The organism is Ferrimonas sp. YIN67, from assembly GCF_057219095.1.
Map to the genome: position 1 here is coordinate 115,344 of NZ_JBXVVJ010000001.1, position 57,671 is coordinate 173,014.

The window sequence follows — 57,671 nt, forward strand, 5'->3', positions numbered from 1 at the left end:
CAGATCGTGACCAACGCAGAGCGAGCCACTGTCGGCGATCGGGTACTGCGTCTGCGCCGCGGCCCCGGGGCCACCGGCATGCAGACCGTCAGCCGTGACATCGATGTCTCCAAGGATCCCCTGGGTACCCGCTACCTGTTCCGCTTCGACGCCAGCACCGTGGGCGACGACTTCAAGTTTGAGGCCGTGGTGGCGACCTTCGACAAGGACGGTAAGCGCCAGGTTGAACGCCGTGACGTGGGCGACATCCTGCCGGGTCACGAGGGCGAGCGTACCTTCACCCTGCGTAAGCGTCCGGGGAACGAGAAGTTCACCGTGACCCTCCGCATGAAGCGCAACAGCAAGGACAGCAAAGGTCGCGCGGACGTCTTCATCGACAACTTCCGCCTCGACAAGGAGCGCGTGTTCTTCGAATCCGACTGTGTCAAGAACAGCCCTACCGGCTGTCTGCCGACCCGTCTGCAACTGATGGGGAAATAATCCTCCCCTGATGAAACGGCCCGCCACCTCTCGGTCGCGGGCCGTTTTTTTATCTCTGTTACCGGCCTGCCTGGGGTCAATCCACCAGGTAATACTCCACCGTTGAGACAACCCGCACCTTCTTGATGTGCGGATTGTTGTTATCTCGACTGACAATGCTGAACTGACCTTGAGCGGCCCGGCGGATCTTTCCTAAACGACTGCCGGAATCTTCGGCAAATTTCTGTGCCACCTCCCTCGCCTTGCGCGTCGCTTCCTCCACCATCTCAGGTTTCAGCTCATTGAGTCCGGTAAACAGGTATTCCGTTCCCGTCCGATAGTCTCCCCCCAACACGATCCCCTGCCGCCCCAATTCAGATAGGCGCGCCATCAGATCCCGCGCCGTCTCAATCTGGGTGGAGTAGAGGGTCACCACCTGGCTGGCGGTGTAGCGAAACGGCGCAGGCTCACTGCCGTACTGCTGTGCCGACCGGTCGGTGATCACCGGCGCGGCCACACTGATATCGATGCTGCGGATCCCCCCTCGTGTCAAAAAGGCGGTGATCCGTGACTTGCCCTCGTCCAAAGCGTCGTACAGCTCGGTCAGATCATTGCTGGCAGCGGTGTAGAGGATCGGCCAGATCACCCTGTCTGCCGCCACCTCACGCTCGGACAGCCCCTTGACCGTCACGCTGCGCTCCAGGGTTTTGACATCCCGGGCCGCCGAAGCCAGCAACCAGCCCAGCAGCCCCAGTCCCAGCACCAGGGCCAGAGCCAGAGGCCAACCTGCGCCGCCATTTTTTCGGATCATCACGCTTCTCCTCGTTAGTCAGGCCCTTCCGCTAAGCCTAGCTGGCCCGATTAAAAGGCTATGTCCTAATTAGCCGTTGCGGCTAAAAGTTTCTGAAAAGAGAGCCAAAACTTGATGCCCCACCCCGTTTTTTCGCCGACTGCGAGGACGATGCCTACACGTAATCACTACGCAGTGCGAAGACGCGAGAGGCGAAAAAAGACGGAAATCCGTATCGAGCATCGCCCCCAATTCAGGTTTGGCGAGGCAAACGGGGAGTCAGAGCGGGGCGCGTAGCCGGGACGAGTCCCCTTGCTCTTATTCGCAGAGATGGCTGTCGCCGATCCGACAAGGATGCTGGTGGCTAAATCTATGAACCGCATAAGGTCTCAGTGCATAAGTTATCTGGTACACAGCCTATTAAAAGGGTGTCCCTTTGCCCCGCCCCTGGCTCGGCTAGACTTAACGATAAACCCGACGAAGAGACCTACGAATGCCGATCCAAGCCGCCCGCCCCGAGCATGCAAGGGCACTGGCCTACCTGATCAACCTTGCCGGCGAGGGGATCCCCTACTTCCTCTGGGCCGGTATGGCACAGGCGGACGAATCCCCTCTGGAGGTCGGCACCCATCGTGCCGCCCGGGAAAGTGGCAGCTTCAGCTATCGCAATGCCCGGGTATCCATCAAAGACGGCGAAGTTGAAGCAATGATCCTGGCCTATCCCCAGCCTGATCCCTATCCCCTGGACGATCTCGACGATTGCCCTGAGCTGGTTCGCCCCCTGATCGAGCTGGAGGCTATGGCACCGGGCAGCTGGTATATCAATGCCATTGCCACCCTTGAGTCCAGCCGAGGACAGGGCTTGGGCCGCAGCCTGATGGAAGACACCGAGCAACAGGCCAAGGCCGCGCATTGCCGGCAGCTCAGCCTGATCGTTGCCTCCCTCAATACCCGGGCCAAACGCCTCTACGAGTCCCTGGGATATCAGGCCCAGGCCACTCGCCCCGTCGTCCCCTGCCCCGGAGGCTTAGCGGGCGGCGACTGGGTGCTAATGATCAAAACCCTAGACTGAGTAAGCCGATTCACCGCCTTTGCCACAACAACACACTCCTTTACCGAGAGACAGGGCTGCGCCCCTTGGGTCTGCCCCTTGAACCGGGTAACTTGTAGCAAGAACAATAAATAACAGGAAGTTACCTCCACCATGCCATCGTTTCTCCGCCTCTTGGGTACCCTGAGCTGTGCCCTATTTGCCCTCTGTGCTTGCCAGCCTCAACAAACGCAATTCTACTTTTCGCCTGATGGCACTGGCGATCGCTATACGGCCCAGAACCCAGGATCGCTAAGCTCGATTAACCAGCTGAAACTGAACCATGGTGCCGGCATTGAGCTGATCCTCACCCAGGGGCACTACTTCCTCGATCAGCCCATTCACCTGGATGCACGTTTCTCCGGCAGTGCCGATGCGCCACTGATCCTGCGGGCCGACGAAGGCGCCGAGGTGGTGCTCAGCGGCGGACAGCCCATTGAAAACTGGACACTCGAGGATCCCCAACTCAACCTCTGGCGTGCCTCGACTGAAGATCTGGGCCGTAACTTCCGCCAGCTCTACGCCAATGGCCAGGACATGATCCGGGCTCGTCACCCCAACCGACTCAACCGCTATGCCCAGCAACCCAACTTTGTCACCCAGGATCTGGACTACCACGCCGCCATGCTCCATGTGAATGCCGACGACGTTCGTGAGATCCTGCCCAAGGATACCCGCCTGTCCGGGGTGGAGATGATCATCCATGGGGTCTGGTACCACACCCGTCTGGCCATTGACCAGTACGATATTCAAGGAGACCAGGCACGACTGCGCTCCAACCAGTTCGACTACCTCAACCACGATCCCCGCGTAAAGCGCGGCGATCGCAAATACTTCGTCAACCGGGAGTACTTCCTCGAGGGACACAGAAACTTCCTCGATGACGAAGGCGAATGGTGGCACGATCAAGAGGCCCGACAGGTCTACTTTATCCCCGAAGCGGGGCAGGATCCCAACACCCTGGCCATCACGGTTCCCCAAACCGATACCCTGCTGAGCCTCGGCTTCGACCTGCTTCCCTTAGAACACCTGATTGTTGAAGGGATCACCTTTGAATACAGCAATTGGTTGGTGCCGGACCAGATCGGCCTGGATCTGACCCAGGGACTGCGCCGGGGCCCGGAGATGTCAGGCATGGTAGAGGCCAGGCAGGTGGCCAACCTGCATTTTCGTGACAACATCATTCGAGGTGCCGGGCTCAATGGCCTGCTGATCAAAGACTCGGTTAAAGAGACCCGCATCACCGGCAACCTGTTTGAAACCATCATGGGCAACGGCCTGCAGTTGGGGGAAAACAACTATACCGACGAGCGCCGTACCCAAGACGTACTGATCGACAATAACCTGTTCTGGCAGGTGGGCCGTAACTATGTTTCCGCCCAGGCGATCGCTGGTGGCTCCTTCCACAGCGACGTGATTGTCGAGTACAACGACGTGTCTGATACCCCCTACTCGGGGATCCAGACCGGGCGCAACACCTGGAAGACCCGGGATACGGGCATGCGCCGCAATATCGTCCGCTACAACCATTTCTACCGCAACATGCAGGCGGTGGACGATGGGGGCTGCATCTATACCTTCGGCCTGCAGGGCGAAAGCACAGAGGATGAAGATCCGGACAACAACCCGGACTACCGCAACAGTTATGTCTACGAAAACTGGTGCCACGGCATCGATCGCACCTGGACCGGTCTGCTCTACACCGACGGTGGCCCCAAGTCAGAGACCCAGAGCCGCCACATCATCTTTCGGGACAACACCCTGACCGGCCCCATTACCAATATTCAAAACAAGGGGCGGGAATACTGCCCCATGATCAACACGCCGATCCCGTCCGAGGATCCCAAGCACCAACAGGTGATCGACAATGCCGGACTGCAACCGGAATATCGTCACCTGCGCACCCAACTGCAGGCGATGCCTGCCACCACTACCGGCCTGGATGCCAGCGGCATGCACCTGTCCCTCTACCGGGTCGTGCCCCATCCCCTGGATGAAACCAAACAGGTGGTGGCCAAAGCCGGACGGGTCATCGACAAACACTCAGGCAATGATCAATACGCCGAAGCCGAGCTGATCTTCACCGGTGACAGCGGCGTCTACACGGTGATCATCGACACCCTCAACGACGTCCTGTCTGCCGATGACAGTGCCACCTTCCGCTTCGAAGTAGAGGCCCATGGCGACCGTACCGACGCCAGTGAAGGCTGGATTTGGCAGTTCGAGACACAGGTGGATGAGATCACGCCCCATCAGCAGGTGCTCAAAGAGGTCAGGCTACGCCAGTATGATCGGATCCTGATCCGCAGTCAGGCGCAGGGGGGAAGTCGCGCCCTGTTAACCGGGATCCGTTTCCAGCCCTAAGACAGGTCCAAGCAGTGCGCCAGCCCTCCAAACTGTGCGCAGGGTATCTTGCACCCGGGAGGCAAACCCGTACACTGGGCCCTCGCAAAAAAGTGAAGGAGTTTCATTTCGTGAGCCAGGCCCTGTTGCACCACAAGATTTACCGCCACCCCGATCCGCGTGACTGGGTGGTGCTGGTGCACGGCGCCGGAGGCAGTTCCAGTATCTGGTTTCGTCAATTGCGAGCCTACCGGGAGAAATACAACCTGCTATTACTGGACCTGCGTGGCCACGGCAACAGCCAGCATATGGTGCAGGATCTGATCCAGGGTAAGTACAGCTTCAAGTCGGTGACCCAGGACGTGGTTGCCCTGCTGGATCACCTAAAGATCCAGAAGGCGCATTTTGTCGGGATCTCCCTGGGGACCATCATCATCCGAACCCTGGCAGAGCTGCAGCCCCAGAGGGTTAAGAGCATGATCCTCGGTGGTGCCGTTACCCGGCTCAACCGCCTGTCCCAGACTTTGATCAAGGCGGGCCACATGCTCAAAGACGTGGTGCCCTACATGTGGCTCTACAAGCTGTTTGCCCGCGTCATCATGCCGCGCAAGGAGCAGGCACCGTCTCGGAACCTGTTTATCCGGGAGGCGAAGAAACTGTGTCAGAAGGAGTTTAAGCGCTGGTTCCGCCTCGCCGGAGAGGTCAATCCCCTGATGCGCTACTTCAGTGAGAAGGAGCTGAAGATCCCCACCCTCTACATCATGGGGGAGAACGATCATATGTTCATCAAACCGGTCAAAGCCATTGTCGCCCGGCACCGAGCCGTTAAACTCAAGATCATCAAAAACTGTGGCCACGTCTGCAACGTAGAAAAGGCCGAGGACTTTAACCAGCACTCCCTGGCCTTCCTTCAACAGCATGCCCGATGAGCCTATAGCTGGCCGCCGTTTTATCGCCATAAAACAAAACACCGGCCCTGGGGCCGGTGTTCTTTTCTGTCATCGCTACGGTCAGCGCTTCTTCTTTGCCTGGGGAAGGCGAAACTCCAGGGTTTGCTCCCAATACACAGGCACCGGCTCGCCGGCTTTCTTCGCTGGTCGATAGCGCAGCTTTTCCATATTTTCCAGCGCCAAATCGTTCAGTCTCTGGTAACTGGCCCGCTCCTTGAACCCGATCTTAGTGGGCTCACCCTTTTCGTTGAGGATAAAGGTCATGACAACATCGGTTTCATACTCAGGCTTGTGAAACTTCTTGGGAAGGTTAAGTGTACGTACTCTCTTCACTTTGGGCTTAACGTCGATCTCATCTGCCTGGTATACGTTGGCTCCCCCCATGGACGCACAACCGGACAGACCCACCGCCACCAACAACACCATCAAACGCTTGAACATAGAAATTCTCCCTGTAAATAGAACATTCCGAGTCTTGATATAGAACCTTAAATACCGCGAAATTCTGCCTTAGCCCTTTATCCCTCCCAATGCTCATCGATGATCCGCTGAATATGGGGATAGTTTTCTTTATCGTTCTCCCCGACTTCATCTCGGACCGATTCCAGTTTGGCTTTGAGCTCCCGAACCAGGCTTTGGAACTCATGGTTATCCGCCAGTGCTGGGTGACCATAGAGGTTGGTGGTTTCCTCAGGATCGTTCACCGTGTCATACAGTTCCCAGGCGGGTGGGGTCTTGAAGCTGCGCCGAGTGTGCTGATTGTCCTCTCGCACCCCGTAATAGAAGATCAGCTTCCAGCGATCGGTTCTCAAACCAAAGTGCGCAGGATTACGATGACCGGCCATATGCATCCAGTAGCGGTAATAGGTGGCCTCACGCCACGACTCGGGGGACTCACCACGCAGTTCGGCGATAAAGCTTTGCCCCTGCATCTGCGCCGGCACCACACCACCGGCAAGCTCGATCAGTGTCGGGGCAAAATCGGTATTGTTGACCAACAGTTGGGTGCGCTGGCCCGGGGCGATCAGCGGCGGGTAACGCAGGATCAATGGCATCCGCATCGACTCTTCGTACATCCAGCGCTTATCAATAAAGTCGTGCTCTCCCAGCATGTACCCCTGATCGCCGGTATACACAATGACGGTGTTATCCAACTGGCCACTGCGTTCCAGGTAGGCCAGCAAACGGGCCACATTATCATCCACCCCCTTAACGCAACGTAAGTAACGCTTGAGAAAGCGCTGGTACGACTGCTGGGTGTAGAGCGGCTCCGGCGTGCTGGGATCGATCCCCATGGCCCGTCCCATATTGCGTGGGTTCCGGCTGGACACCGATGAGCCAACCACCCGGATCAGCTCGCCCCGCTCCCCGTGCAACGCCTTGGAGCCAAAGCCCTTGGTCGGCATGGGTGCCAGGGTGCGTGGCTCAGGGATCGTGACATCAGCCAGGTAGTCGTCGTATCTGGGGGCATTCTCAAAGTTATCGTGGGGCGCCTTGTAGTGGTGCATCAGGAAGAAGGGCCGACTGGGGTCCCGCTGCTTCAGCCAATCGATGGAGATATCGGTGATCAGATCCGTCGAGTGACCAGACATGCGCTCAACCGTTGGCTTGTCACTGGTATAGCGGCCGTTTCGCTTACGCGGATGATGGGGTCCCTTTTGCCCCTCAAAGGGCAATGGAGACTCGCTCGAGGCAAACCAGGGATCAAAATAGTCACCCTGATCCCTGAGCACCTTGTAATAGTCAAAGTCTGGCTCGGCATGCAGGTGCCACTTGCCCACCATGGCGGTTTCATAGCCCAGCGCCCGCAACTCGTGGGCCAGGTATTGTTGCGATTTAGGCAGGGAGCCGTACAGGTCCAACACGCCATTGGTATGGGCATACTGACCCGTCATGATCGCCGCACGGCTTGGGGTACAGATGGCATTGGTGACGTAGGCGCGCTCAAACAGGATCCCCTCCTGCGCCAGGGCATCGATAGTCGGAGTCGGGTTCAGCCCCGCCAACCTCGATCCGTATGCACCTATGGCCTGGGTCGTGTGGTCGTCACTCATGATAAACAGAATATTGGGTCGCTCGGTCGAGTGCTCTGGCGAGCTCTGCTCGGCCAACACCTTTGGGCTTAACAACACCAACGGCACAACTAGGTATGCCGACACTTGCTTACACGAACGTTCCTGTTCCATACACGAAAAGTCTATCTTGTTTACACAGGGCCACACTACCATTCAAACAACGCAGACTTAACCGGCAACAGAGCACCTTTACAGTTTATAACATTCGCTTATCTCCGCAGGTGAGCAGAGATGCCCAGCTCTCATTTCTTACCCCTGAATGCAGTTTCTTATTGCATTATTTTGCCCTCCCTATAGAATCCGCGCCCATATTTATTGAGCTGTATATCTCCGGTGTTCTGGTCCGGAAGTCTCTACCACAAGGCCTAATCTTGTGACTACAGTCCAATCGCACCCCAGCCATATCCATCGGCCGGGGTGACCCGGTGATAGCCGTTCGGTAAATATCCCATTTACTCATAGAACAAGTAGGCTTCACTGTGGCGCTAGCAACCCTAATCAAACGCTCCGGGAACGCTTCCACCCTGGATGCAACCTTTAAGATCTCCGAGCGCGGTTCCTCCATCTCCACCGAGGTGTACGCAGGTTTCATCACCTTCCTGGCGATGAGCTACATCCTGGCAGTCAACCCGGCCATCTTGGGTGATCTTCCCGGCATGGATCGCGGCGCCGTATTTACCGCCACCGCCATTGCAGCCGCATTCGCGACCCTGATCATGGGCCTGTTCGGCAACTACCCCGTGATGCTGGCGCCCGGCATGAGCATGAATGGCTTCTTCAAAGGCATGCTGTTGTCCGGCTCTGTCGCCCTGCTGTGGCACGAAGCCCTGTTCGGGATCTTCCTCTCCGGTATCGTCTATCTGATCTTCTCCCTAACCAAGATCCGAAAGACCATGATCGAATCGATCCCGGAAGACTTGAAGCTCGCGATCACCGTCTCCCTGGGCCTGTTTATCGCCTTTCTCGGCCTGAAAAACGCCGGGATCATCGTCGCCAACCCCATCGTCCTGGTGAGCATGGGCGACATCAGTCAGCCCCAGGTCGCCATCGCCTACATCAGCCTCTTTGTGGCGCTGGGCTGTATGGTGCGTGACATCAAACTGGCGACCTTTATCGCCTTCATGGCCTCCATCCTGCTGACCCTGGGTGCCGATGCCGTCCTGGGCACCAGCTACGCACCGCTGCCGGATCAGGTCATGGCCATGCCGCCAAGCCTGGCCCCAAGCTTTGGTGCTATCTTCAACTTCTCCTTCTTTACCCCGGAGAAGCTGTTCGACCTGCTGTTTATCGTCATCATCTTCTTTATCGTCGATTTCTTCGATGGCCTCTCCACCATCGTTGGGGTTGGCCGTGACGCCGGCATCATCGACAAAGATGGCAAGGTACCCAATGCCCGCTCCGCCCTGATCGCCGACGCCGGTGGCACCGTGGCAGGCACCGTACTGGGCACCACCTCCATCACCGCCTTCTCCGAGTCCGGTATCGCCTCGTCCCAGGGTGCCAAGACCGGCCTGGCTGCTATCGTCGTCGCTGGCCTGTTCCTGCTTTCCCTGTTCTTCTTCCCGGTATTCTCCATCTTCTCCACGTCTATCGTCGCTCCGGCCATGATCGTGGTTGGGATCTACATGATCGGCCGCCTGGGCCAGATCAAGTGGGACAAGAAGGAGTCGCGGATCGCCGCCTTCTTCACCATCATGTTCACCATCCTCAGCTTCTCCCCAGCGAACGGGATGGCCATGGGCTTTATCACCTACGCCTTCTCCATGGTGGTTGCAGGCAAAGGAAAAGAAGTGCATCCCATTATTTACGGCCTGTCTGCCATCTTCATCGCCTACCTGGTGATGATGTAAAGGACGAAAGAGAGCAAAAAAAAATAATATCTCTGTACCTACGAAGCCAAAGCCCAGCTCATACGAGCTGGGCTTTTTTTTGCTTGTTCGCGAAAGAGCGGGGGCGCAAACACTGTTGTAATGACCCCATCTTTAGAGCCCCTTCCGATTGTTGCCAGATCAAGTGTTCCGTCCCCACACCTAATCCTCGACTTTAAAGTGCCCGAACGAAAGGCATTCGCGGTATTAATGCATCCTGCATGGCAACCCGATAAGACTAATAGCTCCAAGAACTGCGAACTCTCGCTGTCAGTAAAAAGCCTAACCCTTATTAAGAGTACTGCCTCTTTGTGCTCCGACCAGCGATTTAAATACACCCATGGAGGCCCAATTCGGTATTCTTATGCCAAAGGACACAAGGAGTGTGCCCAATTTCTTCGGCCCATCAGGGCTGCCCTCGAAGTGCATTTCACAAGGAGATGAGCATGTTCTTCAACCGACGACGCCTTGCCCTTCTGGCCTTCGCCAGTGCGTTTAGCGCGTGCCCCACCCTCGCTACACTGCAAATTGAATCCGATGCGGTTGCCCCCCGCGGCCAGGTCGGAGTCAAATACAAGTGGCCTATTCCCGTAGAGTACGATGGCAGCGGCACCCTAAGCTGGTCCGCAGCCAACCTTCCGGACTGGATCCATGTCAACACCAACGGTAATTTCTGGGCAAAGCCCAAGGTGGATCGCATGCCACCGGACGGGGCTGCAGGTTACTACCCTAATATCATTTTTACCGTCACCGACGGGGTCGAATCCAGCACTCTGGGGCCCTTCACCTGGATCGTCGAGCCGGCGAATAACCGCACCGACCAATTGATCTATCCAAGGATCGATCCCCAGACACCCGCCCCAGATCTGAGCGCACCACCGCTGGACCGCTCCGACGCCGCCCGCCTGCTGTTTCAAGCCAGCTTCGGCCCCAAACCCGGCGAGGTCGATACACTGACCAGCCTGGGCTTCGACGCCTGGTTCGAGGCCCAGTTGACCGCGCCGATGGGCCTGCACCGAACCCGCTACGACGAATACGTCAACCTGGGCAAGGGAGAGAGTGCCACCACCCGTTACCGGGTCTGGTGGGATCGGGCAATCACCGGTGACGATCAGCTGCGCCAACGTGTCGCCTTTGCCCTGAGTCAGTTGCTGGTTGTCTCGGAGAAAGACGCGGTGCTAAGCCAGCAACCACGACTGCTCGCAGACTACTACGACATGCTGCTCAGCCATGCCCTGGGCAACTATCGGGCACTGCTGGGCGATATGGCACGCCATCCGGCCATGGGCTATTACCTGACAGCCATCGCCAGTCAGCAGGCCAACCCGGAGACCGGGGTTCGCCCCAACGAGAACTTCCCCCGGGAATTGATGCAACTCTTTACCATCGGCCTCGATGAGTTGCAGCCTGATGGCAGCCCCTTTGTCGACGCCCAGGGGCAACCCATCGCCACCTACAGCGAAACGGACGTCCAGGAGCTGTCCCGCGCTCTCACCAGTTGGCACTTAACCGGCAACCAGATCTGGGAAGAGCAGATGCAGGGCGAGCTTTTTGCCCCGCTCTCCGCCTATCCTGAGCGTCACGATGCGGGCAGTAAAACCTTGATGGGCGTGCCCTTTGCCGCCGGACAAGGCCCACAGCAGGATCTGGAGCAGGCGCTTGACCTGCTTTTCTATCACCCCAATACACCCCTCTTTGTCGCCCGTCACCTGATCCAGCGGCTGGTCAAATCCAACCCCAGTCCCGATTACCTCAAGCGGGTCGCCGCGACGTTTCGCAATAACGGCTCCGGCCAGCGCGGTGATCTGGCCACCACGGTACGGGCGATCCTGGTCGATCCCGAAGCCCGTGATGGCACCGCTTACAAGGCCAAGGAGCCTTTACTCCTCACCGCCAACCTTGCCCGTGCCATGCAGATGCGTGGGGAACTCGACGGCAGTTTCAAAGATCTGAAGACCGCAACCGCCTATGGTCAGATCCCCCTCGGCTCCCCCTCGGTATTCAACTTCTATCGCCCGGAGGACAGCGTCAGCGGCCCGCTGCAACAGGCCGGACTCGCGGCACCGGAATTTACCGTGCTCAACGAAGCCATGTTTACCCCCCTGCTCAACACGTTCTCATCGGTGATCCAGAACAACGGCAACTACGACAGCCCCAGCAATGGTGAAAACAATAAGATCGACATCAGTCAGTGCTACTCCCTGGGCAGCTCGGGCAAATACGACCAGATGATCCAGTACCTCGAGGACACCTTCTGGTACCGGCCGACGCCCCCCGAGATCCTTGAGGCCTACCAGGCGTTTAGCGACACTCAAGGCCCCTTCAACGCGCGCAACCGCTGCAAGGGCCTGCTTTGGCTCACCGTTAGCGCACCGGAATACCTGATCCAGGAGTAATCACAATGAAACGCAGAGATTTCCTGAAACACTCCATGGCGGGCTTGGGTGCCCTGTCCCTCTACGGTGGCCTCGGAGTACGCAACCTGGCCATGGCGGCCGACGGCGACTACAAAGCCCTGGTCTGTGTCTTCCTGGCCGGCGGCAACGATGCCCATAACCTGCTGGTTCCTCTGAACGACCCACTATTCAGCCAATATCGGCAGGCGAAGGCCTCCCTGGCCCTGTCTGACAGCGAGCTGACGCCACTGCCGCTCAGCGGCGATCTCACCCTGGGACTGCACCCGGCGGCCTCTCCCCTGTATGACCTGTTTGCCCAGGGCCAGCTCACCACAGTGCTCAACTCAGGCAACCTGATCGCCGCCGGGGATCGCGGCGACTTTGAAGCGGGTCGGGTACCCAGCATCGGACGCCTGGGCTCCCATGCCGACATGCAGAAGGCCAAGCGCCTGGGTTACGTCGGCGGTGAGCTCGATACCGGCTGGGGCGGACGCTTGCTCGATACCCTGGCAACGCCGACTTATGGCTTCAGTCCGGCCTACAGCGCCGGGGAGCAAAGCGAGTTCCTGCTCTCCCACAGCTACGAGCAAAACCTGCTCGATCAGGGCGGCAGCCTCGACTACTTCAAGGCCTTTCCCGGCCTGGAAGGTGTGATGCACCAGGACATGGCCGTGGCGCGCAATAATCCGTTCCGTGAGCAGGTCAACCGCATCCGCCAGGCGATGCTGGGGGCCGGCAGCGTGCTGGAGCCGATCTTGGCCACCCCGCTGGAAACCGGTTTTCCCAAGACCAGCCTGGCGGAGCAGTTGGGTCTCATCGCCCAGGTGATCAAGGGGCAGAGCGAACTGGGGCAACAGCGCCAGGTCTTCTACGTGATCCAGGGAGGGTACGACACCCACAACAATCAGTTGGCCAGTCACAGTAAACTCTACAAGGAGCTGGCCGAGGCGCTGGTGGCGTTCCAGGGAGAGATGGATCTCAGCGGCATGGGCAACGCCGTCACCACCTTCACCCTGTCGGACTTTGGCCGCAGCCAGTTGACCAACGGCACCGGCACCGCCCACGGCTGGGCCGGACACGATCTGGTGATGGGCAGCGCCATTCGGGGCGGTCGCTACTACGGCAACATTCCCGATCTGGATCATCAGGGTGCCTGGTCCATCAACAACAACGGCCGGATGATCCCCACCACCTCGTCGGATCAAGTCGCCGCGACCCTGGCCCACTGGTTCGGTGCCGGGCTGGATCAGCTCGACACCCTGTTCCCCAACCTGGTGAACTTCGAGACCAAGACCCTAGACTTCATGGTCTAGTGGCCTCGCCGTCACAACAAAGCCCGGCTTACCGAGCTGGGCTTTTATTCGATACCGCTTAGGGCTGACAATCCGTGTAGCTGCTTAACAAAAACGCCTGTTGCGTCCAACTTCACCACACAGCCTGCCAAAGCACGATCATCAGAGAAAGATGAATGAGCTTTATCCCCTCCGGCCAGGATCTGGCGTTCTCCATCGCTTGTAATCGGCCCGTAAAGAGACCGGCGGCATGGTCTCGCCAAGGCGATCGCCCCAAAAGGATGCAGCGCACAAACGCGATAGGAATACAAGTGAAGAGAGGGCGCTAATCAACGCTGCATGGAACATGCTTGTCTAGCAAAAAACTCTGTGTAAGCAACAACTGTCAACCAAGCCCCTTGTCTACTCGATGGAGTGGCCTACATAGCGCCAGCTCATTTATTGAACAGTGCAATATTGTAGACTTTGTCCCAACCCTGTCAGTAGTGTGCTTTTATAAGAAAATTGATTGCAAACTGGTTACTGTCGACCATTTCACTATTATTTATACCGAACTGGTTATGCCAGAAATCCAACTCACTTCCCAAAAAGAATCGACCTGGCTTATTCCAGCGCCTTCCAATATCCCACTTGATTTGCGGAACGATGTGCACAGAGGAAGCCTGAGGTCCCCAGCCAACAACGTAGTCAATAAAGCCATCTATCAGGTAGTGCTGATCCCCAAGGGTAAACGGGTAAGCCCAAGTTAACGTCAGTTGCATATCATCGAAATTTGCACCTCGACTGGTGTCTTTTCGGGCATAGGTGTTGAGCTTGAAGTAATTAAAGCCTGGTACATTAAAGTCTGTTCCCACGCCAATCAGTAAACTTTCCACTCCATCCTTGCCCCGTTCATAGGTGCTGGCTAGCAATAGGTCCCTGAGCAGTCCGGCAGACGTCGGGGCCGATTGAAACAGCTTTGTCAGGCTGAGCCGAGGCGAGATCTCACCGTACCAGCTACCAGACTGTACAGGGTGGCTGTGATACTTCTGGATATCAACAAAGGCAAACAGATCGCCCTTGCTCCAAAGGCTGCTGTGTTCCAGAGTCAGAGTGGAAACCTGGTTACCGGGCAGTGCGAAGCCGTAACCGAACAAACCAGTAAGGCTATGATCCATCCACAAGATTGTTTTTTCGACTGTTTGGCCAGCCGCATTGCTAGAGATCGCCGCAATGCCGCCCAACAGGCCCATTATCGCAAGGTAAGAGAGCTTCATCCCATCTTCCTCAGTGAGTATTGAACGGCTTTTCGCCTCTTACTGCCAATTGAGCGCAGGGATCACTTAGTCCCTAAGCCGCAGGTTTTCTCCTGGTAAGCCAGGAACCAAAGGGATGCCACCTTAAGAGCGCCTGATCTCCCGTATCAGGGCATGCAACAATTCATCCAGATGAGCCAGAGTATCCTCCTGCACGATCTGATCTTGTTTAACCTGAAGGTGTGCACGGGCGATCAGGACTTCGGGGAGAGTCACCACACTGGACAAGGTGGCTGCGAGCATCCCTTTCAAGTGTTGCTGTGCCCGTGCACCACCGGTGATGGCCATGGAGGCACTTAGGATCGCGACGGGCTTGCCTTTGAGCACCGAATCGTAGGCAGGACGGGATCCCCAGTCGAGCGCGTTCTTTAACACGCCAGGGATGCTGTAGTTGTACTCTGGTGTCGAGATGAGTAATCCATCAGAGCTAGCAATGGCACAGCGAAGATCCGATACCGCCCTGGGCGGGGTTTTGGTATCAAGATCCTCGTTGTAGAGTGGAATATCCGTTAATGGGAACAGCTCAATCTGGATCCCGGCCGGTGCGCGGACTTTGAGAGTACTCAGAGCCGCCGTGTTCAAAGAGTCAGTTCTCAGGCTTCCTGATATCGCAAGGATCTTCATGACGCTCCCCTTTTGTGGAATCGATACTGGCACCGCTTAGGCCAAAGGGCCTGACGGCGCCACTGAGTCACTTTTTAAGATCCTGGTACGCTGCCGGAACATTGAGTTGGGGGTGTACCCAAGGGTACAACGCATAGCCTTGAAACTCGGGCAGCGTAACACGGGCAACTGTCTGCTCCAGACTCAGGCCTTCATCGAGCGCCTTTTGTACCTCGCTCTTCACGGCTTTGAGGTAATCAAGGTGCCATTTTAGATCAGCCTTGTTCATCACCGAGCCGTGTCCGGGGACAATGCGTGCTTCATCCGGCAAAAAGTCGTAGACCTTTTGCAGACTGGCCAGGGTCTCCAGCAGATGACCATCCAGCAACCAGGGCAGAGAGGGCTTAACCGCAATGATCGGGTTACCGGTCCACATCACCTTTGACTGAGGCTCCCAAATAAATAGGTCCCCCCCGGTCTGGGCGAAGCCAAAGTCGATAAGTTCCACCAGAATCCCGCCGAGGTCCAACGTCATTTTGCCGCCATCCGGGATCAAGATGTCGCCAGTGACAGGCTGGATCTCTTCGATACCACGGCCCGTGCCGAAATTCTGGATCATAAACTCAGTGTCGGCTTTGAAGTGCTTATCGATGTAAGCCTTGGTTGCCTGGTGCTGAATGATCCGGGTCTCTTCCGGCATATACATGTTGCCGTAGGAGTGATCACCATGAAAACTGGTGTTCACCGCATAGAGGATCGGTTTGTCGGTAGCGTCGCGCACCAAGGCTTGAAGCTGGGCATTGAGACGCTGGTTGAGCATGGTATCGATCACCAAAACTCCCTCGGTGCCAATGATAAAGCCACCACTGGTCGCAACAGGGATCCCCTGCTGCTCTTTCTCTTTGGCCTCGCTCGGGTAATAGGCGTAAACTCCCTTATTCAGTTGCTCTGACTTGAGGACAACAGTATTGCCATCCCAGATCGGTTCGTCTGCGGCGATACCGCAACCGGCAACGAGCATCAAGCTGACCAATATCGCTGTTAACTTGTTCATAATCTGTCTCCTATGGTTTCCTAGACTCGGGGTGATTAAGCGGGATATCAGGATTGGCTTTGCTGCGGTGACCACTGACGCTCGCTGCCACCCTTCTCGAAGCCCAAGCCGGCGTTGTAGCTCACCAGCTCCAGCTGCATTCCCCAAGGGGAGATAAAGTAGACCCAGCTTAGTCCGGCGGTCGGCCCCTCTTCGATGCTTTTGACCTCACCAAGGATCCTGACACCCTGTTCCTTCAGGTACTGGATGGCCGCGGCCATCTCTGTGACGTAGAACGCGAGGTGGTGGCCCCCCCAGTCACTGTTCTTAGGTTGCTGTTGCACTTGATCTGGTGCTTCGTATTCGAAGATCTCGAACGACGGGCCATTTTGGCACTTGAACATGCGATATTTGCGGATCACGGTTCGAGGATGGACATTCAGGTTGTCGGCCATCCAGTCATCATCGGCCATAAAAGGCCCGACTTCATACAGCTGAGTACAGCCGATCACATCGACAAAGAATCGGGTGGCTTGCTCCAAGTTTGGTACCGTGAAGCCAAAGTGGTCACCACCGGCCAGTCCGGGTAATCCTTGTTTCATTTCTCTTACCTCTACGATTTCAGTTGAGTTGATAGGTGCCACGTATCGGATAGTGGTTGGCCGGATCCATGATGAAGGCCAAGCCGTTGGCCAGGACCTGCAGCTCAGGACGAGCAAACGGGCCATTTGAGATATCCATCACCTGTACTTGGCCCTGCTCATTGATCACAAACAGTCCGGGCTCCGCAAAGGGATGATCCGTCTCCTTCTCTGAGCGGGGCGCTGAGATATAGAGGCCCAGGGCATCCATCTGCTCTGGGGTCAGGCTGTGAAACAGTGGAAAGCTAACTTGCATCCGTGCCTGATGCTCGGCGGCCTGGTCAGCGCTATCAGCCGACACAGCGGCAATATCGACCCCAAGTTGATTAAAGGTCTGGCTCATATTCTCCAGCCGCTGAAGGTAGCGGGTACAAAGGGGGCAGTGACGCCCTCGATAGACGACCACCAGCTTCCAGCGATAGCCGTCCCCAGGGGCGGCCAGATCTGCCGTGGTGCCCCCCAGTACGGGAATGGAAAAATGGGGAAAGAGAGCTCCGGGGTGCAGTTGGTCGGGCATGCTTGACTCCTTGATGCTGTGTAGATCGTAAGAGTGGCTTATATTGAGAATTAATAAAGACGGCTTCTCGGAATAGAAATTATTCCAAAAAGGAATGGCATGGATAAGCTCAGTGCAATGCGGGCGTTTGTGACGGTGATCGATGCAGGCAGCTTTTCAGCCGCCGCTCATAAGCTGGGCGTGACCCAGGCTTCAATCAGCAAAAAGGTGGGGGCACTGGAGCAGGCTCTTGGTATTAAGTTGATTAACCGCAACAGTCGTCAACACCTTCTGACGGAGATAGGACGTCATTATTACGAGAAGTGTCAGCTGATCCTGGCTGAAATTGAAGAGGCGGAGGATGAAGCCAGAGAACAGCTCCAATCCCCCATAGGGGAGCTCAAGGTCACCGCACCGGGTCCATTTGCCCAACGTGTACTTATGCCTCTGCTGGCGAATTTCTTGCGCAGCTATCCCAAGATCAAGGTGGAGTTGATCTTGTCTGACAGTCATGAAGATGTGATCGCATCAGGGGTGGATGTTGCGATCCGTGCCAGTCGCCATTTCGAGGATTCGTCGCTCGTGGCGCAGCACCTGTGCGACAACTATATGTGCTTGGTTGCCTCGCCAGATTACCTGACGCGCTGGGGCACGCCCACAGGGGTACAGGATCTGGTTCATCACAACTTTGTACTCTACACCCTGTTTAAAGAGGGGAAGCACCTCGCTTTGGAGGATTCCGTTGGCCAGTCAACTGTATTGACCGGCAGCAGTTTTGCCAGCAATAACGGCGACGTTAATTTGCAAGCAGCTATCACTGGGATCGGGATCGCCGAGCTTCCTCCCTGGATGGTGTCTGAACCTATCCGGCGAGGCCTATTACAGCGTGTGCTACCGGAATATCGAGGCGCGAATGTGCCTTTTAAACTGCTCTATCCATCACGTCGATATCTCCCTGCACACACTCGCTGTTTTATTGATTACGTTAAGCAGAGGGTCGCCTCTTCAATAGCGCAACTGGGCCTGCCCGAGTAAAGCCACTGTCATGATCCAATAAAGGTAGGCGCCAAGCCAAGCGCCTAACTTCATTCCGTCACTTTCCTGTCAACCAGAAGGCTTTGAGAGACAGGATCAGATCCCGCGACACCAATACCACGACGGCTAGCAATGTTCAGGGCCGCTTTAGTCGTCAAAGTTTTCATCGGTCACGGCTTAGACCCGTTCGCTTAGCATCTCAACCCGGTAGCTGGTAATAGCTCGCCCGGTACGGATCTTTTCAACGTAATCCGGATTAGCAATAAGTGGGCGACCGATGGCAATCAGATCTGCATCCACTTTGTCCAGCGTCTCTCGTCCTTTGTCAGCGTCATAGCCGCCACACGCGATCACCGTGCCCTTATAGAGACGGCGAACGTACTGAGTCCCAGTGCCAGCCAGCTGCGCCTGCTCTCGATCCTCAAACATCCCTGTGTGAACATAGGTCAGTGGGTATTAATTAAGGCGCTGCAGCACATAATCGAAAACGGCTTTATCTCGAACATCATGCTCGAGGTGAAGGTAGCCTAGCGGTGATACCCGCAGACCGACATGAGCGATTTCCTGTTGCACCGCCTCCAGTACTCCAAACAGAATACGGGCCCTCTTCTCCTCACTGCCCCCCCAGCCATCCGTTCGGCGGTTGGTATCCCAGCGCAGGAACTGATCCAACAGATAACCATTGGCGGCGTGGACCTCTACACCATCAAAACCGGCCTCTCGGGCATTGGCCGCAGCCTGTGCGAAGTCTCTAATTATGAGCGAGATATCCATCTCCGTCATTTCACGGGGAACACCGTATTGTAGATCGTCGGTTCGCGCTAAGCGCCCCTTCAAGGCAACGGCGGAAGGCGCGATAGGTTTATCACCATTAAGGTAGATTGGGTGAGAAACCCGCCCTGTATGCCAAGTCTGGGCGAAAATTTTCCCGCCATTTTCATGGACTCTTCTCACAACCTTCTTCCACCCAGCTACCTACGCAGGAGTATATATGGCCGGGGTATTGGGGTACCCCTGGGCACTCGGCGATATCATCAGTGACTCAGTGATAATTAGGCCGGTGCCAGCACGTCGAGCATAATAATCGGCCATCGCATCGGTCGGTACCAGATCATCATCGGCCATGCTGCGATTCATAGGTGCCATAACGATACGGTTGCTCAGGGTAATAGCACCACTAAGCTCAAATTTGTTAAACAGAATATCTCGATTCATAAAGTGCGGCTCATGATTTCAGTCGTTTCGCTGGCGGAGATCCCGGATAAACCCGGTTTATCCGGGGATGTGTCTGAGTTGGGTTAATGTGCCCAGCGGGTCTGGTTCATACCGCCGTCAGCTTGTACTTCAGAACCATACATAAAGGCGGAATCATTCGAGGCCAGGAACAGCGCCACCGATGCCATCTCCTCCACGCGGCCCATACGTCCGGCAGCAAGCTTTTCAGCAAAGGTTGAACGAAACTCCTCGATCTCCTCATCGGATGCGCCCGCTTTCTTCTCGATATCGGTGATGATAGAGCCTGGACTCAGCACATTGATGCGAGCACCATATATTTTCAATTCCGGCGCAAAAGACCGCGCCTAGGAGCGAACCGCGGCCTTGGTTGCGCTGTACACCGAAAGTCCGGCCATGCCCATTTCATCCAAACAGGAAGAGGTCAGTACCAGTGAGGCCCCTTCATTCAGGTGCGGCAAGGCATACTTAACGGAAAAAAATGCGCCCTTGAAGTTCACATTCGAATGCAGATCAAACAAGGCTTCATCCGTCTCCTCAAGCGATACCGGTTTACTCAGTCCCGCATTGGCACAAAGTATGTCGAGCTTACCCAGGTTTCTCTCAACATCGGAGAAAATGTTTTCAGGCTCTGCAGATCAAGGAGATCACCGACAAAACCGATAGTACCTGAGCCGATTTCAGCAAGCGCTGCATCCAGCTTCTCCTGTGATCGGGCCAAGATAGCCACCTTAGCCCCCTGTGCTGCAAACAGTTTGGCGCTCTCTAGGCCAATACCGGCATTACCGCCGGTGATTGCGGCCACTTTACCTTCAAGTTTCTTAGTCATGACGGTTTCCTCTTAATCACAAATTTGTCGTTGTCTTCACTGGCAAATAGCCAGCACTTGACCAGTGACTTGGCATTGGTCTCGTTTCAACCGAATGATTGACAATAACTGGAGGTTAACCGACATATCTTTGGAATGTAATGTAACAAAAATGAACATCATCCATTCTCAAATGGAATTTATAAGCACAGCGTTTGTCTGCCACTGAACCCCAAAAGAGAGACAGTGAGGCGAAATATCATTTGCAGGTGGCACAGGCCTATAAAATAAAGTGTCGCGATCCGAAGCTCGTTTTGTCTGTCTGATGAGGGTAAACGCAGATGGGACGGCTAGAAGTTTCATTGGAGAGGTCGGCACCACGCCAAAGGCCCAACAGGAAAACCCGTAACCGATACCTGTCGAATTCAGCGCTACGAATATAATGCTGTTACGACAGCTATCTCTGGAAGGGCTGGGAGCGTCTCATGTGCACCAAACAAAAGCTGTATACCGTTTATCCAATTCATTCAAAAAGTCGAGACTCACCCTAGAAAGAGGGCTCGGATGATTATTCAAATAGCTAATTATCAGCAATTTTATGTTTTATAAAATTGATAAACGATCGAACTTTAAGGGGAACGTAGCGGCTTTGCGGATAAATAGCGTTAACAGGAAGTGGCTTTGTCACATAACCTGACAAAATCTGTTTCAGTTTACCCGATTCAATATGCTCATTTACCATCCAGACTGGTAATTGGGCCAGTCCTGTCCCATCAAGAACCAGCTTCAGGATCACATCACCATTGTTGCCCTGGAAATTACCATTGACGGCAGTAGCGATATTTTGTCCCTGATGGGTAAAATGCCAGATATTGATGCTCTTCAGCATCGAGTAGATCAGGCAGTTGTGGCTTTGCAGTTCCGCCGGCTCTTTGGGCTCACCGTGTTGCTTCAGATAATCGGGGGCAGCGACCAATAACATCGGGTTATCAAACAGGTGCCTGGCGACCAAGGAGGAGTCCTCCAGCTCCTTTGCTCGAATGGCGAGGTCAACCCCCTCACTGATAAGATCGATATGCTTGTCACTCAGGACCAGATCCAGCTTGATCTTCGGAAACAGTAACAGGAACTCAGCCAGGAATGGTGCTATGACCAGGCGACCAAACACCACTGGTGCGGCGATCCTGAGAACTCCTTGGGGCGAGGCGAGCTGAGAAGCCGCCAATGCATCCGCCTCATCCAGTTCGGCTAGGATTGCCACACACTTTTCATAGTATTCTACGCCGACCTGGGTCAGTGCTAGCTCTCGGCTACTGCGGCTCAGCAGCTTACTACTCAGTTTATTCTCCAAAGCGGCCACTTTCTTACTGATAGTGGCCTGAGTCGTGTTTTGTTCTCTAGCTGCCGCTGTAAAACTGCCAGCCTGCGCTACTTTAACAAATGCTCGCATGGCGCTTAATTGGTCCATTACCACTCCTCGTGCGCCATCATCAATTCCATATTGGAATTGATGCTATTCAGAATGGCCCAGTTATATTCACATAACAACGTATATATCATTCTCTTCAGTGTCAACGACAGCAGTAACCAAGTGTGGTGCTCGATAGCCAACCTTGAGTCGATATCGCCCTGTTCCCAGAGGGGGTTCGAATCCTGTGGGTACCCCGCGCTCGACACCAGCATGTTTGAAACAAGAAACTTAGAGAGAGCGTTAGTCATGGCAAAAGACCTTGTTTTTTATGTTGAATTTAATGTTAAACCCGAGTGTATCGACAAATTTGTCAAAGGTGCGACCGGCGTTCTGGAAGCAATGTCCAAAGAGGATGCCTTCGTCTCCACCTATTTCCATCGAGATGCTAACAACCCCAACAAGTTCACCCTGTATGAGCGCTGGGATGAGCCATCTATGGATGACTTTATGAAGAATCAGGTGCAAGGCAAGCCCTACCGCGATGAGTATGAGGCTTACCTGCCGGATCTCCTGGCCACTCCGCGAAAGTTCACCGTTCTAGATCCGATCGCTGAGTGGGAAAGCAAGTAATACGTGCTTTTTGAAATGACGAAAGAATACCCATATCCCCGATTGGGGCTGATAAATGAGGAAATAATTATGGATATGCAACAAAAACTGCAACAACTGCTCGATAAGCAAGAGTTAACCGAGTTGATGTACAAATTCGCCCGTGCCCTCGATCGTGTCGATGGCGAATTGATGAAATCCACCTATTGGGAAGATGCCATTGAAGAGCATCAAGACCCCATCTTCCCGGACCTGTTTTTTTATAACGGCAATGCCCACGAATTTGTCGATCCAGCAATGGAGGGATTCAAAGCACTGAAAGCGACCCAGCACCGTATCAGTAATCCCCTGATTGAGCTCGATGGTGATACAGCTACCGCCGAATCTTACGTGTGGGCCTACCACGTCCATGAAGAAGATGGGGTTGAAAAAGAGGGTATTTTAGGTGGTCGTCACCACTTCAAGTTTGAGCGTCACAATGGCATTTGGAAGATCAAGCACCGCTCAACGGTATTTGATTGGAACCAAAACCAAAATGCCACCGCCATCTGGGCAGATGGCTACAGCGATAAACTTCGTGGCAAACGTGATAAAGCGGATGACAGCTATAACTACCTAAGCTTCTAGCGGTAACCTCTCAGCATATTCATGTAACATCGGCTGGTTAGTTATTTTCCATTAAAACTCCCGTGGGGTCTGATGTGGTTGTACCACGACAGGCAACGTGGGAGTTTTGTTGTATATCTCAAGACCATCTCCTTCTGCCGGCGGCTCATTGTAGAAATGGGTTGGCCGGAAAACGGCTAATGCAATCTATTCTTTTGATTATAAGATAGTCAGCTGTGGCAAATAGCCCATGAGGTTCAAGGAAGAACCCAGGGTTATTGTCTGCGGACAAAGCCTTATTAACCGACCCACGAAAGCCCCCCTGCCCCTTCCAAGGCGCCGAGTAGCACTCCATCCCAAATTCATGCCTCTCAAGCCCACTAAAGACCAACAAGCCTGGGTGTCCACAGGCAAGTGCTAACTTGCACCAATCGCTGTGCCCCCCTCCGTTATCCTGCTGATCCCGTCTCGGGTCTTGAACGTAATACAAAGGCTGATACCAACCTAGAGAACCAGCCAATGAATATCTTTGTGCTCGATACCAACATCACACGGTGCGCTCAGTTTCACTGTGATCAACACGTGACTAAGATGGTTCTGGAGAGCGTGCAGCTGCTGTGCACCGCCTTGCACAAAAAGGGGTTCACTCCGCCCTACAAGCCGACCCATGAAAAGCATCCCTGCGTCCTGTGGGTGGAAGAATCTTATGACAACTTCGAGTGGCTCGTGCAGCTGACGCGAGCACTCAATGCCGAATACCGCTACCGCTACAACAAAGCCTCTGATCACAAATCTATCGCCATACTGTCCACTATTGACCACTGTCGTTATGACCGTCTGGGCTTAACGCCTTTCGCCCAGGCGATGCCTGGGGCCTACCGCCTGCCTGCCGATCCGGTGCAGGCCTATCGCAACTTCTACCAGGGTGAGAAAAGCCGATTTGCCCGCTGGACTCGACGTGCGCCACCTCCCTGGTTTCTGCCTGCGCAGCACAGTGTGAAGGCACAAAAAACGCGGCCAGATGGCCGCGTTGGGGAATGATCAGAGGTTGGGATCAACCAAAGTCATCCAGCAGGATATTTTCATCTTCGACGCCCAGATCCTTGAGCATGTTGATCACCGCCGAGTTCATCATCGGTGGACCACACATGTAGAACTCACAATCTTCCGGTGCCTTGTGGTTCTTCAGGTACTCCTCCAGCAGGACGGTATGGATAAAGCCGGTGTAGCCTTCCCAGTTGTCCTCGGGCTGAGGGTCCGACAGGGCCACGTGCCATTTGAAGTTCTCGTTCTCCGCCGCCAGGCCGTCAAAATCGTCCTGGTAGAAGATCTCACGCTTAGAGCGGGCGCCGTACCAGAAGCTCATGGTGCGCTTGGAGTTCAGGCGCTTGAGCTGATCGAAGATATGGCTGCGCATGGGCGCCATGCCCGCGCCCCCGCCGACGAACACCATCTCGTTGTCGGTTTCCCGGGCGAAGAACTCACCGAAGGGACCCGAGATGGTGACCTTGTCACCAGGCTTGAGGTTAAAGATGTAGGAGGACATCTGTCCCGCAGGGACCTTACTGCCCGGTGGGGGCGGTGCGATCCGTACGTTGAGCATGATGATCCCCTTCTCTTCCGGGTAACTCGCCATGGAGTAGGCCCGGGTGATATCCGAGGTCACATTCGACTCAATATCAAACAGTTTGAGCTTCTCCCAGTCATCCCGGTACTCGTCGCCGATATCAAAGTCACTGTATTTGACCTTGTGCGCCGGCGCTTCGATCTGGATGTAACCCCCGGCCTTGAACGGGACCTCTTCCCCTTCTGGGATCTTGAGGATCAGCTCTTTGATGAAGGTGGCCTGGTTGTCGTTGGAGATCACTTCGCACTCCCACTTCTTAACCCCGAACACCTCCTCTTCCAGTTCGATCTTCATGTCCTGCTTGACGGCAACCTGACAGGCGAGACGCTCGCCCGCCTTGGCTTCCTTCTTGCTGATCAGATCAAGCTCAGTGGGCAGGATATCACCGCCCCCTTCGAGCACCTTACAGCGACACTGGCCACAGGTTCCCCCACCGCCACAGGCGGAGGAGATGAATACGCCGTTATTGGCCAGGGCACCGAGCAACTTGTCACCCGGTGAGGTCGTGATCCCTTTTTCCGGATCATCGTTGATGCTGATGGTGACGTTGCCGCTGGGTACCAGTTGGCTCTTGGCCACCAGGATCACCCCGACGAGCAGGCTGACGATGACGGTAAACATACCGACGCCGATAATAATTTCCATCGACTCTTCCTTACTTCGTTATCTAGGGTTACAGGGAGATCCCGGAGAAGGACATAAAGCCCAGCGCCATCAATCCAGTGGTGATGAAGGTGATCCCGATCCCCTGCAAACCGTCCGGGATCTTATGGAACTTCATCCGCTCCCGCAGCCCCGCCAACAAGGCGATGGCCAGTGCCCAACCCACGCCGGAGCCTGCAGCAAACACCGCAGAATCCACCAGGCTATAGTCCCGGTTGGCCATGAAGATCACGCCACCGAAGATGGCGCAGTTCACGGTCAACAGAGGCAGGAAGATCCCCAGGGCGTTGTAGAGCGCTGGCATAAAGCGGTCCAGCACCATCTCGAGGATCTGCACCATGGCGGCGATCACGCCGATAAAGGTGATCAACTGCAGGTAGCTGAGATCCAGCTGGGGCTGGCCCGCCCAGGCCAGGGCACCCGGCTTGAGCACATAGCTGTAGATCAACTGGTTCAAGGGCACCGCCAGGGTCATCACCACGACCACGGCGACACCGAGGCCGATGGAGGTGGATACCTTCTTGGAAACCGCCAGGAAGGTGCACATGCCCAGGAAGAAGGACAGCGCCATGTTGTCGATGAAGACGGCCTGAATAAACAGGGTAATGTAGTATTCCATCTCTTATCCCTTACGTTTCTGCCACGCGTTGATACCCCAGATCATGAAACCGATCAGGAAGAAGGCGCTCGGTGGCAATAGGAACAACTCGTTGGCCATGTACCAACCGTCGCTCGCCTGAGTTTTCAGGATCTCGACCCCAAATAGGGTGCCGGCCCCAAACAGCTCGCGGACGAAGGCCACGGAGCAGAGGATCACGCCGTAACCCAGGGCGTTGCCCAGGCCATCCAGGATGGACATCAGGGGTCCGCTCTTCATGGCGAAGGCTTCGGCCCGGCCCATCACGATACAGTTGGTGATGATCAAGCCAACGAACACCGACAGCTGTTTGGCGATCTCGGGGGCGACGTCCTGCAGGACCATATCCACCACGATCACCAAAGAGGCGATCACCGTCATCTGCGCGATGATCCGGACACTGTTCGGGATCACTTTGCGGATCAGGGAGATGATCAGGTTGGAGAAGATCAACACGAAGGTCACTGCCGCGGTCATCACCACGGCATTGATCATGGCGTTGCTCACCGCCAGGGCCGAACACACGCCCAGCATCTGCATCGCCACCGGGTTGTTGGCAAAGATCGGGGTGCGCAGTACCTCGTTGATAGAGGCTTGATTATTACTCATCGTCTTTCCCCTCTCAGTCCTTCAACTGGGTCAGGAAGGCTTCGAAGCCCTCTTGCCCAACCCAGAAGCTCATCGCACGCTCGACGCCGCGGCCACTCATGGTCGCGCCACTGATCCCGTCGACACCATGGATGTCGCCCGGCTCAGCACCACCACGAACCACCTTGATGGCAACCTTGCCCTTGTCGTCGTACAGCTTCTTGCCCTGCCACTGGTTCAACCAGGCCGGATCATCAAGGAAGTCACCGATCCCTGGGGTTTCCCCATGGTTGTAGATGGTGACGCCTCGCAGAGTCGTCAGATCGGCTTCCAGGGCAACATAGCCGTAGATCACCGACCACAGACCCTTGCCATGGAACGGCAGTACCACACCATCAAAGCCACCGGACTCATCCAGTACCTTGAAGGCCCGAGCCTGATCGGCACGACGACCGATACGGGCGCTGTCCTTCTTCGGCTTCCTGGAGGTCTCCGGGTTGGCGGCGGCCATGGTGGGGTTGAACTCAATGGGGTCGATATCCTGACGGACGGCGCCGGTTTCCAGATCGATCACCAGGGCTTCGATCCGTGAGTCAAACAGGGCACTGGCGTCACCGCCACGCTGATCGCCGAAACCGGCCGCCAGCAGCACAGAGCGCTTCATTTGGGCAACTGTCTTGGCCTTGGCCCGCTCCTTCAGACCGGCGGCGGTGCCGGTGATCATCAGCGAGCAAAAGACACATAGGAAAAAGGTAAAGAGAAACGTGCCCAGCACTGAATCTTTGTTATACCGCATTACGGGCAAGCCTCCGCTTGATGTTGGCACGGGCAACGAAGTAGTCCAACAGGGGTGACCAGAGATTGGCGAACAAAATCGCCAGCATGATCCCCTCGACCTGGTCGGCATTGACCACACGGATCAGCACCACCATGGCACCGATCAACACACCGTAGGCCCACTTTGCCTTACGGGTGTAAGGGGCCGTCACCGGATCGGTCGCCAGGAACATCATCCCCAGGGCAAAACCACCGGTCACCAGGTGCCAGGTCCATGGCATGTAAAACAGCACGTTGGTCTTACTGCCCAGCAGGTTAAACAGGGTCGCGATGGCGATCATGCCAATCATCACACCGGCAACGATGCGCCAGTCCACCAGACGGGTCAGCAGCAAGACGCCACCACACAGCAGGATCAACAGGGTGCTGGTTTCGCCGATGGCACCACTGTCCAGGCCCAGGAAGGCATTCCACCAGGTGGGATCGGAGAACACGCTGTACCAGGTGACGTCATCGAAGGCGCCTTTGGTGTTGAGTGCTTCCAGTGTGATGGGGCCACTGGCACCCTCGACGGCAAACCAGATCCCTTCACCACTCATCACCGAGGGGTAGGCAAAGGTGACGAATGCCAGGCCGATCAGGGCCGGGTTGAGGATGTTGTACCCCATGCCACCGAAGATCTGCTTGCCAATCACTACGGCAAAGGTCATGCCCAGCGCTACGATCCACAGGGGAATGGTCACGGGCAGCATCAGGGCGAACAGGATCGCCACCACCAGATGGCCTTCCTGCACGGTTTCGTTGCGCAGTCGGGCAAACAGCATGTCCCACAACAGTCCCACGGCAAAGGCCACCAGGAATACAGGTAGGACGAAGCTGGCACCATAGAACAGCCAGGCGAATACGCCGGAGTCAGCGCCCAATCCACCGGTCACACCGTTGAACAGGATCAACTGCCAGGCATCGGGGGTGGCCAGTCCGGACACCACCGCTGTGTGGGCGTGCCAGCCCTGGATCACCATGGCAAACAGAAGGATAGGCAGGAGACAAAGCCAGATCATGGATTGGCTGCGTTTCACATCCATCAGATCTCGAACGGCGACGCCCCCCCGCGTACGCTGACCGTCGGCCAGCAATAAAACATTTAAATCGGCTAGCAATGCACGAAACACGGTCATTACCCCTCTTTCTCGATCAGATCCAGACAGGCGCGCAACTCAGCGCCATAGTCGTACTTGCCCGGGCAAGCGAAGGTGAACAGGGCAACATCCTCTTCATCCAGCTCCAGTGCACCCAGCAGCTGAGCTTCATCGGTATCCCGGGCCACCAGATCCCGCAGCAGCAGGGTGGGTTCGAGGTCCAGGGGACTCAGTTCATCGAACCGGCCATAAGCGATGATGGGCCGGTTGATCCCGCCGGAGTCCGTGGTCATGTCATACCCGGAGGCACGCTTAAACAGGGTGGTCACAGAGCGATACAGGGAGAAGCGTTTGCGTCCCTGACCGATCCAGCCGAACTTGGCCTTGTTATAGCCCTCCTGAAGCACCGTCACCTGGTTGTGGAAACGACCCAGGAAGGCGTGAGGCCCGACGGCATGATGGCCGGACAACACCGAGCCGGACTGGATGCGGTTATTGCCTTCCTTAAGCTCGCCATCTGTGATGGAGGCAATATCGGCGCCCAGTTGAGTTCGGATCAGGCGCGGCTTAGCCACCTGAGGGCCTGCCAGGGCGATCACCCGCTCGCTATAGAGCTCACCGGTTTCAAACAGCTTGCCCAGGGCGATCACATCCTGATAGCCGATGTGCCAGACGCTGCGCTCCAGGCTAACCGGAGAGAGGGCGTGGATATGGGTGCCGACCAGGCCCGCCGGGTGCGGCCCAACGAACTGATGGCAATCGATCCCCTGGATCGGTTGCTCCAGCAGGCGTCCCTTGTACTTGCCTCGATGGTCATGGCACAGGTGTACCTTGCCGTCGGTCAACAGGGGCAGCAGTTGGAGTCCAGCCTTGAAGGCTTCCAGCTGAGATTCGATCACCACACGCGGATCGGCGGCCAGGGGTTGGGTATCCATGGCATTGACGAAGATGGCGGTGGGGACACTGCCCGGCAGGGGAGCCCGGGAGAAAGGACGAGTACGAAACGCTGTCCAGAGGCCGCTGTCGAGCAGCACCTTCTGCAAGCTGGATCGATCCGGCTGAGCCGGGATATCGAAGCGGACAGCGTCGTCGCCTTCCACAGCGATCACCACGGATTGCAGCACCCGTTTTTCACCACGGTTGATGGCGGCGATCACGCCGGATGCCGGGGCGGTATGAGCTACCCCCGGGGTTTTCTTGTCGTTGAACAGGGGTTGGCCCTTTTTAACCCGATCACCCACCTCGACGAGCATGGTGGGCTTCATGCCTTTGTGCTCTTCTCCGAGCACGGCGACATGTTTAGCGGGAAACTGGCCGTCAATGGTGTTTATGGGCTGCCCGTTAATGGGGAGATCCAGCCCTTTTTCTACTTTTATCATGACGAATACGCGACTCAACACTGTGCTTACGTCGGCTTGCCAGGCAACGTAAATTGATGGCTATTGCACACTTGGTCAAAATGACCCAATGCTCGACCACTATAACCACTCCTTATCCAGAAATAACCAGACAAAAATCACACTATCAAGGTTGCATTTTTGCCAACCCCCTGGCAGGGCTCGACTATTTCCGGGCAATGAGCGTAATTTCTTTTCACTTTTGTACGAATTTAAGTTGGTGACGCATTGACCAATGGCGAACCAAGATCACACCCACACAGGCTTCGCACCACCCAAAGCTAACACAATTTACCCAATAGAAACATAATCAAAGAACCATTAACTGAGGTTCAAATGGTGATCGGCAAGGTAAATAAATCGCACTTAATCACCGCCAAACTGACGTCAAAACCGGTCAATAAAGTGTAATCTGATTACAAACCAGCGTACTCCGATGAGAGAGAGGCAAGGCCGTCGGCAGGCACCCTGTGTGACCTTGCCACCTAGCAGTGAATGCCATTCGACACCAAGCGTAGCAGTGGATCCAGACCATGACGCGCTTACAACTCCGTCTAGGTGGGTTAAGGCAGATCGGAGTCCCCTTCGCAATCCTGACGGGACGGAAACCGGTTCATGGTTATGCCTGGCTTCTGCCCGAAGCAGAGAAGAAAAGGGCGTATCGGCACAATCAGCAAGGCTACAGGGCCAGACAAAAGCCCCCAAGGGCCAGACAAGAGCCCCCAAGGGCCAGACAAGAGCTTCAGAGGGCCAGACAAGAGCCCCCAAGGGCCAGACAAGAGCCTCAGAGGGCCAGACAAGAGCCCCAGAGGGCCAGACAAGAGCCCGACAAGGCGTCGGCCCTAGACGCGCAGCGGGCCGCCCCTCTTCAGAGCTTAGCGCCCATCGTTGCACCACAAGACATGTGAGTAGCGATAGCCTCCCCCATGGTTCAGAACCGGTAAGACGCCCAGATACAACAAAAAAGGCTCCCTGTTGGGAGCCTTTTTGATTCGATCATCGCTTACTCGTCGATGCCCGTGATGTTGCCGTCTTCATCGATATCTATGCTCAGGTAGCCCGGTTTATCGGACAAGCCCGGCATAGTCATCACATTACCGGTCAGGGCATAAACAAAGCCAGCACCGGCACAGAGACGCAGGCCACGCACCGGCACGGTGAAGCCGGTCGGGGCGCCTTTGAGGGCAGGATCATGGCTGATGGAAGCCGGGCTCTTGGCCATGCAGATGGGCAGGTGACCATAACCTAAGGCTTCCAGCTTCTCCATCTCGGCTCGGGCTTCCTCGGAAAGCTCGACACCGTCACCGCCATAGCCGTCACGGGCGATCTGGTTCAGCTTGGCTTCAATGCCCTGCTCAGTTTCGTAGAGGAACTGGAAATCCGCTGGGCTTTGCAACGCAGTGAGCACCTTCTGGGCGAGTTCAACGGCCCCTTCCCCACCCTGGCCAAAGGCCTCAGAGATCGCTACTTCGGCCCCCAGGGCTTGAACCTGGTCACGCAACCAGTTGAGCTCTTCGTCGGTATCCTGTGGGAAACGGTTGATGGCCACTACGGCGGGAACGCCATAGCGTTTCACATTGTCGATATGCCATTTGAGGTTATCAAAGCCTGCCGCCAGGGCTTGGGTATCCGGGGCAAAGATCTCTTTCGGCAGTGGCGCGCCCGGGCGCAGATCGTACTTGCCGGAGTTGGCCTTCAGGCCACGCAAAGTCGCCACCACAACGGCCGCATCCGGGGTTTTACCTGCTGCACGGGCCTTGATGTTACAGGCTTTTTCAAAGCCCATATCCGAGCCGAAACCGCCTTCTGTAACCACGACATCGGCCAGGCGCAGAGCCATGCGATCGGCAATGATGGAGGAGTTGCCGTGGGCAATGTTGGCAAAGGGCCCGGCATGGACCAGGGTGGGTACCCCTTCCAGAGTCTGCATCAGGGTCGGCTGGGCGGCATCGCGTAAAATCGCCGCCATGGCGCCGGCCACACCAACCTCTTCTGCGGTCACCGGCTTGCCGGAGGTGTTGTAGGCCAGCACACACTGACCTACGCGCTTGCGCAGATCCTTGATGTCTTTGGACAACGCCAGGATCGCCATCAGCTCGGAGGCGGCGGTGATATCAAAGCCGCTCTCCCGCTCGATGCCATTGGCGGTAGAGCCTTCACGGTTGATGCCAATGGTGACACGACGCAGGGTGCGGTCGTTCATATCCACCACCCGGTTCCAGACAATCCGCTTAGGATCGATCTGCAGGTTCGCCATCCCGGTCTTGGCTTCAAAGCCGTCGCCCTGCTTCTGCTCGTGGAACAGGCGGGCATCGATGGCAGCCGCCGCCAGGTTATGGGCGGCGGAAACGGCGTGAATGTCACCGGTCAGGTGCAGGTTCAGCTCCTCCATCGGGGCCACCTGGCTGTAGCCTCCACCGGCCGCACCACCTTTGACACCGAAAACCGGTCCCATGGAGGGCTGACGAATACAGGCCATCACCTTCTGGCCCACCTTCTTAAGGCCCTGAGACAGGCCTATGGTGGTTACGGTTTTGCCTTCGCCAAAAGGGGTCGGAGTGATGGCAGTGACCAACACCAGCTTGCCCCGTTGCGCCTCATTGAGTCGCTTCAATAAGGAAAAACTAACCTTGGCTTTGGTGTCCCCGTAAGGGATCAGTTCTTGACTCAGGATCCCCGCCTGGGCGGCGATTGCATCGATAGACTGGAGTTGAGTTTCTTGGGAGATAGTCAGATCGGATTTCATTGTAATAGGGTTTCCGCAGGTACAGAGTGACTAAAATCGAGGCGGATTGTACCTCATGCCCCTAAGTTTTCAGTGCAGAAATGCGCAAAACATAATTACTGGCACATTAAAACCCAACGGACGCCACATTTTTGCAACATCCTCAACGAAATAATCCATTGCAAGCCTTCTGACCGGGAATTATGGTTGCCCAATCCAACAGTCAGAAAGCCGCCCAAGCCCATGAATTTTGACCACCCAGTGATCCTTACCCAAGCTCAAGATCTGCCCGCGATGATCGCCGATACCTGCCAGCGCTTCGGTGAACGTCCCGCCTTTAGCGCCCTCGGCAAAACACTCACCTTCAACGAGGTAGAGCGCCTCAGCCGACAGTTTGCTGCCTATCTGCAGCACAATACCGATCTGCGGCCCGGTGATCGGATCGGCCTGTGCTTGCCCAACCTGATGCAGTTACCCATTGCGGCCTTCGGTGCCCTGCGGGCCGGACTGGTCGTAGTGAACACCAGCCCCCTGTATACAGCAAGTGAAATGGCGCATCAGTGGCAGGACAGTGGTGCCAAGGCGCTAATTATCTATGCCGATCTCGCCCCGGTGGCGGCCCAGGCCCTGAGCCAGACCGATATCGAATACGTCTTCACCACAGCTGCCACGGACTTCCATCAGTGCCAGGCTCCCAGCGACGCCATTGCCGGTGCCCTAAGCCTGCCCCAGTGCTGGGCGCAAGGCGAGACCCTGCCCTACACCACTCCAGCCGTGGAGCCCCATCAATTAGCCCTGCTGCAATATACCGGTGGAACGACGGGTGTCGCCAAGGGGGCCATGCTCAGTCACGCCAACCTGCTGGCCAACGCCCGTCAGGTGCTGGCTCGCCTGGGGGATGCCTGCCGGGAGGGTGAAGAGATCTTTATCGTGCCCCTGCCGCTCTACCATATCTATGCCTTCACGGTGAACCTGATCACCTTCTTCGCCCGAGGTAGCCTGAATGTTCTGATCCCAAACCCCAGGGATCTGCCCGCTTTCGTCGAGCAGATCAAGCCATTCCGCTTCACCGGGATGGCTGGGCTCAATACCCTGTTTGTCGGGCTATGCCGCCTCGAAGCATTCCGCCAACTGGACTTCTCCGGATTGAAGCTCACCATCTCAGGAGGCACCGCACTGACCTCCAGTGCCGCCGATGTCTGGCACAAGACCACGGGGTGTCCCATCAGTGAAGGCTATGGCCTGTCGGAAACCTCTCCCGTGGTGTGCCTCAACCCCATCGGACAGGAGCAACTGGGGACCATAGGCACGCCCCTGATCGATACCGAGATCAAGCTGATCAATGATGACGGCAGCGAAGCCCGTCATGAAGGCGAACTCTGTGTTCGTGGTCCCCAGGTCATGCAGGGCTACTGGCAGCGGCCCGATGAAACGGCCCAGGTGCTCAGCGCGGACGGCTGGGTGAAAACCGGCGACATCGCCAGCATCGCCGACGACGGTTTTGTTTCCATCGTCGATCGTAAGAAAGACGTGATCCTGGTCTCCGGCTTCAACGTCTACCCCACGGAGGTGGAAGATGTCCTGACCCAGATCCCGGGCGTGATCGAAGCGGCGGTCATCGGTGAGCCCGATCGCCACAGCGATGAAAAGGTGGTGGCCTATTTGGTGACCGAAGGGGAACTGGATATCCCAGCCATGAAAGCCTTCTGCCGGGAGCGGATGGCGGGCTTCAAGCAGCCGCGCAAGTTCGTCAAGATGGAATCCCTGCCGAAATCCGCCGTGGGTAAGATCCTGCGCCGGGCCCTGCGCTGATCCCTTCAGCCTTATCAAAGACAACAACGGCCCGCCATGCGGGCCGTTGTTGTCTGCGGAGAGCCCGCGATGGCAAACAGGCTCACCACGGCAGTCTCAGGGATATCCCCAACCTTACCTGAGTTTGGAGGAACCTGGTGGAGGGTCTCGCACCACCAGCGTGCGCCCCAGTTTGTCATGCCATCCCTGCTTGCGATCATCCCAGCCAATCCAGAACAGGCCCAAAAACAGAGGCAAGGTCGCGGCATAGTAGCCCAAATAACGCAAAATCAGCTGACGCTTACTGGGCTTGCCGCCACCGTCGGCGTCAATGATCCGCAAGCGCAGCAGGGATTTTCCTGGCGTCGCCGACTTCTGGACCCAAAACACGATCACCGCGATGGCGGGCAAAAGATAGCTGAGCAGACGAAAGATCGGACTGGCTTGATCAACCCCCTGTCCCAGCACCAGGGTGATCCCCGGCGTGATGATTGCCATCAACAACAGGGTATCGATCAACCCGGCCAGAAAACGGATCCAGAAGCCACCATAACGCACCATAAGCCCCCCGGGCAGGACAACCCGCTAACTATAGTCGACAGTCCCTTTTCGGGTTCGATCCCGAGAAAAACAAACCGCCCGCAACCAAAGGTTGCGGGCGGTTTCTGCGTCATTCCAACTCAGGCTCAGTTACACACGGCCTTACCCGCAGCAACTCGGCTGGCGATCTGATCCGCCACGTACATCACAGTGGCCGGTGGACGCTGTGCCATCAGTTCGTTGGCCATGTACTTCATGTACGGATCGAAGTGGGCAAACATCTTCTTGTAGCCCGCACACAGGTGGTTCTGCATCGAGCCATCCGGATTCGGGTGGATCCTGTGCTTCGGACAGCCACCATTACAGGCGAAGCGCCAGTCACAGGCAGCACAGATCCGGCCAACCCGGGCCTTCTGCTGGCCAAACTTCTCCTGCTTCTTCTGCTCAACCATCTTCGGCAACTTATCGGTCACCACATTACCCAGACGGTACTCGGGGTAAACATAGTGGTCGCAGCTGAAGACGTCCCCGTTGCGTTCGATCACCAGCGCCAGGCCACACTCCTTGCGATGGATACACAGCGGCGGCTCTTCGCCGGCCCAGGCCGCCAGCGCGTTATCAAACGCCTGTACGAAGATCCGGCCCACGTCTTTGCGTACCCACTCGTCGAAAATGGTCACCATAAAGTCACCAAACAGATCGCCATTGGCAGAGAAAGGCGTCAGCTCTTTCTTCGATTCGAGTTGAGGCACGATCAGCATCGGATTTTCCACATCGACCTGGATCTGCTCGACGATGGGAATGAACTGCATAAAGGTGGAGCCGATCTCCTTGAGGAAGTTGTACACCTCCAGGGGATGATGAATATTGCGCTCATTCAGCGTGGTCAGGGTGTTGAAGTCCACACCATGCTTCTTCATGCACTCGACGGCTTTCATGACTCGGGAAAAGGTACCCTTGCCGGACTTGGTCACCCGGTAGTGGTCGTGGAACTCTTCCGGTCCATCGATGGACAGACCCACCAGGATCTTGTTCTGGGCCAGGAATTCACACCACTCGTCGTTGAGCAGCAGGCCATTGGTCTGCAGCGCATTGGTGATCTCCTTGCCATTGGCAAACTTCTGCTGGTAGGCGATGGCACGCTTGAAGAAGTCCAGACCCGCCATGGTCGGCTCACCGCCCTGCCAGGCAAACTCAATGCTCGGCAACATCTCGTTAGCGGCAATGTAGTTCTTCACATAGGCCCGCAGCACTTCATCGCTCATACCGATAAAGGGTTTTTCCTGTTTCTGTGGACGCGCCTTCCCCTCTTTGAAAAAGCGCTCCTTCTCCAGGTAGAAGCAGTAATCGCAATCGATATTACATTCAAAGCTGGTGGGCTTGGCCATCAGGTGAAAGGGCTTTTTCATTCTATTTCTTCCAAGGCTAGGGGAACGCGGTGCCCTGTCGGGCAGGCGCAGTGTATGCGCTTTATTCGGAAATTGGATGTGTGAGTACGCAAAAACGGGGCGTGACTCACGTCGTGGGCGGCGGCATACGGTGCAGCCTAACCCATGTTCAAAGTTTATGGCCCTAAGCTAAGTCCGGACAAAACTCCCTTCAAGGGCCTTTGCACCGCTTTACTGTGAACGAGATTTTTTACCTTTCCCCCAATCTTGTGTTTAACTTCAGCAATACCGACCGACGGTCGGTATGGTGTCGTGAGTCCATCGAAAAGGAGGCGTCATGGCCCGAAATCGCTCCCGCACCAACAAACCCGCCGATGAACGCCGGGCTGAGATCCTGGATCACGCCCAGCGCCTCTTCCTGCAACAGGGCTATGACCGCACCTCGGTCAATGATCTGATCCAGGCCCTGGGCCTCTCCAAGGGCGCCTTCTATCACCACTTCGAATCCAAACAGGCGGTGCTCGAAGCCCTCACCGACCGCATGCTGGCCGGCTATGAACCGACCATGAACGCCCTGTTGGACGACTCAGGCCTGTCGGCGCTGGAGAAGTGGCAACGCCTGATCAGCAGCAGCAACCAATGGAAGCTCGAGCATAAACCGGCGCTGCTGATGCAGCTGAGTGCCATGCACAACCCCGCCAACCTGCTGCTCAAAACCAGTCTGACCAACAAAAGCCGGGCGATCGGCGTGCCACTCTTCACCCGCCTGCTGGAGCAAGGCGTGGCGGAGGGCTGTTTCGAACTGGCGGATCCGGCGCAAACCGCCCATTTCCTCTTTGCCCTGATGGATGCCCAATCGGACCAACTGACTCGGTATCTGCTGTACCCGGAGCGCTTTGATGATCCGGCCGGAACCGCCTTCGCGCTGCTGTGTGCCAGCCAACAGGCGATAGAGCGCCTGCTGGCAGCGCCGGTTGGCAGTCTGCCCCTGATCGATCGCGATGCCATCGACGCCTGGTTTAATTAAGGAAGGTCCACAATGAAGCCCTTACTCTCTCTCTTTCTCTCCCTGGCCCTGCTGCCCACCCTGTGCGGCGCCGAGTCCCTCAGCGCAACCGAGATTGTGATCCAGTCGGATCAGCAGATGCGCGGCGAGTCCAGCTACAGCGAACTGACCATGAACATCATCCGCCCGGACTGGACCCGCACCATGACCATGAAAAGCTGGACCAAGGGGCTGGATCTCTCCCTGGTGCTGGTCACCGCGCCGGCCAAAGACAAGGGCAGTGCCTCCCTCAAGCGCTACCGGGAGATGTGGAGCTGGCTGCCCAGCATCGAGCGGGTGATCAAGATCGCCCCCTCCATGTTGGGTCAATCCTGGATGGGCTCGGATTTCACCAATGATGATCTGATCAACCAGTCCTCCATCGTGGTGGACTATGACCATCAACTCGTCGAAGAGGCCCCCTTTGACAATGACCTCAGCTATGTCATCGACGCCTTCGCCAAGCCCGATGCGCCCGTGGTCTGGAGCAAGGTGCGGATGTGGATCTCCAAGGAGACCTTCCTCCAGCGCCAGGTGGAGTTTTACGACGAATTCGATGAACTCATCAACGTGCTGCGCACCTATGACGTGCAACCGATGGGCGGACGCCGGCTGGCCACGCGGATGGAGATGATCCCCGCCGACAAACCCGGCCATAAGACCGAGATGATCACCCATGCCGCCCAGTTTGATTTTGCCATCGGCGACGACTTCTTCTCCCAAAGCCAGATGAAGGCACTGCGTGACTGACGCTAAGGACTGCTCATGTTAATCAAACTGGCCTGGCGTAACCTCTGGCGGCAGAAGCGGCGCACCCTGCTGACCGCCGCCGCCCTCGCCCTCGCCCTGATCCTGTCGTTGCTGATGCGCAGCATTCAGGAGGGCAGCTACGCAAATAACATCGACAATGCGGCCCGCTTCGCCACCGGACTGATCCAGATCCAGCACCCGGAGTTTGGCGACAGCCACAGCATCGATGATCTCATCCCCATGGGGGACGACTTCATCGCCCCGGCAGCCGCCCTGCCCCAGATCAGTCATCGACTGCCCCGGCTCGAGTCCTTCGCCCTGGCCGCCGGCAACAACAGCTCCAAGGGGGCCCTGGTGATGGCGGGCATTCCCAGCGCCGAGCAGGACTATGCCAAACTGGCCGACAAGCTGGTCACCGGTGAGTACCTCAAAGACGATGACGATCAGGTGCTGCTGGGCGAGGGCCTGGCCCGCTACCTTGAGCTGGACGTCGGTGATGAGCTGGTGCTCTACGGCCAGGGCTATCGTGGCCAGACCGCCGCCGGCCTCTACCGCATCAAGGGCCTGCTGCGCTTTCCCGTGCCCGGGTTGGATAACCAGCTGGTCTTCCTTTCCCTGCCCCAGGCGCAGCGGCTCTACAGCACAGGTGAGCAGATCAGCGCCTGGGTGTTGCACACCGACCGCCTCAACCAGCTGGCCGAGACGGAAGCGGTATTGAGTGCCCTGTACCCGCAGCAGAGCGTGCGCGACTGGCAGGATCTCGCGCCGGAGATGGCCCAGCAGATCCTGATGGATAGAGCCGGCGGCCTGTTCATGATGTACCTGCTCTATGGCGTGGTGGGCTTCGGCCTGTTCGCCACCCTGATGATGATGACCCTGGAGCGTCAGCGCGAGTTCGGCGTCATGCTGGCCACCGGCATGCTGCGCACACGTCTGCTGCTGCTCGTCGGGATCGAGTCGTTGTTTATCGCCCTGCTCGGCACCGGGATCGGCCTGGCCATCATCACCCCGGTGCTCATCTACCTCAAGCACCACCCCATCACCCTGACCGGCGAGACCGCCGAGTTGATCCTGGAGATGGGCTGGGATCCCATCATGCCCGCCCTGGTGGAGCCCTGGCTGTTTATCAATCAAGTCGCCATCGTGCTGGGCCTGCTTGCCCTGTGCCTGATCTACCCCCTCTGGCATATCCACCGCATCACCCTGGTCGATGCCCTCAAAGGAGGCAGCCATGTGGGCTAAGTCGATCCGGCCGGTAGGCCATACCTTTTTATTCAGACAAGGAGCGTTCCATGTTGATTAAGCTGGCCTGGCGCAACCTCTGGCGCAACAAGCTGCGCACCGGGATCCTGCTCAGCGCCATCGTCTTCGGCCTGGTGGGCGTGATCGCCATGATGGGCTTTATCACCGGCATGTACAGCAACATGATCCAAAACGGGATCACCTGGCAGACCAGCCAGCTGCAGATCCACCACCAGAACTACCTGGACGATCCCCGGCTCGAGGCCGTACTGGAAGCGCCCGAGACAATACTCGCCACCCTGGCGCAAGAGCCGCGCATCGCCGCCAGCAGCGGCCGCTTCATCGCCGACGGCATGGTGGCCTCGGCGAGGGCCACCCGGGGGATCAAGATCAACGGCGTGATCCCGGCCGATGAAGCCGCCGTCACCCCCATAGCCGGCGCGGTGATCGACGGGCAGTGGCTGGATGAGCAGGGTCGCAACCCGGTGCTGGTGTCCAGCAAGACCGCCGAGCGGCTCAAGCTGCAGATCGGCTCCAAGGTGGTGCTCACCTTTACCGACGTCGATGGCGACGTGGCCGGTGCCGCCTTCCGGGTGCGGGGCATTTTCAAAACCCCCGCCAGCGGCTTCGACGACGGCAACCTGTTCGTCCGCCAGGGCGATCTCACCGCCCTGGCTGGCCTGGAGGGGCTGCATGAGATCGCCATTCGCCTGGTCGAGCAAGATCATCAGGCACTGGAGTTGCTTGATGAGATGCGCACCGAGCTGCAAGCCCTGGCTGGCGACGCCAACCGGGTGCGGGACTGGCGTCAGATCCAGCCCATGCTGGCCTCCATTTTGGGCCAGATCGGCGTCAGCAACGCCATCATCCTGGGGATCTACGTCACCGCCATGGCCTTTGGCATCGTCAATATCCTGCTGATGTCGGTGTTCGAACGCACCCGCGAATTTGGCGTCCTGATGGCCGTCGGCATGCAAAAGCACAAGATCTTCGCCCTGCTGCTGCTCGAATCCGCCTGGCTCGGCGTGGTCGGCGGCCTGTTGGGTCTGCTGGTTGCCAGCGGCCTGATCGCCCTGCTGCAACACACAGGGATCTCCCTGGGAGCCATGGCCGATGGCCTGGCGGCCTTCGGCGTCGACACCCTGTTCTACCCCGAAGTCAGTGCCAGTGACTATCGCCTGGTGTTCATCACCGTGGTGATCGCCAGCCTGTTCGCGGCGCTCTACCCGGCGCGCCAGATCCTCAAACAAACGCCGGTCTCGGCGATGGCCGAAAAGCATTAAGGAGCCGTGAACCATGAGCATTCACACCCAACAACTGAGCAAAACCTACAACCCGGACTCCGACTTCCCGGTGCAGGCCGTCAAGCCACTGGATCTCACCATAGAGCAGGGCGAATTCGTCGCCGTCATGGGCCCCTCCGGCTCAGGCAAGACCACCCTGCTCAACATGCTCGGCGGGATCGACAACCCCAGCGGCGGTGCCGTGCTGATCGACGGTCAGGATCTGTGCCAGCTCGATCAGAAGGCGCTGATCGCCTTTCGCCGCGATCACGTCGGCTTCATCTTCCAGGATTACAGCCTGCTGCCGGTGCTCACCGCCCTGGAGAACGTCGAGTTCGTGATGCAGCTGCAGGGCCACAAAGAGGCGCTGTGCCGCGCCCGGGCCGAGCAGCTGCTCACCGAGGTGGGCCTCAAAGATCAGATGCATAAGATCCCCGCCAAACTCTCCGGCGGTCAGCAGCAGCGGGTCGCCGTGGCCCGGGCATTGGCGCCCCGTCCCCGCTTCGTGATGGCCGATGAGCCCACCGCCAACCTGGATGCGCAAAGCACCAAGGAGCTGCTCGACATCATGGAGCGGCTCAACCAGCAGGAGGGCACCACCTTCATCTTCTCGACCCATGATCCTCGGGTGATCACCCGGGCCAAGCGGGTGATCGTGTTCGAAGATGGCCAGCTGACCGAAGATCGGCGCCAGCAGCCGGAGCACGCCGCATGAAAAACCGTGTCTCGGGGCTATCGGTGCTGTGCGGATTGGCGGTGCTGTCACTGCCCGCCTGCGCCAGTGCCGCCATCCCAGGCCTGGCCCCGGAAAAAGCGTGGGATCTGGGCGGTTACGTCAAGTACATGGCCACCGCCACCCTGCCCGACGAAGGCGGCTCAGCGCTGGATCATTTGGTGCATCAGCGCTTTAACTTCGAGTACCGCTTCAGTGACACGCTGCGTATCAACCTGGCCATGCGCAACCGCCTATTCGCTGGCGACAGCGCCGAGCTGCCAGGCTATGGCAACTTGGTGGGGCAGGATCCCGGCTACTGGGATCTGAGCCATAACTGGCTCGACAAAAAGGGGGCGATCGGCACCAGCAGCTTCGATCGTGCCTACCTCGACTACCGCTTCGGCGGCGACAGTAAAGACTGGCAGCTACGTCTGGGCCGCTCGCGGATCAACTGGGGCATGGCCACCCTGTTCAACCCCAACGATCTGTTCAACAGCTACTCCGTCTATGACTTCGACTACGAGGAGCGTCCCGGTGCCGATGCGCTGATCCTCAGTCGCAAGCTCGGCTTCGCCAGCCAGATCGATCTCGTCTACAACCCGGCCAAAGAGAGTCAGCTGGACAGCTACGCCGGACGTTACCTGTTCAACCTCAGCGGCTGGGATGGCCAGGTGCTGGCCGGCAAGTCTCACCTGGATCACGTGTTTGGCCTGGGCTTCGCTGGCGATCTCAAAGGCGCGGGCGTGCGCGGTGAGCTCACCCACTTTGAGCCGACCGAGTCCCACTGGCCACCGCAGACACCCGACGCACAGCCCCTGCAGCGCTCGACCGTTGCCACGCTGGAAAGCGACTACAGCTTCGGCGGACGCCGTAACTGGATGGGCCGAGCCGCGGCGCTCTACATCAGTCACCCACAAGCGCCGGACAGTGCCCTGGCCTTCTTGAATCTGCCGCTGACCGCCCGCACCCTCAGCTTTACCCGCTGGACCGGCTACGGCGACATAGGTTTCGATATCACCCCACTGAGCCGCTTCACCCTGACCGCGACGGCCTATCAGGACGGCTCCTACTTTATCGGCGCCAACGCCAGCTACTCCCTGGCCAACGACTGGCAACTGCTGGGCGTACTGCAACGCTTCGACGGCAGCGGCGACAGCCTGTTTGGTCAGACGCCCTCGACCCTCCTCTTTGCCCAGGTGAAGTGGAGCTTCTGAACCCTCACTTGGGGCCTCACACGCCCAATCCATACTCCGGCCAAAACCAGCCCTGTCCGGGCTGGCTTTACCCAGTCACCTCGTTGCTCTTTAGCCCTTTAAGGGGTGTATATCGCTAAAGAGTGACTTCGTCATTCAGCGGGAGAGCCGGTAAAAAAATGCAAAATACCTTACGCCGAAACGGAACCCGGGTTACATCTACCACAAGGCAACAGTTCAGTCACAACAAGGCAACGCGCCGCCTATATTCAAACTGTTGCGACCTCTCCCGTTCTGTTACAGGAAGTGACTATGAACTCAAGCCTGAAGTACGCAAGCCTGGCCTTAAGCAGCTTCGCACCCGCCGTGATGGCCACCCAACCCAATATCGTGGTGATGATCACCGACGATCTCACCTACGCCGCCTACAGCTATACCGGCAATCAAAATATCGAGACGCCCAACATCGATACCTTGATCAAGGACGGTGTCTTCGTCGAACAAGCCTATTCCACCCACCATGTCTGTGCGCCGTCCCGTGCCGGCCTGATGACCGGACGCTACCAGTCCCGCTTCGGCTACGAGACCCTCAGTGGTGACGATAAGGAGGCTCGACAGCTGGATATCGGCGTTTCGACTCAAGAAATAATGCTGTCCGACGTCTTGCAGGATGCAGGCTACACCACCGGTGCCTTCGGCAAGTGGCACCTGGGGCTGAACGATCATTTCCAGCCCAACAATCGGGGCTTCGACTATTTCTTTGGTTTCCCCGGTCGCTGCAGCTACACGGATTGGAGCAAGTTGGCGGAAAATGGCCAACCCGTGCAAGGCTCGGGCTACACCACAGACGCCGTGGGGGATAAGGCGGTCGAGTTTATCGAGGACAATAAGGACGCCCCCTTCTTTATGTACTTCGCCACCTACAACGTCCACGCCCCCTACCAGGTGGGTGCCGAGTACCTGCCGGAAGGCTTCACCAAGACCAAAGTCAACATCTCGAAGAAAACCAAACAGAAGGGGAAAGGGCCGGAGCTGGACGATGCCCAGATCATTTACGACGCCATGATCAAAGCCTTCGACGCCCAGGTGGGTAAAATCGTCGACAAGCTCGAGGAGTTGGGCCTTGAAGACAATACCCTGATCTTCCTGACCAACGACAACGGTGGTACCAAATTGCACCCCAATGGCCAGTTCCGTGGCGGTAAAGCCACCCACAACGAAGGGGGCCTGCGCATGCCCTTCGCGGTAAAGTGGCCAGCCAAGCTTAAGGGGGGCACAGTGAACACCGACGGGATCCTCTCCAATCTGGATATCTTCCCCACCGCCGTCGCCGCCGCCGGAGCAACTATGCCCGACGATCGTGACTATGACGGTACCAATATTCTTCCCTACCTGACTGGCGAACTGACCGGCTCACCGCGAGACACCCTGTTCTGGCGCGATCAGAATGGCCATGGCATGCGCCAGGGGGATTACAAGGTCGTCTGGAATGCCGATCAGGGCCCTCTCAAGAAGGCGTTCAAGGAGAAATACGGCCGGGAGAAGCGCAAGCAGGATCTCTCCCTCTACGAGCGTAAGGATCTCTACCACCCGCCCGAGCTCTATGATCTGTCGAAAGACATCGGTGAAAAGAACGATATCTCCCGCCAGTACCCGGAAATTCTCAAGTCCATGCTCGAACAGATCGAAGAGTTCGATCAACTGCGGGCCAACGACCGCATTCAAGGTAAGGCGTCCGAGTAAGCGAGCGCTAACCCGCAACCGATAACAAGGGAGCCTGCTAAGGCTCCCTTTTCATACGTACTTCCCGATGACATGGCGCACCAGCCTGAGTCACAGCAACCGGATCGCACCCGCCCCTGCAAACCGCTGCGCAAGCGACTAAGTTGTTTATCCACGGGTCATAGGTTTATCGAGTCTCAATGTAAGGAGCCACTCATGGACATCAAGCAGAAACTGCAACCCGGGGCGATCTTCCCCCATATCATGGTACCGACCCTCGATGGAGAGGAGGTCACACTGGGCATACCACGCGGGCACTGCGACTGGCAGCTGGTGGTGATTTATCGTGGTCGGCATTGCCCCTTGTGCACCAAGTACCTTGAGGCGCTGGAGGCGCATGTCGAGACCCTGCAAAAGATAGGCATAGACATCATCGCCGTATCGGCCGACAGCAAAGCCCAACTGGAAGAACACCTGACTCGGCTGACCGTCTCCTTTCCCTTCGCCTATGGCCTGACCGAGTCGCAGATGAAGGCCTTGGGCGTCTACATTTCGCTGCCCCGCTCGGCACAGGAAACCGATCATAACTTTGCCGAGCCGGGTCTGTTTGTGGTCAACCAGGAGGGCCACCTGCATGTGGTGGATATCTCCAACAACCCCTTTGTGCGTCCCCAACTGGAAACCCTGGTGAGCGGCCTGGAGTGGATCCGTAACCCGGACAACCACTACCCCATTCGTGGCACCTGGCAGGACGCCCAGTCCGAGTTAGTGTTTTGCTAGTGAGCACTGACCCATACTGACAGGGTCCGCCCACTGACGGCGATGGACGCGCATTGGCCCCATCATTGTTGCTGCCTTGACCCGTCAGTGGATCTTCCGCGGTTTTGCGAGCTTCGCGCTCCCATAATGCTTCGACCGTCTCTCCTGCACCAGTGAGATCCAAGGGCCGCACAAACACGCCCGCTCTTAGTGCAGTCCATCCCCCCTTCACCCACTAAAACAAAACACCAAAGACTTTAAATTCAATGCATTAAAGCCATTTTCGTGCGCTGGCACGGGGGTTGCAGCTTGCAATGGGTAGAACAGCCCCACCACTTTTATACAAGGAGAGTTTTATGGCTTATCTAGCCCCTTCGGAATTTGTCACCAAGATGGTCGACGCCGGTGAATCGAAGATCACCATGTCCACCCGGGATACCCTGATCCGTGCCTACATGGCCGGAGCCATCCTGGCCCTCGCCGCCGTGTTTGCCATCACCATCATCACCATGACAGGTTCACCCTTACTCGGTGCTGTGCTCTTCCCGGTCGGCTTCTGCATGCTCTACCTGCTCGGTTTCGACCTACTCACAGGAGTGTTTGTCCTCGCCCCTCTAGCCTGGCTCGATAAACGCCCCGGCGTCACCCTCAATGGCGTGCTGCGCAACTGGGGGTTGGTGTTCATCGGTAACTTCGCCGGCGCTCTGACGGTGGCCTTCCTGATGGCCTTTGTCTTTACCTATGGCTTCTCCATCGAGCCGGGCGCCGTCGGTCAGAAGATCGCCAGCATAGGGCACTCCCGAACCGTCGGCTACGCGGAGTATGGCCTGGCGGGCTGGTTCACCATCTTTATTCGCGGCATGCTTTGCAACTGGATGGTCTCGACAGGGGTGGTCGGTGCCATGATCTCCACCAACGTCAGCGGCAAGGTGATCGCCATGTGGATGCCGATCATGCTGTTCTTCTTCATGACCTTTGAGCATTCCGTGGTCAACATGTTCCTGTTCCCCTCCGGCATCATCATGGGCGGTGACTTTTCCATCATGGATTACCTGATCTGGAATGAGATCCCCACCGTACTCGGCAACCTGGTGGGCGGCCTGGCCTTCACTGGCCTGACCCTCTACAGCACCCATGTGCGTACCGCGCCCAAGCGCACCGTCGTCGCGCCATTGGGCAAGTCTGAGCAAACCGCCTAAGGAGGGCGTCCGGATCTGCCGGTCCGGACGCCAACAAGCATGAGTGAGCTCATCCGTATTGCCCTGGGCCAGCATAGCTGTGCCGGAGTCAAACCCGTCAATCAGGACTTTCATGGTGCCTGGATCCCCGAAGGCGCCCTGCGCCAGACCAAGGGGATCGCCGTCGCCCTGGCCGACGGGATCGGCAGCAGCCCAGTCAGCCAGATCGCCAGCGAATCGGCGGTCAACGGCTTCCTGCAAGACTACTTCTCCAGCCCGGAGAGTTGGTCGGTCAAAACGGCCGGGCAGCGGGTCCTCAGCGCCATCCATGCCTGGCTCTCGGCCCAGAATGGTTCAGGAACCAATCCCGAGTTGGGCTATGTCTGCACCTTCTCGGCCCTGGTGGTCAAATCCCATACGGCCCATCTGTTTCACATCGGCGACAGCCGGATCTACCGTCTTCACCCGAACGCACTGGAGCCCTTGACCCGAGATCACCGAGTCAATCACAGCGAGGGGCACTACCTCGCCCGAGCCCTGGGGATCGGCACCCGACTCGAGCTTGACTACCATTCCCTGGGGATCAGCGCCGGGGACACCTTTTTGTTGGCCACCGACGGTGTCTATGAGTTCGTAGAAGAATCGTCGATGGCCAGCCTGATCCACCGTTATGGCGACGACCTGAATGGCGCCACCCGCGCTGTGATTGAAGCGGCCCGGCGCAACGGCTCGAACGACAACCTGACCGCCCAAATCGTCCGCATCGAGCACCTGCCCCCAGCCAGTGCCAAAGAGCGCCACCAGCAACTGGCTGGCCTGCCGTTTCCGGGCCAACTCAGGCCTGGCGATCAATTGGACGGCCTGGAGGTGTTGCGTCAGCTTCAATACAACCATCGCAGCCACATCTACCTGGTTCGCGAACCCGGTGGTGCGGAGCGGATCCTTAAAGTACCTGCGGTAGAACAACGGGACGACAGCGCCGCACTGGAACGCTTTGGCCTGGAGGAGTGGATCGCCAGACGTTGCCAGAGCGATCACCTGATCAAGGCCGCAGAGCCACCTAAGCCCCGCAGCCGCTACTACACCCTGTTTGAGCGCGCTCCGGGACAAACCCTGGCTCAGTGGCGGCTGGATCACCCCACCCCGACACTCGAACAGGTAAGAGGGATCCTGGAACAGCTGGGCAAGGCCTTGCGCGCGCTTCACCGCCTCGAGATCCTCCACCAGGATCTGCGCCCGGAAAACGTACTGATTGACCAGGCCGGGACGGTCACCCTGTTGGATCTGGGCTCAGCCCGGATCGCCGGCCTCGAGGAGATCAGCACCCTGCTGCCCACGTTTCATCAACTGGGCACGGCCCAATACAGTGCACCGGAATATGCCCTGGGCGAAGCTGGCACAGAGCGGTCGGATCAGTTTGCCCTGGGGGTCCTCGCCTACGGGTTACTCTCCGGTGAACTGCCCTACGGCCTGGATATGGCCCGCGCCACCAGTCGCCTGGCCCAGCGTCGGCTGACGTATCGCCCCCTGGTCCGGGACGAACGGGCCATTCCGCTCTGGATAGACGCCGCCATCGCCCGCGCCGTTCATCCCCTGCCTGGCGACCGCTACGAACAGATCAGCGAATTTCTGCATGATCTGCGCCGCCCCAATCCCCGCTACCTGACGCAACACGCGCCGCCACTGCTGGAGCGCAACCCGGCGGCCTTCTGGCGGAGTGTCTCGCTGCTGTTGAGCCTGGTGATCCTCACCCAATGGCTCTGGCCCCATTTCTAACCCTAAAAAGGAGAGTTCGTATGAACAAGCTGGACGTTACCGAGGCCATTGTGCTGGCCAAACAGAGCAAAGGGCTGACCTGGCAAGCCATCGCCGATGAGATCGGCATGAGCCTGGTCTGGACCACCTCGGCGTGCCTGGGCATGAACAGCATGCCTGAGGCCCCCGCCGCCAAGCTGCGCTCACTGCTCGAATTACCCATGGAAGCCCTGCCCGCCCTTATGGCCTACCCGACCAAGACCTGGGATCAGAGCATCCCCCAGGATCCCCTGATCTACCGACTGTATGAAGTCGTCGGCGTCTATGGCGACACGCTCAAAGAAGTGATCCAAGAAAAGTTTGGCGACGGGATCATGAGCGCCATCGACTTCACCATGGAGGTCGACAAAGAGGAGGACCCCAAAGGCGATCGGGTGGTACTGACCCTTAACGGTAAGTTCCTCCCCTACAAGGCCTGGTGATCCACCGAGAAAAACGGCAGGGGCCGTTACGCTCCCCTGCTTCTTGTTGCAGTTTGATTGAAACGGTCAAACCCCAAAGCAAGTAGAGGAACGCCCTCCTATCGCCGCCCAAACAAAACGCCCGCGAGTCTCCTCGCGGGCGTTATGGCATTTCATCCATTGAGCCTGGAACTTACCGCTCCCAGTAGGCCTCTTCCAGGCTGTCTTCCCGCTCCGGCAGGCCGCGGGAGAGACGCGGCTGGTGCTGGGCCAGCACTTCGTAGCTCACCCGGTTGGCGTACTTACAGATCTGGGCAAACGAGGAGTAGCACAGGCCACTGTAGCGATGCTTGCTGGAGTTGGGCAGGTTCAGCTTGTGGTAATCATTGGCGGACATATCGTGCAGCAGGGCTGCCAGGGCACCATCACCGGCACCATTGGTGTTACTGATCTTCTCCGGGCCGCCCATAAAGGGGGCGATATGGGAAAACACCTTCAGCGGCTCATCGCACCCCTCTTTACGCATCGGCCGGGAGAACTCGTAACGGTTGAACTCACCGATGGCACCGGGCAACAGCATATGGCCGGTTTCCCGCTTAAACGCTTCGTCAGTCCAACCCGCGGTGTAGAGGCCGGTGGCACCGGCGGTGCAGAGGATCAGATCACACCATTCCAGGGCCTGATCACAGGCCAGCAGAGGATCGGTCTGACCGGTGAGGGCTTCGGCCTCCTCTTCGTTCATCGCCAGCACGGTGACATGTTCCTGAATAAAGTCCTGCCACCACTTGGGATCCTGCTCAATCAGGAAACGGGTCCCCAGGGTCAGTACCACGGGCACGTTGGCTTCATGGGCATAACGGATGGCAGTCATCGCAGCGTCGCTGATGGGATCATCCCCGGCACGCATCAGGTAGGCGGTCAGCACCAGGGCCGAACCGGTCTTGACCAACTCCTCGTCGATAAACTCGGGGGTCAGCTTGTCCATGCACCCCTTGGAGATGGCAAACGTGCGCTCACCACACTCGCTGATCAGGGTAAAACAGCGGCCGATGGGGCCATCGACCGGCTGCAGGTGGTTCAGATCGACTCGGCTGGAGGTGTTGCACAGGTAGCGATAGGCATAACTGCCGATCTGAATATTGCGGCTCATCACCCCAAACATCACCGAGCGATCATCGGCCAGGGTGGCATAGTTGTGCAGAGTGTTGCCAATGGTGCCACCGGCAAACTCTTCGGTGATCAGCGCCTTGTCCTGCAACTCCTGATACAGGGCATGGGCCGCAGCATCGTCGATCAACATGGAGTTGCCTTTCACCAACCGATGACGGGCAATAAAGTCCTCATCCACATGGGCTTCGATATCGACCAGAGTCTGATCGATGCCGGTCACATGGACATGTTTGGGCTGGATCACCGGATTGAGCTCATTAGTGAGCGGATCGCGGGATTCTACGGGGAAGTAGTGCTTGGACTTGCGTTGACCGGGAAATTTCATGCTGGGATCACTTCAGCCTGTTTTGCCTGTTCCATGCAGTGTAGTTGGCCCCGGGCGCATCCTGGCCACAGGGAGTGGCCAAAGCCACAATCTCTTTAGTGACGCGGGATCCTATCACAACTGCCTTTGTCTCAAACGGAGATCCTGGAAAAAAGCCCAGATGGAACCCACTTGACCTCACAAAAACCAACCACTGCCGACACCTACCCGCCCCCGATAACCCGCCCACCGACTGGCAGACCAGTCGGGTCCACTGGCCTCACCCTCACCAAGGCTGGGCAAGTCGCCAAAAATCAACCTAAAAACCAGAGATTAAACCAGGGCGATCACCAAAAACCTTAGTTTCATCAGAAGGCAATCAGGAGACTTCACACTTGCCGAGAGACTCACAATTTAACAAGCCGGACCTCCCCTTCCCTTGGTCAAAGAGCACAAGATGATTAGAGTCGAATGAATCGGAAACTTGACAACAATCACATGGGAAACAAATACCTGAGTCGAAATTAAAGATCCTCAGGATCAAACCGGCCCCATCGAAGCACGGCAACCGTGCCCACTAAAGCTCATAATAATGACGGGGCCCGAGAAGGAGTGAAAGCATGAACCAACACGATAAAACGCCCCGCCACCCCCAGGATCCCGCCGATGTACGCAGCATGATCCGCGACGGTGTCTGGACCGGCCCGACGGCAGGACTGGCCCCAGGCTTTGCCCAGGCTAACCTGGTGATCCTACCCAAGGATCTGGCCCTGGATTTTTTCCTGTTCTGTCAGCGTAACCCCAAGCCATGCCCCCTGCTGGATGTCACCGACCCCGGCAACCCGGTTCCGGCACGCATCGCCCCAACCGCCGATCTGCGCACCGATATCCCAGGCTACCGGGTCTATCGACATGGTGAGCTGGTGGATGAGCCCCAGTCCATTCAAGAGTACTGGAACGACCAAATGGTCGGCTTCCTACTTGGCTGCAGCTTTACCTTCGAGCATCCCATGCTGGAGGCCGGGATCCCGGTCCGGCACATCGAGCAAAACTGCAATGTGCCCATGTACATCACCAATATCCAGTGTGAGCCAGCCGGCCAGTTCCACGGACCCACGGTCGTCAGCATGCGCCCTATCCCGCGCAACCGTATCGCCGATGCTGTCACCACCACCGCCCGCTTCCCCGGCGTCCATGGCGCCCCGATCCATATCGGTGATCCCGCCGCCATCGGGATTAAAGATCTCAACCAACCGGACTTCGGTGACGCCGTCACCATCCACCCCGATGAGGTTCCGGTCTTCTGGGCCTGCGGCGTGACCCCACAGGCCGTGATCATGCAGGCGAAGCCCGAACTGGTCATCACCCATGCTCCCGGCTGCATGTTCGTCAGCGATCTGCCGCAAAGCCGACTGGCGGTACTCTGATCGTTTCGATCGGCCACAGCGAATACACTGACATTATGACCTTTCCAATCACCTTCAGCGCACTGGGTGACAGTGCGCTCATCGTTCATCTGGGCGATAAGATCTGCCCGGAGCACAATGCCCGGGTGCATGCGGCGGCCCAGTGTCTGCGCCATCCCCCGTTGCCTGGGCTGATTGAGCTGGTACCCGCCTTCACCACCCTGACCATCCACTACAACCCGTTGGAGGTCAAAGGGGATAACCCCTACCTGGTGCTGCAAGGCGAGGTACTGGCACGCCTTGAAGGGCTTGCCCCCCAGGGGACGGGTGCCAGCCGCACCGTCGAGATCCCCGTTTGCTATGACCCGGAGTTTGGCCCGGATCTGGCGACAGTGGCACAACACAACCAACTGACCGAGGAGGAGGTGATCGCCCTGCACAGTGGCGGCGAATACCAGGTCTATTTCCTTGGCTTCTCGCCGGGCTTTCCCTTTATGGGGGGGATGAACCCGCGCCTTGCCACGCCCAGACTCGAGTCGCCACGCCTGGCCATTCCACCTGGCAGTGTCGGGATCGCCGGGGGCCAGACCGGGATCTACCCGATGGAAACTCCGGGAGGCTGGCAGTTGATCGGCCGCACCCCCCTGCCCCTGGTCGATTACGATCAGAGCCCACCCACAGTGCTGCAGGCCGGGGATCGCATCCGCTTCGTCGCCATTGACCGGCCAAGCTACCTCGAGCTGCAAACGCACCATAAGGAGGGGCAACAATGATACGGATTGAACGGCCAGGCATGTTGACCACGGTGCAGGATCAGGGCCGGACCGGCTATCGCCAATATGGCTTTAGCACCAATGGCTGCATGGACGCCCTGGCGCCCCGGTTAGTCAACCTGATGCTGGGCAATCCCGCCGAGGCGGCGGTGATCGAATACACCCTGCTGGGGCCGACCCTGGTGTTTGAGTGCGATACGGTGATCTGCTTTGGTGGCGCTCAGATGACGGCAACCCTGGATGGGCTCCCCCTGTCGGGCTGGAGCGCCCACAATGTTCGGGCTGGACAAACCCTTGCCCTGGGCAGCGCCCGGGAAGGGTGCCGAGGCTACCTGGCGGTCCATGGCGGGCTGCAACTGACTCCGACGCTGGGCAGTGCCAGTACCTTCCTGCGCGCCGGGATCGGCGGTTATCAGGGACGCAGCCTGGAAGCCGGCGACCAGCTCAGCATCCAGCCCTGCGACCTGCGCGCCCCCACAGGGCAACCGGGCAGTGTCTTGCAAGGGTACCTGGATCCCAGCCTGCCGATCCGCTTTATCCCGGGCCCCCAGTACGACTGGTTCAGCGAAACCAGCCGTGAGGAGTTCACCCGCCAGGTCTATGAGATCAGCAACGCCTCCGATCGCATGGGCTATCGCCTGACCGGCCCGCAGCTGGTGCGCAATGAAGTGCGGGAACTGCTCAGTGAAGGGGTCAGCCCAGGCAGTATCCAGATCCCCAATGATGGCCAGCCCATCATCCTGATGAGTGACTGCCAGCCCACCGGCGGCTACCCGAAGATCGGCCAGATCGCCACGGTGGATCTGCCGCGACTGGCCCAGCGCAAGCCGGGCCAGACCCTGAATTTTCAGGCGATCAGCATCGAAGCGGCGCAACAGGCCCTGGCCAAGCGTCACCTGGCACTGACTCGGCTGGAGATCGCAATCAAACACAGATGGAAGGAGCAAAACCGTGTCTAACGTCTCTTTGGATCTCAACTGCGACATGGGCGAAAGCTTCGGTCGCTATCAACTGGGCAACGACGCCGCCATCATGCCACTGGTGAGCTCAGCCAATATTGCCTGTGGTTTTCATGCCGGCGATCCCGGCGTGATGGCCGAGACGGTCACCCTGGCTCTGAGCCATGATGTCGCCATTGGCGCTCACCCGGGACTGGCCGATCTGCAGGGGTTTGGCCGTCGCCATCAGGCGATCAGCCCCAAAGAAGCGCACGAACTGGTGCTCTACCAGATCGGTGCCCTTTATGGAGTCGTCCGTGCCCAAGGGGGCAGGCTGAAACACGTCAAGCCCCATGGCGCCCTGTACAACATGGCGGCCTCCGATCCAGCCCTGGCCGAGGCCATTGCCGAAGCAGTCTACCGCTTCGATCCCGAACTGGTGCTGTTTGGCCTGGCCGGCAGCGAACTGGTCCAGGCCGGCGAGCGGCTGGGCCTGGCCACCGCCAACGAGGTGTTTGCCGATCGCCGCTACCTGAGCAGCGGCCTGCTCACTCCCCGCAACCGGGCCGATGCCCTGATCGAAACCGACGAGCAGGCCCTGGCCCAGGTGTACCAGATGGTGATGCAGGGTGAGGTCACCTCGGTCGACGGTCAGGCCGTCGCCCTCAAGGCAGACACCCTGTGCATCCACGGCGACGGCTCTCACGCCCTGAGCTTCGCCCAGACCGCCGTACAGTTTTTACAAGAAAACGAGATCGCCATCAGAGCGTTCCGTAAATAAAAAAACGGCGGAATTAACCGCCTCACTTATCTAAGAAGGAAGTCTTACTTATGTCAGGGATCCAAACCCAGACGGCCACGGCGTCCAGCGCCAAGGTCAAGATCAACTGGTCCCTCATCCTGGGGGCCGCATTTCTGATGGCAACCTCAGCGGTGGGACCCGGTTTTCTCACCCAAACCACTGTCTTCACCGAGAAACTCGGTGCCGCCTTTGCCTTCGTGATCCTGATCTCCGTGATCCTGGATATCGGCGCCCAGCTCAACATCTGGCGCATCATCGTGGTCGCCAAGGCCCGGGCCCAGGACGTGGCCAACCAGGTCCTGCCCGGGATGGGGTTCGCCATCGCCGGGCTGGTGGCCCTCGGTGGCCTGGCCTTTAACATCGGCAACCTCGGTGGTACCGGCCTCGGGATGAACGTGCTGTTTGGCTTCAGTGCCGAGGTGGGCGCGGCGATCAGTGCCGTAGTGGCCATTACCCTGTTCTGCATGAAGGATGCAACCAAGGTGATGGATAAATTCGTTCTGCTGATGGGCGCCACCATGCTGGTGCTGATCCTCTACGTGGTCGGCTCTACCAACCCACCGCTGGCCGAAGCCGCCCGTCAGACCTTTGTGCCGGACACCATCGACTACATCGCCATCGTCACCCTGGTGGGCGGTACCGTCGGTGGCTACATCACCTTCGCCGGCGCACACCGCCTGATCGACGCCGGTGTGGTGGGCAAAGAAGCCCTGCCGGAAGTCAACCGTGGCGCCATCTCCTCCATCTGCCTCGCCTCCTTTATCCGCGTCCTGCTGTTCCTTGCGGTATTGGGTGTCCTGAGCATGGGCTTCACCCTGGATCCAAGCAATCCTCCCGCCTCCGTGTTCCAGCACGCCGCCGGCGATCTGGGTTACAAGATCTTTGGCCTGGTGATGTGGAGCGCCGCCATCACGTCCGTGATCGGTGCGGCGTACACCTCGGTCTCTTTCCTGCGCACCCTGCACCCAAGCATCGAGCGTAACCATGACCGCTGGGTGATCGGCTTTATCGCCTTCTCCTGCCTGGTCTTCTGTGTGATCGGCCGCCCGGTCTCCCTGCTGGTCATGGTCGGTACCGTCAACGGCTTTATCCTGCCTTTGGCACTGGGTGCCATGCTGGCCGCCGCCTACAACAAGAAGATCGTGGGCGACTACCAGCACCCGGTCTGGATGGCCGTCTTTGGCTGGCTGATCGTCGTCATGATGGCCGCCATGAGCGTCTACACCGCGATGAAACTCTGGTTCTAAGCGTCGCCAACGGAAAGAACAAGGCCGCCCCTTTGGGCGGCCTTTGCAATGCTACTGCCGTGCTCATCGCTTCGGCGTTCATCAAATCATCATTGTCGGCTTACCCCGACTCCCCCCAGTGGCCTGCATGCTGCTGCACCAGATCGGCCATCATGGCAATATGATCGGCCCGATCATTAAGGCAGGGCACAAAGTGATACGCCTTACCCCCCGCCTCGATAAAATCATGCCTGCCCTCGATGGCCAACTCCTCCAAGGTCTCCAGGCAGTCGACGGAGAACGCCGGGCTGATCACGTCCACCGAGGTCACGCCCTGATCCGGCAAGGTCGCGAGGGTTTCATCCAGATAGGGCTGTAACCAGGGCTCCTTGCCAAAGCGGGACTGGAAACACAGCTGCCACTGGCTCTCATTGAGCCCCAACTGTGCCGCCAACCCATGGGCAGTCACTTCACAATGCACTCGATAGAGATCCCCCTCGTCGACGTAGCGCTGAGGCACGCCGTGAAAGGAGATCAACAGCTTCTGCCCTCTCCCATTGGCCTCCCAACTCTCCCTGACGCTGTCCGCCAGCGCCGTGAGATATCCGGGATTGGCGTGGTAATCCCGGATCAAGCGGTATTCGGGCATCGAGCGCTTCTGCTTAAGCGTCGCCGCCAGGGCGTCCACCACGGCACCTGTGGTGGAGCAGGAGTATTGGGGAAACAGCGGCAGGACAATCACCCGATCGACGCCCGCCTGCTCTAGCTCATCCAACCCATCCCGCAGGCTCGGCTTGCAGTAGGTCATGCCCAGCGCCACGGGGATCGCCTGGCCGGTGCGCTGTTCAAGTAACGCCGCCAGGGCCCGCTGCTGCTTCAGGCTAATCGCCTTCAGGGGCGAGCCCTGATCGGTCCAGATCGACTGGTAAGCCTTGGCCACCCGCTTAGGGCGAACATTGAGGATAATGCCATGAAGGATCGGCATCCATTGCCAACGGGGCAGATCCACGACGCGCTCATCGGAAAGAAACTGGCTTAAGAAGCACTTCACACTCTTGGGGGTGGGCTGACAGGGCGTGCCGAGGTTCACCAGCAAAACACCGTAGCGAGGTTGCGTCATTTCCATTAACTGCCTGTTGTTGTTCGTTAAGTACGCCGCAAGATTAGCACTGCTTCGTCCCATGTGACAGGGCCGCCATCACGCAATGCCCGATTGGGGCGATAGAGCCTTCCCATCATCACAGCCACTGATCTGCCTCACTGAATGCGGCACCCATGTATAAGTTCTGCCCCTAAGGCACTCCGGATTTCACTTCCTTGGACCCATCCATTAGGGCAGAAGGTTAATGGGCTTGTGAGCAATCACATTTATCGCAGGGAAAGGTTCGGAATGCCGGCAACTTCAATCACTTGTGAAAGATATTCGTTCACATGGTAGGGTACTGGCCGACCGTTCATTTTTTACAAGGAAAGCAATATGAAACGTGTTGTGCTTGCCAGTTTGCTAGTGGCTATCAGCGTTCCAACAAAAGCCAAAGAGATTGTTTTTGACCTGGCCAAAGGCGTCAATTACGAGTCCCATGACGTTGGCACCGAGCCCGTCGTGGTGACCTTTAAAAACCTGCTGCCCAAAGGGGGCTACAAGTTTATCGCTCGACGTACCATTGAAGGGGCAAAGCTGGAAAGCCCCTTTCAGGGCGGGCCGGCCGTTGGCGCCGCCCCAACCCAGTGCGACCCCCTCAAAGAGGCGATCCAGGGCTTTTACGAGCTGACCGAGGAGGGAAAGGTACCAGCGACACGCAAAGTCCTGGAGCAGGCGATATCAACCGCCGCTGCCGGCACCCTCTGCTCGATGGAGATCGCCTACGCGGACACCCTGATCAAAAACACCACGCGCACCGAGCAGTACAGCCTGGTGAAGGATGAAACCCTGACCATCACCGTCTCTCGCGAGGGCGGTACAGACCGTACCCTGGTACTGAAAGGGGATAAGAGCCGGATCTACACCCATGTTGGCTTTGGCTTTATCGACAACAGAAACAAGAAGTACTTCAGCGAAAAGTTGACGGACAGTGAGGGCAACATCAGCTACCAGGTCGCCCAACAGAACAACCGCAGTGACTTTAACTACTCGGCATTGGCGTTGTTTACCGTCCCCTATTCCGTAACATGGAAAAACCTGAACAAGTATGATCTGGAGTGGGGTCCCACCTTTGGCTTAGGAGCCACTTCCGATGCCCCCACCCTGTTCATTGGAGCCAGCCTGGTGTTCAGAAAATCCATTCTGCTCTCAGCCGGCGTATCCGCGGCGCAGTTCGATGTTTTGAAGGGGAAATACAGTGTCGGCGACGCTCTCGGAGATGCTTCGATTGATGCCAGCGATCTGACCGACAGCACCTATAAGACCGCTTTCACCTTCAGCGTCGGTTTTAATTTCTAAAGGCGCTGCCCCACACGTCTCCAGCGACCCTTCTCAACGGCGTGTGGGGGTGATCCGCTTGAGGCCGGGAGATGGCAGGTTCCCGGCCTTTCGGCAGACTCTGGTGCCCTGGGTTAGGCCTTATCTTCTCCCCCCTGCTCGGCGTAGATCTGGTGCAGTTCATCGGCGATGATCATCAGCCCCCGGCGCACTGTCTCCTCGTCC

At 57.6% G+C, this 57,671-nt stretch carries 50 protein-coding genes, 2 pseudogenes and 1 riboswitch (2 of these 53 cut by a window edge); of the genes and pseudogenes, 29 read left to right on the forward strand and 23 right to left on the reverse strand.

Translation table 11 applies throughout. The annotated features are described in order from the left end of the window. Positions 1-480, forward strand: the end of a protein-coding gene (locus tag AC2D8U_RS00360; RefSeq protein ID WP_484617047.1) for a hypothetical protein. It extends 2,847 nt beyond the left edge of the window; the window shows 480 of its 3,327 coding nt (coding positions 2,848-3,327); its start codon lies beyond the left edge, outside the window; the stop codon is at positions 478-480. Between the two features lie 76 nt (positions 481-556). Here the strand turns inward: AC2D8U_RS00360 and AC2D8U_RS00365 are convergent, their stop codons facing one another. Further along, complete coding sequence (locus tag AC2D8U_RS00365) at positions 557-1,270, reverse strand: SIMPL domain-containing protein (protein ID WP_484617048.1); 714 nt, start codon at positions 1,268-1,270, stop codon at positions 557-559. A gap of 472 nt (positions 1,271-1,742) precedes the next feature. Between AC2D8U_RS00365 and AC2D8U_RS00370 the strand changes: the two genes are divergently transcribed. From AC2D8U_RS00370 to AC2D8U_RS00380, 3 genes are all read left to right on the forward strand, one after another. After that, complete coding sequence (locus tag AC2D8U_RS00370) at positions 1,743-2,321, forward strand: GNAT family N-acetyltransferase (protein ID WP_484617049.1); 579 nt, start codon at positions 1,743-1,745, stop codon at positions 2,319-2,321. A gap of 132 nt (positions 2,322-2,453) precedes the next feature. Beyond that, complete coding sequence (locus tag AC2D8U_RS00375; RefSeq protein ID WP_484617050.1) at positions 2,454-4,703, forward strand: right-handed parallel beta-helix repeat-containing protein; 2,250 nt, start codon at positions 2,454-2,456, stop codon at positions 4,701-4,703. A gap of 110 nt (positions 4,704-4,813) precedes the next feature. Further along, on the forward strand, positions 4,814-5,611 hold the full coding sequence (locus AC2D8U_RS00380) for an alpha/beta fold hydrolase (RefSeq protein WP_484617051.1): 798 nt from the start codon (positions 4,814-4,816) through the stop codon (positions 5,609-5,611). A gap of 81 nt (positions 5,612-5,692) precedes the next feature. On the opposite strand, the gene AC2D8U_RS00385 is transcribed toward AC2D8U_RS00380, so the two are convergent. After that, positions 5,693-6,073, reverse strand: a complete 381-nt coding sequence (locus AC2D8U_RS00385) for an energy transducer TonB (protein ID WP_484617052.1) — start codon at positions 6,071-6,073, stop codon at positions 5,693-5,695. Positions 6,074-6,150: 77 nt separating this feature from the next. Continuing rightward, a complete protein-coding gene (locus AC2D8U_RS00390; RefSeq protein WP_484617053.1) occupies positions 6,151-7,764 on the reverse strand; it encodes a sulfatase family protein in 1,614 nt (537 codons plus the stop codon). A 243-nt stretch (positions 7,765-8,007) separates the two neighbouring features. Then, positions 8,008-8,107, forward strand: a riboswitch (purine riboswitch). Between the two features lie 79 nt (positions 8,108-8,186). Here AC2D8U_RS00390 and AC2D8U_RS00395 point away from each other — a divergent pair. The 3 genes from AC2D8U_RS00395 (at position 8,187) to AC2D8U_RS00405 (ending at position 13,284) form a co-directional block, all read left to right on the forward strand. Continuing rightward, positions 8,187-9,557 (forward strand): NCS2 family permease, encoded by a 1,371-nt coding sequence (locus AC2D8U_RS00395; protein ID WP_484617054.1) that lies wholly within the window; start codon positions 8,187-8,189, stop codon positions 9,555-9,557. A 464-nt stretch (positions 9,558-10,021) separates the two neighbouring features. Beyond that, a complete protein-coding gene (locus AC2D8U_RS00400; RefSeq protein WP_484617055.1) occupies positions 10,022-11,971 on the forward strand; it encodes a DUF1800 domain-containing protein in 1,950 nt (649 codons plus the stop codon). A gap of 5 nt (positions 11,972-11,976) precedes the next feature. Then, positions 11,977-13,284, forward strand: coding sequence for a DUF1501 domain-containing protein (locus tag AC2D8U_RS00405; RefSeq protein ID WP_484617056.1), 1,308 nt, complete (start codon positions 11,977-11,979; stop codon positions 13,282-13,284). Positions 13,285-13,742: 458 nt separating this feature from the next. On the opposite strand, the gene AC2D8U_RS00410 is transcribed toward AC2D8U_RS00405, so the two are convergent. The 5 genes from AC2D8U_RS00410 to AC2D8U_RS00430 form a co-directional block, all read right to left on the reverse strand. Continuing rightward, a complete protein-coding gene (locus tag AC2D8U_RS00410; RefSeq protein ID WP_484617057.1) occupies positions 13,743-14,519 on the reverse strand; it encodes an outer membrane protein OmpK in 777 nt (258 codons plus the stop codon). A gap of 123 nt (positions 14,520-14,642) precedes the next feature. After that, complete coding sequence (locus AC2D8U_RS00415) at positions 14,643-15,182, reverse strand: NADPH-dependent FMN reductase (protein WP_484617058.1); 540 nt, start codon at positions 15,180-15,182, stop codon at positions 14,643-14,645. A 67-nt stretch (positions 15,183-15,249) separates the two neighbouring features. Continuing rightward, a complete protein-coding gene (locus tag AC2D8U_RS00420; RefSeq protein ID WP_484617059.1) occupies positions 15,250-16,215 on the reverse strand; it encodes an MBL fold metallo-hydrolase in 966 nt (321 codons plus the stop codon). Positions 16,216-16,262: 47 nt separating this feature from the next. Further along, positions 16,263-16,796 (reverse strand): VOC family protein, encoded by a 534-nt coding sequence (locus AC2D8U_RS00425; RefSeq protein ID WP_484617060.1) that lies wholly within the window; start codon positions 16,794-16,796, stop codon positions 16,263-16,265. A gap of 19 nt (positions 16,797-16,815) precedes the next feature. Continuing rightward, positions 16,816-17,352 (reverse strand): redoxin domain-containing protein, encoded by a 537-nt coding sequence (locus tag AC2D8U_RS00430; RefSeq protein WP_484617061.1) that lies wholly within the window; start codon positions 17,350-17,352, stop codon positions 16,816-16,818. 99 nt (positions 17,353-17,451) lie between these two features. On the opposite strand from AC2D8U_RS00430, the gene AC2D8U_RS00435 reads away from it, so the two are divergent. Further along, positions 17,452-18,366, forward strand: a complete 915-nt coding sequence (locus tag AC2D8U_RS00435) for a LysR family transcriptional regulator (RefSeq protein WP_484617062.1) — start codon at positions 17,452-17,454, stop codon at positions 18,364-18,366. Positions 18,367-18,543: 177 nt separating this feature from the next. Here AC2D8U_RS00435 and AC2D8U_RS00440 read toward each other — a convergent pair. From AC2D8U_RS00440 to AC2D8U_RS00450, 3 genes and pseudogenes are all read right to left on the reverse strand, one after another. After that, a pseudogene (locus AC2D8U_RS00440) lies at positions 18,544-19,581 on the reverse strand (alkene reductase). 83 nt (positions 19,582-19,664) lie between these two features. Further along, positions 19,665-20,428 (reverse strand): annotated as a pseudogene (locus AC2D8U_RS00445) (SDR family oxidoreductase). Between the two features lie 559 nt (positions 20,429-20,987). After that, on the reverse strand, positions 20,988-21,875 hold the full coding sequence (locus AC2D8U_RS00450; protein ID WP_484617063.1) for a LysR family transcriptional regulator: 888 nt from the start codon (positions 21,873-21,875) through the stop codon (positions 20,988-20,990). A 249-nt stretch (positions 21,876-22,124) separates the two neighbouring features. Between AC2D8U_RS00450 and AC2D8U_RS00455 the strand changes: the two genes are divergently transcribed. The 3 genes from AC2D8U_RS00455 (at position 22,125) to AC2D8U_RS00465 (ending at position 24,074) form a co-directional block, all read left to right on the forward strand. Further along, positions 22,125-22,448, forward strand: coding sequence for a putative quinol monooxygenase (locus AC2D8U_RS00455; protein WP_484617064.1), 324 nt, complete (start codon positions 22,125-22,127; stop codon positions 22,446-22,448). 69 nt (positions 22,449-22,517) lie between these two features. Further along, entirely contained in the window at positions 22,518-23,054 is a 537-nt protein-coding gene (locus AC2D8U_RS00460) for a nuclear transport factor 2 family protein (RefSeq protein WP_484617065.1), read from the forward strand. Positions 23,055-23,552: 498 nt separating this feature from the next. Continuing rightward, on the forward strand, positions 23,553-24,074 hold the full coding sequence (locus AC2D8U_RS00465; protein WP_484617066.1) for a pyrimidine dimer DNA glycosylase/endonuclease V: 522 nt from the start codon (positions 23,553-23,555) through the stop codon (positions 24,072-24,074). A 13-nt stretch (positions 24,075-24,087) separates the two neighbouring features. Here the strand turns inward: AC2D8U_RS00465 and nqrF are convergent, their stop codons facing one another. The 7 genes from nqrF to AC2D8U_RS00500 form a co-directional block, all read right to left on the reverse strand. Continuing rightward, positions 24,088-25,305: an NADH:ubiquinone reductase (Na(+)-transporting) subunit F gene (gene nqrF / locus AC2D8U_RS00470; RefSeq protein ID WP_484617067.1), complete on the reverse strand. Its 1,218-nt coding sequence runs from the start codon at positions 25,303-25,305 to the stop codon at positions 24,088-24,090. A gap of 28 nt (positions 25,306-25,333) precedes the next feature. Further along, positions 25,334-25,942, reverse strand: coding sequence for an NADH:ubiquinone reductase (Na(+)-transporting) subunit E (gene nqrE / locus AC2D8U_RS00475; protein ID WP_484617068.1), 609 nt, complete (start codon positions 25,940-25,942; stop codon positions 25,334-25,336). 3 nt (positions 25,943-25,945) lie between these two features. Next, positions 25,946-26,569, reverse strand: a complete 624-nt coding sequence (locus tag AC2D8U_RS00480; protein ID WP_484617069.1) for an NADH:ubiquinone reductase (Na(+)-transporting) subunit D — start codon at positions 26,567-26,569, stop codon at positions 25,946-25,948. Positions 26,570-26,582: 13 nt separating this feature from the next. Then, positions 26,583-27,344: an NADH:ubiquinone reductase (Na(+)-transporting) subunit C gene (gene nqrC / locus AC2D8U_RS00485; protein ID WP_484617070.1), complete on the reverse strand. Its 762-nt coding sequence runs from the start codon at positions 27,342-27,344 to the stop codon at positions 26,583-26,585. Next, positions 27,334-28,503 (reverse strand): NADH:ubiquinone reductase (Na(+)-transporting) subunit B, encoded by a 1,170-nt coding sequence (locus tag AC2D8U_RS00490; protein WP_484617071.1) that lies wholly within the window; start codon positions 28,501-28,503, stop codon positions 27,334-27,336. Before AC2D8U_RS00490 ends, nqrC begins: the two co-directional genes overlap by 11 nt. After that, positions 28,503-29,843, reverse strand: coding sequence for a Na(+)-translocating NADH-quinone reductase subunit A (locus AC2D8U_RS00495; protein WP_484617072.1), 1,341 nt, complete (start codon positions 29,841-29,843; stop codon positions 28,503-28,505). Before AC2D8U_RS00495 ends, AC2D8U_RS00490 begins: the two co-directional genes overlap by 1 nt. A 1,021-nt stretch (positions 29,844-30,864) precedes the next feature. Next, positions 30,865-32,607 carry a formate--tetrahydrofolate ligase gene (locus AC2D8U_RS00500; protein WP_484617073.1) on the reverse strand — a complete coding sequence of 581 codons (1,743 nt, stop codon included), beginning with the start codon at positions 32,605-32,607 and terminating at the stop codon, positions 30,865-30,867. Between the two features lie 222 nt (positions 32,608-32,829). Here AC2D8U_RS00500 and AC2D8U_RS00505 point away from each other — a divergent pair, with 222 nt between their 5' ends. Further along, positions 32,830-34,398, forward strand: a complete 1,569-nt coding sequence (locus AC2D8U_RS00505; RefSeq protein ID WP_484617074.1) for an AMP-binding protein — start codon at positions 32,830-32,832, stop codon at positions 34,396-34,398. A 114-nt stretch (positions 34,399-34,512) separates the two neighbouring features. Here AC2D8U_RS00505 and AC2D8U_RS00510 read toward each other — a convergent pair whose 3' ends face one another. Together AC2D8U_RS00510 and AC2D8U_RS00515 are read right to left on the reverse strand one after the other, a co-directional pair. Further along, the gene (locus AC2D8U_RS00510) at positions 34,513-34,938 is read right to left on the reverse strand and encodes an RDD family protein (RefSeq protein ID WP_484617075.1); all 426 of its coding nucleotides are present in this window, start codon (positions 34,936-34,938) and stop codon (positions 34,513-34,515) included. Between the two features lie 125 nt (positions 34,939-35,063). Beyond that, on the reverse strand, positions 35,064-36,326 hold the full coding sequence (locus AC2D8U_RS00515; protein ID WP_484617076.1) for an anaerobic sulfatase maturase: 1,263 nt from the start codon (positions 36,324-36,326) through the stop codon (positions 35,064-35,066). A gap of 316 nt (positions 36,327-36,642) precedes the next feature. Here AC2D8U_RS00515 and AC2D8U_RS00520 point away from each other — a divergent pair, with 316 nt between their 5' ends. The 11 genes from AC2D8U_RS00520 to cynS all read left to right on the forward strand — a co-directional run bounded on the left by AC2D8U_RS00520 (position 36,643) and on the right by cynS (position 48,429). Beyond that, a complete protein-coding gene (locus AC2D8U_RS00520; protein ID WP_484617077.1) occupies positions 36,643-37,332 on the forward strand; it encodes a TetR/AcrR family transcriptional regulator in 690 nt (229 codons plus the stop codon). Positions 37,333-37,344: 12 nt separating this feature from the next. Beyond that, the gene (locus AC2D8U_RS00525; protein ID WP_484617078.1) at positions 37,345-38,100 is read left to right on the forward strand and encodes an outer membrane lipoprotein-sorting protein; all 756 of its coding nucleotides are present in this window, start codon (positions 37,345-37,347) and stop codon (positions 38,098-38,100) included. A 15-nt stretch (positions 38,101-38,115) separates the two neighbouring features. Continuing rightward, entirely contained in the window at positions 38,116-39,342 is a 1,227-nt protein-coding gene (locus AC2D8U_RS00530) for an ABC transporter permease (protein ID WP_484617079.1), read from the forward strand. A gap of 50 nt (positions 39,343-39,392) precedes the next feature. After that, a complete protein-coding gene (locus AC2D8U_RS00535) occupies positions 39,393-40,625 on the forward strand; it encodes an ABC transporter permease (protein ID WP_484617080.1) in 1,233 nt (410 codons plus the stop codon). 13 nt (positions 40,626-40,638) lie between these two features. Then, complete coding sequence (locus AC2D8U_RS00540; protein WP_484617081.1) at positions 40,639-41,340, forward strand: ABC transporter ATP-binding protein; 702 nt, start codon at positions 40,639-40,641, stop codon at positions 41,338-41,340. Next, positions 41,337-42,554: a hypothetical protein gene (locus AC2D8U_RS00545; RefSeq protein WP_484617082.1), complete on the forward strand. Its 1,218-nt coding sequence runs from the start codon at positions 41,337-41,339 to the stop codon at positions 42,552-42,554. The genes AC2D8U_RS00540 and AC2D8U_RS00545 overlap by 4 nt, the downstream gene beginning before the upstream one ends. A 291-nt stretch (positions 42,555-42,845) precedes the next feature. Beyond that, complete coding sequence (locus AC2D8U_RS00550; RefSeq protein WP_484617083.1) at positions 42,846-44,276, forward strand: sulfatase family protein; 1,431 nt, start codon at positions 42,846-42,848, stop codon at positions 44,274-44,276. 195 nt (positions 44,277-44,471) lie between these two features. After that, positions 44,472-45,035, forward strand: coding sequence for a peroxiredoxin-like family protein (locus AC2D8U_RS00555; protein WP_484617084.1), 564 nt, complete (start codon positions 44,472-44,474; stop codon positions 45,033-45,035). A 335-nt stretch (positions 45,036-45,370) separates the two neighbouring features. Continuing rightward, a complete protein-coding gene (locus AC2D8U_RS00560; protein WP_484617085.1) occupies positions 45,371-46,213 on the forward strand; it encodes a formate/nitrite transporter family protein in 843 nt (280 codons plus the stop codon). Between the two features lie 39 nt (positions 46,214-46,252). Further along, positions 46,253-47,968 (forward strand): bifunctional protein-serine/threonine kinase/phosphatase, encoded by a 1,716-nt coding sequence (locus AC2D8U_RS00565; protein ID WP_484617086.1) that lies wholly within the window; start codon positions 46,253-46,255, stop codon positions 47,966-47,968. 20 nt (positions 47,969-47,988) lie between these two features. Next, the gene (cynS, locus tag AC2D8U_RS00570) at positions 47,989-48,429 is read left to right on the forward strand and encodes a cyanase (RefSeq protein ID WP_484617087.1); all 441 of its coding nucleotides are present in this window, start codon (positions 47,989-47,991) and stop codon (positions 48,427-48,429) included. Between the two features lie 172 nt (positions 48,430-48,601). Here cynS and AC2D8U_RS00575 read toward each other — a convergent pair whose 3' ends face one another. Beyond that, positions 48,602-49,903: an inosine/guanosine kinase gene (locus tag AC2D8U_RS00575; RefSeq protein WP_484617088.1), complete on the reverse strand. Its 1,302-nt coding sequence runs from the start codon at positions 49,901-49,903 to the stop codon at positions 48,602-48,604. A gap of 599 nt (positions 49,904-50,502) precedes the next feature. Between AC2D8U_RS00575 and AC2D8U_RS00580 the strand changes: the two genes are divergently transcribed. The 5 genes from AC2D8U_RS00580 to AC2D8U_RS00600 are packed head-to-tail and all read left to right on the forward strand — an operon-like array spanning position 50,503 to position 55,048. Then, entirely contained in the window at positions 50,503-51,309 is an 807-nt protein-coding gene (locus AC2D8U_RS00580; protein WP_484617089.1) for a putative hydro-lyase, read from the forward strand. A 35-nt stretch (positions 51,310-51,344) separates the two neighbouring features. After that, complete coding sequence (pxpB, locus tag AC2D8U_RS00585; RefSeq protein ID WP_484617090.1) at positions 51,345-52,061, forward strand: 5-oxoprolinase subunit PxpB; 717 nt, start codon at positions 51,345-51,347, stop codon at positions 52,059-52,061. Next, positions 52,058-53,020, forward strand: coding sequence for a 5-oxoprolinase subunit C family protein (locus AC2D8U_RS00590; protein ID WP_484617091.1), 963 nt, complete (start codon positions 52,058-52,060; stop codon positions 53,018-53,020). The genes pxpB and AC2D8U_RS00590 overlap by 4 nt, the downstream gene beginning before the upstream one ends. Next, on the forward strand, positions 53,013-53,780 hold the full coding sequence (locus tag AC2D8U_RS00595) for a LamB/YcsF family protein (RefSeq protein WP_484617092.1): 768 nt from the start codon (positions 53,013-53,015) through the stop codon (positions 53,778-53,780). Before AC2D8U_RS00590 ends, AC2D8U_RS00595 begins: the two co-directional genes overlap by 8 nt. A 50-nt stretch (positions 53,781-53,830) precedes the next feature. Continuing rightward, positions 53,831-55,048: an NRAMP family divalent metal transporter gene (locus AC2D8U_RS00600; RefSeq protein ID WP_484617093.1), complete on the forward strand. Its 1,218-nt coding sequence runs from the start codon at positions 53,831-53,833 to the stop codon at positions 55,046-55,048. A 100-nt stretch (positions 55,049-55,148) separates the two neighbouring features. On the opposite strand, the gene hemH is transcribed toward AC2D8U_RS00600, so the two are convergent. Further along, the gene (gene hemH / locus AC2D8U_RS00605; protein WP_484617094.1) at positions 55,149-56,153 is read right to left on the reverse strand and encodes a ferrochelatase; all 1,005 of its coding nucleotides are present in this window, start codon (positions 56,151-56,153) and stop codon (positions 55,149-55,151) included. Between the two features lie 351 nt (positions 56,154-56,504). Between hemH and AC2D8U_RS00610 the strand changes: the two genes are divergently transcribed. Beyond that, complete coding sequence (locus AC2D8U_RS00610) at positions 56,505-57,467, forward strand: hypothetical protein (RefSeq protein WP_484617095.1); 963 nt, start codon at positions 56,505-56,507, stop codon at positions 57,465-57,467. A gap of 113 nt (positions 57,468-57,580) precedes the next feature. On the opposite strand, the gene AC2D8U_RS00615 is transcribed toward AC2D8U_RS00610, so the two are convergent. Then, positions 57,581-57,671: the end of a valine--pyruvate transaminase gene (locus AC2D8U_RS00615; RefSeq protein WP_484617096.1), read on the reverse strand. Its footprint extends 1,184 nt past the window's final position; 91 of the gene's 1,275 nt are visible here — the last part of the coding sequence; its start codon lies beyond the right edge, outside the window; it ends in the stop codon at positions 57,581-57,583.

Coding starts and splice junctions, on each gene's coding strand:
- AC2D8U_RS00365 (WP_484617048.1), bottom strand. CDS start 1,270: ATGATCCGAAAAAATGGCGGCGCAGGTTGGCCTCTGGCTCTGGCCCTG.
- AC2D8U_RS00370 (WP_484617049.1), top strand. CDS start 1,743: ATGCCGATCCAAGCCGCCCGCCCCGAGCATGCAAGGGCACTGGCCTAC.
- AC2D8U_RS00375 (WP_484617050.1), top strand. CDS start 2,454: ATGCCATCGTTTCTCCGCCTCTTGGGTACCCTGAGCTGTGCCCTATTT.
- AC2D8U_RS00385 (WP_484617052.1), bottom strand. CDS start 6,073: ATGTTCAAGCGTTTGATGGTGTTGTTGGTGGCGGTGGGTCTGTCCGGT.
- AC2D8U_RS00400 (WP_484617055.1), top strand. CDS start 10,022: ATGTTCTTCAACCGACGACGCCTTGCCCTTCTGGCCTTCGCCAGTGCG.
- AC2D8U_RS00405 (WP_484617056.1), top strand. CDS start 11,977: ATGAAACGCAGAGATTTCCTGAAACACTCCATGGCGGGCTTGGGTGCC.
- AC2D8U_RS00410 (WP_484617057.1), bottom strand. CDS start 14,519: ATGAAGCTCTCTTACCTTGCGATAATGGGCCTGTTGGGCGGCATTGCG.
- AC2D8U_RS00415 (WP_484617058.1), bottom strand. CDS start 15,182: ATGAAGATCCTTGCGATATCAGGAAGCCTGAGAACTGACTCTTTGAAC.
- AC2D8U_RS00420 (WP_484617059.1), bottom strand. CDS start 16,215: ATGAACAAGTTAACAGCGATATTGGTCAGCTTGATGCTCGTTGCCGGT.
- AC2D8U_RS00425 (WP_484617060.1), bottom strand. CDS start 16,796: ATGAAACAAGGATTACCCGGACTGGCCGGTGGTGACCACTTTGGCTTC.
- AC2D8U_RS00430 (WP_484617061.1), bottom strand. CDS start 17,352: ATGCCCGACCAACTGCACCCCGGAGCTCTCTTTCCCCATTTTTCCATT.
- AC2D8U_RS00435 (WP_484617062.1), top strand. CDS start 17,452: ATGGATAAGCTCAGTGCAATGCGGGCGTTTGTGACGGTGATCGATGCA.
- AC2D8U_RS00450 (WP_484617063.1), bottom strand. CDS start 21,875: ATGGACCAATTAAGCGCCATGCGAGCATTTGTTAAAGTAGCGCAGGCT.
- AC2D8U_RS00455 (WP_484617064.1), top strand. CDS start 22,125: ATGGCAAAAGACCTTGTTTTTTATGTTGAATTTAATGTTAAACCCGAG.
- AC2D8U_RS00460 (WP_484617065.1), top strand. CDS start 22,518: ATGGATATGCAACAAAAACTGCAACAACTGCTCGATAAGCAAGAGTTA.
- AC2D8U_RS00465 (WP_484617066.1), top strand. CDS start 23,553: ATGAATATCTTTGTGCTCGATACCAACATCACACGGTGCGCTCAGTTT.
- nqrF (WP_484617067.1), bottom strand. CDS start 25,305: ATGGAAATTATTATCGGCGTCGGTATGTTTACCGTCATCGTCAGCCTG.
- nqrE (WP_484617068.1), bottom strand. CDS start 25,942: ATGGAATACTACATTACCCTGTTTATTCAGGCCGTCTTCATCGACAAC.
- AC2D8U_RS00480 (WP_484617069.1), bottom strand. CDS start 26,569: ATGAGTAATAATCAAGCCTCTATCAACGAGGTACTGCGCACCCCGATC.
- nqrC (WP_484617070.1), bottom strand. CDS start 27,344: ATGCGGTATAACAAAGATTCAGTGCTGGGCACGTTTCTCTTTACCTTT.
- AC2D8U_RS00490 (WP_484617071.1), bottom strand. CDS start 28,503: ATGACCGTGTTTCGTGCATTGCTAGCCGATTTAAATGTTTTATTGCTG.
- AC2D8U_RS00495 (WP_484617072.1), bottom strand. CDS start 29,843: ATGATAAAAGTAGAAAAAGGGCTGGATCTCCCCATTAACGGGCAGCCC.
- AC2D8U_RS00500 (WP_484617073.1), bottom strand. CDS start 32,607: ATGAAATCCGATCTGACTATCTCCCAAGAAACTCAACTCCAGTCTATC.
- AC2D8U_RS00505 (WP_484617074.1), top strand. CDS start 32,830: ATGAATTTTGACCACCCAGTGATCCTTACCCAAGCTCAAGATCTGCCC.
- AC2D8U_RS00510 (WP_484617075.1), bottom strand. CDS start 34,938: ATGGTGCGTTATGGTGGCTTCTGGATCCGTTTTCTGGCCGGGTTGATC.
- AC2D8U_RS00515 (WP_484617076.1), bottom strand. CDS start 36,326: ATGAAAAAGCCCTTTCACCTGATGGCCAAGCCCACCAGCTTTGAATGT.
- AC2D8U_RS00520 (WP_484617077.1), top strand. CDS start 36,643: ATGGCCCGAAATCGCTCCCGCACCAACAAACCCGCCGATGAACGCCGG.
- AC2D8U_RS00525 (WP_484617078.1), top strand. CDS start 37,345: ATGAAGCCCTTACTCTCTCTCTTTCTCTCCCTGGCCCTGCTGCCCACC.
- AC2D8U_RS00530 (WP_484617079.1), top strand. CDS start 38,116: ATGTTAATCAAACTGGCCTGGCGTAACCTCTGGCGGCAGAAGCGGCGC.
- AC2D8U_RS00535 (WP_484617080.1), top strand. CDS start 39,393: ATGTTGATTAAGCTGGCCTGGCGCAACCTCTGGCGCAACAAGCTGCGC.
- AC2D8U_RS00540 (WP_484617081.1), top strand. CDS start 40,639: ATGAGCATTCACACCCAACAACTGAGCAAAACCTACAACCCGGACTCC.
- AC2D8U_RS00545 (WP_484617082.1), top strand. CDS start 41,337: ATGAAAAACCGTGTCTCGGGGCTATCGGTGCTGTGCGGATTGGCGGTG.
- AC2D8U_RS00550 (WP_484617083.1), top strand. CDS start 42,846: ATGAACTCAAGCCTGAAGTACGCAAGCCTGGCCTTAAGCAGCTTCGCA.
- AC2D8U_RS00555 (WP_484617084.1), top strand. CDS start 44,472: ATGGACATCAAGCAGAAACTGCAACCCGGGGCGATCTTCCCCCATATC.
- AC2D8U_RS00560 (WP_484617085.1), top strand. CDS start 45,371: ATGGCTTATCTAGCCCCTTCGGAATTTGTCACCAAGATGGTCGACGCC.
- AC2D8U_RS00565 (WP_484617086.1), top strand. CDS start 46,253: ATGAGTGAGCTCATCCGTATTGCCCTGGGCCAGCATAGCTGTGCCGGA.
- cynS (WP_484617087.1), top strand. CDS start 47,989: ATGAACAAGCTGGACGTTACCGAGGCCATTGTGCTGGCCAAACAGAGC.
- AC2D8U_RS00575 (WP_484617088.1), bottom strand. CDS start 49,903: ATGAAATTTCCCGGTCAACGCAAGTCCAAGCACTACTTCCCCGTAGAA.
- AC2D8U_RS00580 (WP_484617089.1), top strand. CDS start 50,503: ATGAACCAACACGATAAAACGCCCCGCCACCCCCAGGATCCCGCCGAT.
- pxpB (WP_484617090.1), top strand. CDS start 51,345: ATGACCTTTCCAATCACCTTCAGCGCACTGGGTGACAGTGCGCTCATC.
- AC2D8U_RS00590 (WP_484617091.1), top strand. CDS start 52,058: ATGATACGGATTGAACGGCCAGGCATGTTGACCACGGTGCAGGATCAG.
- AC2D8U_RS00600 (WP_484617093.1), top strand. CDS start 53,831: ATGTCAGGGATCCAAACCCAGACGGCCACGGCGTCCAGCGCCAAGGTC.
- hemH (WP_484617094.1), bottom strand. CDS start 56,153: ATGGAAATGACGCAACCTCGCTACGGTGTTTTGCTGGTGAACCTCGGC.
- AC2D8U_RS00610 (WP_484617095.1), top strand. CDS start 56,505: ATGAAACGTGTTGTGCTTGCCAGTTTGCTAGTGGCTATCAGCGTTCCA.